30 protein-coding genes (2 of these 30 only partly in view) are annotated in these 57,671 nt (G+C 33.9%); 20 read left to right on the top strand and 10 right to left on the bottom strand.

Annotated features, from left to right (window positions below):
* Window positions 1–6,786: the 3' portion of a gliding motility-associated C-terminal domain-containing protein gene (locus JQC67_RS11600; RefSeq protein ID WP_238934608.1), read on the top strand. Its footprint begins 1,014 nt before the window's first position; the window shows 6,786 of its 7,800 coding nt (coding positions 1,015–7,800); its start codon lies off the left edge, out of view; it ends in the stop codon at window positions 6,784–6,786.
* A gap of 292 nt (window positions 6,787–7,078) precedes the next feature.
* Window positions 7,079–7,819, top strand: a complete 741-nt coding sequence (locus JQC67_RS11595) for a tyrosine-protein phosphatase (RefSeq protein ID WP_203252972.1) — start codon at window positions 7,079–7,081, stop codon at window positions 7,817–7,819.
* A 27-nt stretch (window positions 7,820–7,846) separates the two neighbouring features.
* Here JQC67_RS11595 and JQC67_RS11590 read toward each other — a convergent pair whose 3' ends face one another.
* The 6 genes from JQC67_RS11590 to JQC67_RS11565 all read right to left on the bottom strand — a co-directional run bounded on the left by JQC67_RS11590 (window position 7,847) and on the right by JQC67_RS11565 (window position 28,163).
* Window positions 7,847–15,847, bottom strand: coding sequence for a PKD domain-containing protein (locus JQC67_RS11590; RefSeq protein WP_203252971.1), 8,001 nt, complete (start codon window positions 15,845–15,847; stop codon window positions 7,847–7,849).
* A 267-nt stretch (window positions 15,848–16,114) separates the two neighbouring features.
* Window positions 16,115–21,562 (bottom strand): PKD domain-containing protein, encoded by a 5,448-nt coding sequence (locus JQC67_RS11585; protein ID WP_203252970.1) that lies wholly within the window; start codon window positions 21,560–21,562, stop codon window positions 16,115–16,117.
* Window positions 21,563–21,841: 279 nt separating this feature from the next.
* A complete protein-coding gene (locus JQC67_RS11580) occupies window positions 21,842–24,211 on the bottom strand; it encodes a GumC family protein (protein ID WP_203252969.1) in 2,370 nt (789 codons plus the stop codon).
* 53 nt (window positions 24,212–24,264) lie between these two features.
* On the bottom strand, window positions 24,265–25,047 hold the full coding sequence (locus tag JQC67_RS11575) for a polysaccharide biosynthesis/export family protein (protein ID WP_203252968.1): 783 nt from the start codon (window positions 25,045–25,047) through the stop codon (window positions 24,265–24,267).
* 45 nt (window positions 25,048–25,092) lie between these two features.
* Window positions 25,093–27,030, bottom strand: a complete 1,938-nt coding sequence (locus tag JQC67_RS11570; protein WP_203252967.1) for a polysaccharide biosynthesis protein — start codon at window positions 27,028–27,030, stop codon at window positions 25,093–25,095.
* Complete coding sequence (locus JQC67_RS11565; RefSeq protein WP_203252966.1) at window positions 27,027–28,163, bottom strand: DegT/DnrJ/EryC1/StrS family aminotransferase; 1,137 nt, start codon at window positions 28,161–28,163, stop codon at window positions 27,027–27,029. The genes JQC67_RS11570 and JQC67_RS11565 overlap by 4 nt, the downstream gene beginning before the upstream one ends.
* Before the next feature lie 426 nt (window positions 28,164–28,589).
* Here JQC67_RS11565 and JQC67_RS11560 point away from each other — a divergent pair, with 426 nt between their 5' ends.
* From JQC67_RS11560 to JQC67_RS11535, 6 genes are all read left to right on the top strand, one after another.
* Window positions 28,590–29,987 carry a nucleotide sugar dehydrogenase gene (locus tag JQC67_RS11560; protein WP_203252965.1) on the top strand — a complete coding sequence of 466 codons (1,398 nt, stop codon included), beginning with the start codon at window positions 28,590–28,592 and terminating at the stop codon, window positions 29,985–29,987.
* On the top strand, window positions 29,984–31,000 hold the full coding sequence (locus tag JQC67_RS11555) for an NAD-dependent epimerase (RefSeq protein WP_203252964.1): 1,017 nt from the start codon (window positions 29,984–29,986) through the stop codon (window positions 30,998–31,000). The genes JQC67_RS11560 and JQC67_RS11555 overlap by 4 nt, the downstream gene beginning before the upstream one ends.
* An 85-nt stretch (window positions 31,001–31,085) precedes the next feature.
* Complete coding sequence (locus tag JQC67_RS11550) at window positions 31,086–32,084, top strand: SDR family oxidoreductase (RefSeq protein ID WP_203252963.1); 999 nt, start codon at window positions 31,086–31,088, stop codon at window positions 32,082–32,084.
* Window positions 32,085–32,091: 7 nt separating this feature from the next.
* Window positions 32,092–33,372, top strand: a complete 1,281-nt coding sequence (locus JQC67_RS11545; protein WP_203252962.1) for a nucleotide sugar dehydrogenase — start codon at window positions 32,092–32,094, stop codon at window positions 33,370–33,372.
* 916 nt (window positions 33,373–34,288) lie between these two features.
* The gene (locus tag JQC67_RS11540; protein ID WP_203252961.1) at window positions 34,289–35,719 is read left to right on the top strand and encodes an Ig-like domain-containing protein; all 1,431 of its coding nucleotides are present in this window, start codon (window positions 34,289–34,291) and stop codon (window positions 35,717–35,719) included.
* A gap of 456 nt (window positions 35,720–36,175) precedes the next feature.
* Complete coding sequence (locus JQC67_RS11535) at window positions 36,176–39,031, top strand: PKD domain-containing protein (protein ID WP_203252960.1); 2,856 nt, start codon at window positions 36,176–36,178, stop codon at window positions 39,029–39,031.
* A 183-nt stretch (window positions 39,032–39,214) separates the two neighbouring features.
* Here the strand turns inward: JQC67_RS11535 and JQC67_RS11530 are convergent, their stop codons facing one another.
* From JQC67_RS11530 to JQC67_RS11515, 4 genes are all read right to left on the bottom strand, one after another.
* Window positions 39,215–40,087 (bottom strand): glycosyltransferase family 2 protein, encoded by an 873-nt coding sequence (locus JQC67_RS11530; RefSeq protein ID WP_203252959.1) that lies wholly within the window; start codon window positions 40,085–40,087, stop codon window positions 39,215–39,217.
* Window positions 40,088–40,186: 99 nt separating this feature from the next.
* The gene (locus JQC67_RS11525; protein WP_203252958.1) at window positions 40,187–41,404 is read right to left on the bottom strand and encodes a glycosyltransferase family 4 protein; all 1,218 of its coding nucleotides are present in this window, start codon (window positions 41,402–41,404) and stop codon (window positions 40,187–40,189) included.
* Between the two features lie 435 nt (window positions 41,405–41,839).
* The gene (locus JQC67_RS11520; protein ID WP_203252957.1) at window positions 41,840–43,048 is read right to left on the bottom strand and encodes a glycosyltransferase family 4 protein; all 1,209 of its coding nucleotides are present in this window, start codon (window positions 43,046–43,048) and stop codon (window positions 41,840–41,842) included.
* Window positions 43,049–43,323: 275 nt separating this feature from the next.
* Window positions 43,324–44,430, bottom strand: coding sequence for a glycosyltransferase family 4 protein (locus JQC67_RS11515; RefSeq protein WP_238934601.1), 1,107 nt, complete (start codon window positions 44,428–44,430; stop codon window positions 43,324–43,326).
* A gap of 283 nt (window positions 44,431–44,713) precedes the next feature.
* On the opposite strand from JQC67_RS11515, the gene JQC67_RS11510 reads away from it, so the two are divergent.
* The 12 genes from JQC67_RS11510 to JQC67_RS11455 form a co-directional block, all read left to right on the top strand.
* Entirely contained in the window at window positions 44,714–45,865 is a 1,152-nt protein-coding gene (locus JQC67_RS11510; protein ID WP_203252955.1) for a CapA family protein, read from the top strand.
* Entirely contained in the window at window positions 45,862–46,908 is a 1,047-nt protein-coding gene (locus JQC67_RS11505) for an ATP-grasp domain-containing protein (protein WP_203252954.1), read from the top strand. Before JQC67_RS11510 ends, JQC67_RS11505 begins: the two co-directional genes overlap by 4 nt.
* A complete protein-coding gene (locus JQC67_RS11500; protein ID WP_203252953.1) occupies window positions 46,883–48,055 on the top strand; it encodes an O-antigen ligase family protein in 1,173 nt (390 codons plus the stop codon). Before JQC67_RS11505 ends, JQC67_RS11500 begins: the two co-directional genes overlap by 26 nt.
* Window positions 48,056–48,060: 5 nt before the next feature.
* Window positions 48,061–49,185, top strand: coding sequence for a glycosyltransferase family 4 protein (locus JQC67_RS11495; RefSeq protein ID WP_203252952.1), 1,125 nt, complete (start codon window positions 48,061–48,063; stop codon window positions 49,183–49,185).
* Window positions 49,186–49,379: 194 nt separating this feature from the next.
* Window positions 49,380–50,624, top strand: a complete 1,245-nt coding sequence (locus tag JQC67_RS11490; RefSeq protein ID WP_203252951.1) for a UDP-N-acetylglucosamine 1-carboxyvinyltransferase — start codon at window positions 49,380–49,382, stop codon at window positions 50,622–50,624.
* Between the two features lie 38 nt (window positions 50,625–50,662).
* Entirely contained in the window at window positions 50,663–51,955 is a 1,293-nt protein-coding gene (locus JQC67_RS11485; protein ID WP_203252950.1) for an oligosaccharide flippase family protein, read from the top strand.
* Between the two features lies 1 nt (window position 51,956).
* On the top strand, window positions 51,957–52,814 hold the full coding sequence (gene murB, locus JQC67_RS11480) for a UDP-N-acetylmuramate dehydrogenase (RefSeq protein WP_203252949.1): 858 nt from the start codon (window positions 51,957–51,959) through the stop codon (window positions 52,812–52,814).
* A complete protein-coding gene (locus JQC67_RS11475) occupies window positions 52,811–53,965 on the top strand; it encodes a glycosyltransferase family protein (protein WP_203252948.1) in 1,155 nt (384 codons plus the stop codon). Before murB ends, JQC67_RS11475 begins: the two co-directional genes overlap by 4 nt.
* Window positions 53,966–54,178: 213 nt before the next feature.
* Window positions 54,179–55,294, top strand: a complete 1,116-nt coding sequence (gmd, locus tag JQC67_RS11470; RefSeq protein ID WP_203252947.1) for a GDP-mannose 4,6-dehydratase — start codon at window positions 54,179–54,181, stop codon at window positions 55,292–55,294.
* Window positions 55,295–55,296: 2 nt separating this feature from the next.
* Window positions 55,297–56,388, top strand: coding sequence for a GDP-L-fucose synthase family protein (locus JQC67_RS11465; protein WP_203252946.1), 1,092 nt, complete (start codon window positions 55,297–55,299; stop codon window positions 56,386–56,388).
* 20 nt (window positions 56,389–56,408) lie between these two features.
* Window positions 56,409–57,011, top strand: coding sequence for a sugar transferase (locus tag JQC67_RS11460; RefSeq protein WP_203252945.1), 603 nt, complete (start codon window positions 56,409–56,411; stop codon window positions 57,009–57,011).
* 83 nt (window positions 57,012–57,094) lie between these two features.
* Window positions 57,095–57,671 carry the 5' portion of a glycosyltransferase gene (locus JQC67_RS11455; RefSeq protein WP_262896953.1) on the top strand. 446 nt of this gene lie beyond the right edge of the window, so 577 of the gene's 1,023 nt are visible here — the first part of the coding sequence; its start codon is at window positions 57,095–57,097; its stop codon lies beyond the right edge, outside the window.

Genomic DNA, 57,671 nt, shown 5'->3' with positions numbered 1-57,671 from the left:
ACAGGGGTAACAATTGCTGCAGACGGTATACTTTCTGTTCCTGCAGAAACTCCTGCCGGGTCCTATGATATTGTATATCAAATTTGTGAAAAATTAAATCCTACAAATTGCGATACAGCTATTGCAACAGTTGTGGTTGAGGCTGCTTCCATTGTGGTAAATGATGATGCAACTCCTACTGAACTTACTGCCGTAAACGGGTTTACTGGTGGTGATGCAGGTGATGTAACGATTAATGACACCTTAAATGGAGTCGCTGTTGATGACAATGACATCAATATTACCATAACCGATATTGACGGATTAACAGGAGTAACTATTGCAACCGATGGTACGATTTCTGTACCTGCAGGAACAACTGCTGGATCCTATGATCTGGTCTACAGTATTTGTGAAAAACTAAATACTACAAACTGTGATACGGGTACTGCTACCATAGTTGTGGAAGCTGCTCCTATTGTTGCAAATAATGATGACACACCTACAGATCTTACGTCTGTAAATGGAAAAGATGGGGGAACTGCAGGTGATGTAACTACAAATGATACCTTGAATGGTGCTCCGGTTGATGATAATGATATCAATATTACTATTACAGATAATGATGGATTAACAGGCGTAAGTATAAATACAGATGGTTCTTTAATTGTACCATCAAATACTCCTGCTGGAATCTATACTTTGACTTACAATATTTGTGAAAATCTAAATGCTACCAATTGTGATTCTGCGACCATCGTAGTGATTGTAGATGCAGCCCCAATAGACGCTGTTGATGACGATTTCTCAGGGAATCCAATCAATGGTAAAAATGGTGGAGTCGCAGGTGATGCAACACTGAATGATACACTAAATGGCGTAGCCGTGTTAGACAATGAAATTACTATGTCTGTAACAGACAATGATGGTCTAACAGGAATTACTCTGAATGCGGATGGTTCATTCAATGTTCCCACTAATTCAGCTGCAGGAACATATACCGTAGTATATCGTATTTGTGAAAACTTAAATCCAACAAATTGTGATTCAGCTAGCGCTATAATTGTAGTTGAAGCTGCAGCTATAGTAGCGAATGATGATGATTTATCTGGAAGTCCTATTAATGGTAAAATTGGAGGTGTTGCAGGTGATGTAACAACTAACGATACATTAAACGGTGTGGCCGTAAATGATAATGATATCGCGATAACAGTAACGGATACGGATGGATTAAACGGCGTTAATATTGGTCCTAATGGTAATATAACAATACCGGCAAACTCTCCAGCTGGCACCTATAATATTGTATACAATATCTGTGAAAATCTGAATCCTACAAATTGTGATTCAGGAACAACTACGATTATCGTTGAGGCTGCAGTAATTGATGCTGTCGATGATGACTTCTCAGCAAATCCTATTAATGGAAAAACGGGTGGAAACGCAGGTGATATTACAACCAATGACACCTTAAACGGTGTAGCTGTAAATGACGGTGATATTACAATCACGCTAACAGATAATGATGGACTTTCGGGTGCGAATATTGGAACAAACGGTGCTATAAATGTACCTTCAAATTCCCCCGCTGGTACGTATACATTAACCTACAATATCTGTGAAAATTTGAATCCAGCTAATTGTGATTCAGCAACCGTAATCGTTGTGGTTACTGCTTCACCAATAGATGCTGTTGATGATGATTTCTCAGGAAATCCTATTAATGGAAAAACGGGTGGTACTGCAGGTGATATAACCATCAACGATACCTTAAATGGTGTTGCAGTTGTTGACGGAGAAATTACAATTTCACTTACTGATGCTGACGGCTTAAATGGAGCAACTATCAATACAGATGGTTCTGTAACCGTTCCTTCAGGTACTCCTGCTGGAACTTATACCATCGGATATAGTATTTGTGAAAACTTAAATCCAGGTAATTGTGACGCTGCTACGGCTATAGTTGTGGTTACAGCCGCTGCAATCGATGCTGTGAATGATGACTTTAGTGGTAACCCAGTGAATAGTCAAGATGGTGGCGCTGTTGGTGATGTGACTACGAATGATACTTTAGATGGAATTTCAGTTGTAGATGGTGATATCGTAATTACCATAACAGATAATGGTGGGTTGAGTGGAATTAGCGTAGATGCAGATGGTACATTAACTGTGCCCCAAAATACAGCTGCCAATACGTATACTGTGACCTATAATATTTGCGAAAAAATAAATCCTTCTAACTGTGATACTGCAACAGTAACTGTATTAGTACAACCTGCAGTTTTAGGAGCAACAGACGATGACTTTACCGGTAACCCTGTAAATGGTCTTGAAGGTGGAATAGCTGGTGACGTTACAGCAAATGATACCTTAAATGGTCAACCGGTTGATGATGGTGATATCTTTATTTCTGATAATGGAGGATTAACAAATGCCAGTATTGATAATGATGGTAACTTTATTGTGCCGCCGAATACACCGGCAGGTACGTACACCGTAGTTTACACTATTTGTGAAAACTTGAATCCTACTAATTGCGATTCGGCTACCATAACTATTTTGGTGACAGCAGCTGTAATAGATGCCGTAAATGATGATTTCTCAGGTACTCCTGTGAATGGTTTTGATGGTGGAACAACAGCAACGGTTTATACCAATGACGAACTTAATGGTGTAGCTTTTGCTTCAACAAGTGTGATTCCTTCGATTGTAAATGATGGTGGAATTACGGGTATCACTATTAATACAGATGGAACACTTGAGATTCCACAGAATTTTACCGCTGGTTCATATACGGTAACATATCAAATATGTGAAGCTTTAAACACAGCAAATTGCGATACCGCAACGGTAGTTGTAGTAATAAGTGCTCCTGTAATTGATGCAGTTGATGACGATTTTTCAGCCACTACGGTCAATGGTAACTTTGGAGGCTCAGCAGGTAGTGTACTAGGAAATGACACCTTAAATGGAGTGCCAGTAGATCCAGCAGATGTAACAACAACGCTAGATACAGATGGTGGTTCAGGAGCTACTATCGGAACCAATGGTTCAATAAACATACCATCAGGAACCGCAGCTGGAACTTATACTATTACCTATACTATATGCGAACTTACAAACCCAGGAAACTGTGATTCAGCTTCTGCAATTATTGAAATCGGCGCTGGTAATATTAATGCAATTGATGATGATTTTTCTGCAACAACCTTAAACGGTTTTGACGGAGGTACTGCTGGAAATGTTATTACCAATGATGAACTAGATACAAATCCTGTTCTTGCATCCGAAGTAAATATTGTAGTTACTGATGATGGAAGAATTACGGGTGTAAGTATTGATGTAAATGGCGATATCACTGTACCAGCAGGTACAGAGGCAGGTACATATAGTGTTGTTTATCAAATTTGTGAAAAACTGAATCCAGGAAACTGTGATAATGCGGTGGTAACTATAGTGGTTACGCCACCAGTAATTGACGCAGTTGATAATGACCTTTCTGCTAGTCCTGTAAACGGATATACTGGCGGTACAACAACAAGTGTTTTTGATAATGACACCTTGAATAATGCAGCTTTTGCAAATTCTGACGTAACGGCTACAATTACAGCTAATGGAGGTCTAAATGGTGTAACTATAAACCCAGATGGCACCATTGATATTCCTCAAAATACTATAGCGGGTGCCTATACCATTACGTATAACATTTGTGAGGTATTAAATCCAACGAATTGTGATGCTGCAGCTATTGATATTGTGGTCTCAGCAGCAATTATTACGGCTGTTGTAGATGATTTCAGCACCAATGAAGTAAGTGGACAAAACGGTGGTATTGCTGGTGATGTTACGGTTAACGACCTTTTAAATGGAAATCCAGTTGATGATAATGAAATTGATATCAACATGGATGACAACGGTGGTTTATTCGGTGTTGCTATTAATAACAACGGAGCTATTATTGTGCCATCAGATTCACCTGAAGGTACATATACCTTAACTTATACTATTTGTGAAAACTTGAATGCTGGTAACTGTAGTACCACTACGGCGACTATAGTTGTTGGTGCTGCTACTTTAGATGCAGTCACAGATGATCTTTCAGGTACACCTGTTGATGGTAAAACTGGTGGTGTTGCTGGTGACCTAACGGCAAATGATATGTTGAATGGCAACCCAGTTGATGATAATGATATCAATATCAGTTTAACCGATAATGGTGGTATTTCTGGTGCACTTATTAACAATGATGGCACACTCGTAATTCCACCAAATACGCCTGCCGGAAATTACAATTTAACCTATTCTATTTGTGAAGATTTAAATCCGACAAATTGTGATAGCGCAACAGTAAATGTAGTAGTTGCACAGGCAACATTGGTAGCAAATGTAGATGATTTCAGTGGTACACCAATCAACGGACAAGATGGTGGTATTGCAGGAGACGCTACGGCTAATGATTTACTAAATGGCAACCCGGTTAACGATGCTGATTTAAGTATTACGCTTACTGATAATGGAGGAATTTCAGGTGCTTCAATAAATGCTAATGGAACAGTTGCTGTACCACCGAGTACTCCTGCTGGCACATATACCTTAGCGTATTCGATTTGCGAAAACTTGAACCCTACAAATTGTGAAGCTGCAAATATCACTATTACCGTAGCTGAAGGAAGTCTGGTTGCTAATGATGATGATTTCAACGCGACTCCAGTAAATGGAAAAGATGGTGGAATTGCTGGTGATGCAACTACAAATGACTTATTAAACGGAGTTGCTGTTGATGATGCAGATGTTATACTTTCCATTGCAGATAATGGAGGTATGTCGGGTGTAGCAATTAACAATGATGGTTCTGTGGTAGTACCGCCAAATACACCAGCAGGTACTTATACATTGGTGTATTCGATCTGTGAAAACTTAAATCCAACGAATTGTGAAACGGCAAGTATTGATGTAACAGTAAATCAAGCTGTCATAGAGGCAAATGCTGATGATTTAAGTGCAAATCCAGTAAATGGAAAAGATGGTGGTATTGCAGGTGATGTAACAATCAATGACGAATTGAATGGTGTGGCCGTAATCGATTCTGAAATAAATATTACGGTAGCTGATAATGACGGTCTTAATGGAGTAGGTATTAATCCTGATGGCACAATAGTTATTCCTGCAAACACTCCAGTTGGTAATTACGATGTAACATATTCTATCTGTGAAAATCTGAATCCGACAAATTGTAGTTCGGCTATTTTCACAGTAGTAGTTGAAGCTGCTTTGATAGAAGCTACTGTTGATGACTTCAGTGCCATACCAGTTAATGGCATCGATGGTGGTATTGCAGGCGATGTAACTGCTAACGATAATTTAAATAATACACCAGTAAATGATGCAGACATCAATATTACTTTAACAGATAATGGCGGACTCAACGGAGTATCTATCGAGAATGACGGTAATATAGTTATTCCTTCTAATACACCTGCAGGCACCTATGTACTTACCTATTCAATTTGTGAAAACCTGAATCCGGGTAATTGTGATACTACTTCTGTAACCATTGAAGTTGGTATTGCACCAATAGATGCTGTAGCAGATGATTTCAGTAGTACTCCAGTTAATGGCGTCAGTGGTGGAATTGCAGGCGATGTAACCACGAATGACACCTTAAATGGTACTCCTGTAAATGATACAGACATCAATATAACCCTTGATGATAATGACGGTTTGGTTGGCTTGGCTATTAATAGTGATGGTACGATATCAGTACCAAGTAACGCTACTGAAGGCACCTATGTTATTTCATATACTGTTTGTGAAAACTTAAATCCAACAAATTGTGATTCGACTACAGCTACTGTTGTGGTAGATAATTGCATAAGCATTGCTACTAATGATTGTGATGGTGATGGGTTAACGAATGGCGAAGAAGATGCCTTAGGTACTGATCCTGAAAATGGAGATACGGATGGTGATGGAATTGACGACGGACAAGAGGTTAACGTTGATGGTACAGATCCTTTAGATTCATGTGATTCTATAGGTGGAACACCACCAAACGAAATTACTTGTGATACCGATGGCGATCGAATTCAAGATGATCAAGAATTAATTGATGGTACAGATCCATTAGATGATTGTGATTCTATTGGAGGTACGCCACTAGATACCACAGATTGTGATCAAGACGGTCTTACTAATGCTGAAGAAGCTAGTTTAGGTACAGATCCTTTTAATTCAGATTCTGATGGAGATGGTATTTCTGATGGAGAAGAGTTTAATGATAATACAAATCCTTTAGATGATTGTGATTCAGATGGTGGTACACCTTTACCAGAAAGTGATTGTGATAATGATGGATTGTCAACTGCTGATGAAGAGGCATTAGGCACTGATCCTGATAATGACGATACCGATGGCGATGGTATTATCGACGGTCAAGAAGTTACAGATCAAACAAGTCCATTGGATGGTTGTGATTCTATAGGTGGAACACCACCAAACGGAGTAGCTTGTGATATTGAGATAGTTTCAGACCTAGTAAGTCCGGATTTAAATGAAGGAGCCTTTAGCATACGATTTATTGATCAATTCCCTGATAATACAGTAGAAATATATAACCGATGGGGTGTCAAAGTTTTTGAAACTCAAGGTTATGATAATGAAGCCAATGCGTTCAAAGGAGTATCAAATGGTAGGGCGACAGTAAATATCAATGAAGAACTTCCAGTAGGCGTTTATTTCTATATAATTAAGTATCTAAATAATAGCAAAGTAAAATCTAAATCGGGATATTTATATATTAATCGGTAGATAAAATTCATTCCTTAAATAACTAGAGTAACAAACTTTGGTTATTTAAGGAATTTTTTTATTGAAGTATAAATATCAACTAAGTACATATCTCCTATAAAAATAAACTCTAAGTGACTAAATCATAAAATTGTATTTAACCATATAAAGTTTTGCATCCAAATAAAATATCCTAAGACAATAAACCTAAAGCACTTTATGGTAACTACATAGGTTGAAATATGTTTATATAATTCATGGTATATTTTATTTAAAATAGGATAGCGTATTTTTGTGTTTTGATTTACATTCTATGCTACAAATATTCAATAAGAAAAAGTTTTTAGTAGATAACCTTGAAGGGTTTATTGACATTCATAACCATATTCTACCTGGAATTGATGATGGAGCCAAAACTGTAGAAAATTCGCTTGAATTAATAAAAACATTTACAGAAATTGGTTGTAGCAAGTTTATTGCAACTCCTCATATAATGCATAATTATTATCCAAATGATATTGTTTCTATAACCAAGGCATATGACATTTTAAAAAATGCAATAACAATGTCCGAATTGCAAAATGTTGATCTTTCGGCAGCAGCAGAACATATGATTGATTCAAATTTTGAAGATATTTTAGAACAGAATCAAGTAATGCCATTGGCTAAAACCTATATTTTGATTGAAATGTCTTACTTACAACCTTCAATTAATTTTGAGATTGCAGTGCAAAAAATAGCTTCAAATAGATTATTCCCGATTTTGGCGCATCCTGAACGTTATGTATTTCTACATAATCGTATTAAAAAATATCGAAAATATAAAGACAAGGGAATTTTATTTCAATTAAACCTTCTCTCATTGACTGATTTTTATGGCAAGGAAGTTCAAAAAACAGCACATAAATTATTAGAGGAAGGTTTGATAGATTTCATTGCTTCTGATGTGCATAATATGAATCAGTTAAACACGATAAAATCTATGCGTCTGTCAAATAAAACGCTAAATCTTATCATGCCAATAATTAACAAAACGATTATCAACTTTTCTTAAGAAAAACTATCTTCTTTCTTGAATTTGTTATTCAGGCCTCACAATCATTTGTTTTTGAAAGTTTATTCCTTTTCTATCAATCATTTTTATTATGTATGTTCCCTGTTGATATAGATTGACATCTATGGTGTAGTTTTGGCCGACTTTAATATCTTTAGGATTGTAAGTTTTAACCAATTTACCTGTAATATCAAAAACATACATTTGTACAACTTCTGTCGGTTCTTCAAAACTAGCAGTAACAAAGGTCTTCGCTTGGTTTGGATAAATATGCATACTATTATTATCAACTTGCGAGCTAATTGATGATTTTCCAGCACTACCAGTATTGATACTAAGTACTTCTATTGCATTGATAATAGGATGTCTTGTTCCGCCATCAGCAGCCAATGAAGAAAAATCAATATTTAATACACCGCCCGTTACGGTGACAATATGTGATTTTACTAACATTTCTTCGGCACCAACTTCGGCAAATACATCTAAATTATCTTCAACCAGTTGATTTTCAATTCGAACATCAAACACTCGTTTACCTACACCACCTGACCCTCCGCCAGTAGCACCAAAATGGACTTCCGCAAAATGTAGATTTATTCTATATTCACCATCTACTAGGGGAATATCATAAGCCATTACTTGTGAACGGCTATATCGTATAGAACTATATGGTTGTGGCAAACCTGTTTGAGGTCTATTTAAAGTTCTACCCGTATCGAAATATTGATCTGCTTCAAAAGAAATATTATTGAAAGTTGTCGCGCCACCACCTGTATTAATTCGTAATGCAAAATTATTACTTGGTTCTGGCAAGACTGAAACTGTCACCTCATCAAAAACTGTATCATTTTCATCATCAGTTACCGTCAATCGAAAAACATAATCACCTTCTTCAAGATTTGAAACTGTTAAACTCGTGGTATTTGCGCTGGTCAAATTGGCAGAACTAGGTCCATTTTCTTGTGTCCATAAAAAACTAACCGAACCACCGTCTGGATCACTACCTGAACCATCTAAAGTAATACTTGATGTTGGCAGAGTAATGATCTGATCTTCTATTAGATCGACAATAGGAATCTCTGAATTAATTACTTCAGGTGAAACCAAAACTGAAACCTCATCAAAGGCTGTATCATTCTCATCATCAGTTACTGTTAATCGGAAAATATAATTACCTTCATCAAGGTTAGACACTGTTAAATTCATAGTATTCTCGTTACTTAAACTCGAAGTACTAGGACCGTTCTGTTGCGTCCATAGATAGCTAACCAAACCACCGTCAGGATCATTTGCTGATCCGTTAAAAGTAACGCTGTTTACTGGTAGTGTTATTGATTTATTAACACCTGCTGAGACTACAGGTGAAACAGAATTGCTCCCACTGTCGCCAAGTATTTCAATTGCATTAATAATAGGATGTCTTGTTCCGCCATCAGCAGCTAATGAAGAAAAATCGATATCTAATACACCTCCTGTTACATTCACAGTATGTGATTTTACCAACATTTCTTCTGCACCAACTTCAGCAAATACATCTAAATTATCTTCAACCAGTTGATTTTCAATTTTGACATCAAACACTCTTTTGCCTGCTCCACCTGACCCTCCACCTGTAGCGCCAAAATAGATTTCCGCAAAATGAAGATTTACAGTATACTCACCATCCGCAAGAGGAATATCATATGCCATTACCTGTGAAGGACTATAACGTATAGAACTATAGGGTTGTGGCAATCCCGTTTGAAATCTATTTAAAGTTCTTCCCGTATTGAAATTTTGATCTGCTTCGAAAGTTTCATTGTTGAATGTTGTTGTTCCTCCACCTGCATTTATTCGTAAAACAAAGTTGTTTATTACTTCTGGAAATACGGTCACCTGTACATCGTCTAATGCCTCGGCATTATCGTCATCTGTAACTGTCAATCGGAAAACATAAATACCTTCTTGTAAATTTTCGGCTGTTAAGGTAGAAGAATTAACACCATTTAAAGTCTGACCGCTTGGTCCACTAATTTTTGTCCATTGGTATGATTCTATGTTCCCATCTTCATCAGTACCTGAACCGCTTAAAGTAATACTGTTTGTTGGTAATATGATTGATTGGTCATTACCAGCATTTGCGATTGGATTTTGATTTTCTAAAACTTCCCCTTCGACTTGTACCGATACTTCATCAAAAGCAGTATCATTCTCATCATCGGTTACGGTCAATCGAAAAACGTAGTTACCTTCATCTAGATTTGAAGCTGTTAACTTCGATGTGTTTGCGTTGGTCAAATTTGCAGTATTGGGTCCACTTTGTTGCGTCCACACAAAAGTTACTGAACCTCCATCGGGGTCACTACCTGAACCACTTAAAGTAATACTTGATATTGGTAAGGTAATGATCTGATCTTCCTCTAGATCCACAGTAGGTTGCTGTGTTCCTGTAATTGTTTCAGGCAACACTGTAATATTTACTTCATCATATACTAGGTCTTCTTCGTCATCAGTAACCGTTAAACGGAAAACATAATTACCTTCTTCAAGGTTTGAAGCAATAAGGTTTGTTGAAGTGTTTCCATCTAATGTTGCTACAGTTGGTCCGCTTGTTTGCGTCCATAAAAATGAAACTATTCCACCATCAGGATCACTACCTGAACCGCTTAAAGTAATACTTGATATGGGTAAAGTAATGATCTGATCTTCCATAAGATCTACTATTGGCACTACGTTAGTAGAACTCTGACCTAAAATCTCAATTGTATTTATAATGGGATCACGTGTACCACCATCGTCGGCTAACGCCGAAAACTCAATATCTAGAACACCATCTGTAACAGTTACAATATGTGTTTTTACCATCATCGCATTCGCACCTGCCTCTTCATAAACATCGAGATTATCTTCTACTAACGCTCCCTCCAATTTGACGTCAAATACTCTGCTTCCTACTCCACCAACACCGCCACTCGTTGCTCCAAACCATAATTCTGCAAAATAAAGCTTGATAATATATTCACCATCAGTCAATGGGATATTATATGCCATTTGCTTTGTACGATTAAAACGCATACTATTAAAAGGTTGTGGCAGTCCCGTTTGCGGTCTATACAAAACCTTACCTGAATCAAAATAAGTATCTTCAATAAAATCAGAGCCGTTGTAATTTACTTCAGGGCCGCCAGCATTAATTCGTAAAACAAAATTATTGCCTGAATCTTTTAAAACGGAAACAGTAACCTCATCATAAATTGAATCATTCTCATCATCAGTTACAGTCAATCGGAAAATATAGTCACCTTCAACAAGATTAGTAGCTGTTAGCGTTGATGTGTTTGAGTTGGCCAAATTCGCATTATTGGGACCACTCTGTTGTGTCCACATAAAAGAAACTGCACCTCCATCAGGATCGCTAGCGGTGCTTGTTAAAATAATACTTGATGTGGGTAATGTAATAATCTGATCTTCCATAAGATCAACAATAGGGTCGCTGCTTAAGATGATACTAGTGTTCTCGAAAATTCGAGGCACTATATTACTCCATCCAATGGATACAATATCTAGGTCACCATCATTATCAATATCAATTACTTGTGCGCCATTATGGTGGTCAAAACCATTTCCACTTGATTCAATTGTTTTTCTAATCCAAGTACCAGAATTGCATAAATCATTTTGAAAAGCGATTAGTCTATGACCATCTCGCCATTCACCTACAACGATATCATTGTCACCATCAAAATCTATATCTGTGGCAAAAACGCTTAAGCTACCACTAATATCTGTGGCTAAAATATGTTTTGTCCAATTCTGGGTAGGATCTGCTGGTGCTTCAAACCATGCAAATTCCGTTTTTGCGGAGTCATCTGTTTGTATTCCTAATTGACCTACAACAGCATCTAAATCACCATCACCATCAAAATCTGCTAATTGAGCTCGATCTGGCGTTGACACATAAGAAATACCCGTATTAAAAGTTGTAAAAACACCGTTCCCATCATTTCTAAGCCAATTGCTAGATTGAAATAAATCTAAATCACCATCACCATCGATATCACCTTTTATTATATCTTCTCCTAGTGAATCAGGATTTAAATTGTCTAGAGTCCATGGTATATTCACTGGATCACTTGGAACACTTAATATTTGTACAGGTGAATTATCATTTTCAGCACCATTCCATGTAATCACCAATTGAAATGGTCCATTAGGCTCGAAAACACCTCCGGCTATACCGGATATAAGAGGCTCCCAATATGTCGTTTGTACATTTTCTGAAGGAATATTTGTGTGAATTGTAAAATTGCCAGAGCCATCATTTTCAGCCCAAGCCATATCAACACCCTTATATTCACCTTGAGTACCAAACAAATCTATATCGCCATCATTATCAAAATCATGTGCAAATGCAATATTGTTTAAAGGTGCACCTATTACATTTCGTTGCCAATTACCAGACGCATTACCTGGGTTTTTGTACCACCAAGCTCCAGTTACTATATCTTTTAATCCATCTCCATCTAAGTCTTCGTTTGGTATTATATAAACATGTCGGTATGGAAGTTCCTCACCAATCTCATGTACGATCCAATTTTTAGGAAATACTCCCGTATTACAAACGTTTTGCGTTGTAACATTTATTGTTACTTCATCATAATTCCCTGTTGGTATGTGGCCTGCTTCATACAATTCTAATCGTATTGTATGTTTACCCAAACTTAAGTCATCAAAAATTATTGGGTCATAATTATAATGCGGTCCGACCATAACTCCATCTATATAATAATGCATATGGGTACTACCTTCTTGAATCTCCCAATTTTGAACAGCAAATGGTACATCAAATGGAAGATTTACATCTGCACCATTAGAAGGTGAATTTATCTTTATAGTTGGTGCGACACTAAAAGTATCTTTTGATAATATTTCTATTGCAGATACCTTTGGGTTTTCTATAATGGATGAAAATTTTATAGTTGCAAATCCATCTGTAATAGAAATATTATCTAACTCTTTTAAAAGAGCTGTGGCAGGAGGTACTTCGGATAAAATATCAAAATCTGTTAAAACAGATATATCTTCAACACTAACATTAAATATTCTAGAACCTGCACCACCTGATGTACTACCTACCCCAAAATAAAGTTCTGCAAAATGCAAACGTAAGTCATATTCGCCCGCTACGGGTATTGGAATTTCATAGGTGAAATTACCAAAGCGTTCAGATTGATATATAAGGTCATCAGGTGTATCTGCAATAACAACGCTTCTGTTATAAAGCTTACCACCTGTAGCATAGACATCTGCTATAAAAACATCATCATTTATTGTGGTATGGTTTTCACCCCCAACATTAATTCTGACTGGACTGAAAACTGAAAAAGTAAAATTGTTTTGAATTACGGAGAGGCCTGCTAAGTTAATTACGTTATTAACATTTAATTGATATGTCGTATCTGCGTTAATTGCAGTATGCGTTAAAACCACAGTTCGATTATCTGATTGTAAAATTGCTGAAGTAACAGAAATACCATTATTTACACTATAATTTGCTATTTCTTCTGCAGTAGACTTTGTAAGATATTCAGAGAATATAACTTTAGTTGATGTGCTATTGATAGATAAAACCTCATTCACTTTTGGAGGAGAATTATCAATTGATACACCCGTACCAATGAACTCTACATAATTTAAATCAAAAATATTTTGTTCACCTGCGTTGTTTTTAAACACGAGAAATAAATCATGTTTTCCACTAGGATCTATAAAAGTAGATTCCACATCAATCCAATTGTTAGCACTACCTGTTACCGGAATTACAGTTGTAGATAAAAGTTGTCCATTGGGGCTGTCAATTCTGAATTCAATTCTACCTCCAATTGTGGCTGCAGCAGTACGATATTTAATTGAATTTATATTTAAAAGATTCCTTCCTTCAAAAACAATATAATCATTATGATTCACACGAATTGCCTCACTCCCTCCTCCATTGCTATCGGTATTAGCAATTTTATTTACACCTGAACTAGAAGAAAAGAACTCAGCTTCTTTTCTTTTAGGATGTAGAATTAATTGATCATATGCTGTTAACCCTCCTTGATCTGTATAATTTGCATTTAGCACATAAAATATGTCCATTTCACCATTGATATCATGAGACCCGGGATCCAATGATAAATTTTGAATACAGGCATTCATGGTAGCGCCATCATGAAAATGATTCAAATGACCAAGTGAAGGAATTACATTGACATCGTTACAATCTATTCCATTTGATATACTGCCATCTTCGATATCGTTAACTTCTAAATCGAAATTTATATCATCATCCCAATTCATAAACCCACCATCTACGGGTGAGTTAAATTCAAAAGTAGCTGCAGTATTACCCGCGTATATAGTTATATTATTAACCCCAACACCACCTTTACCATCATCAACTTTCAATTGAACATTGAAAACACCAGCAGTGTTATAAATATAAGTTGGGTTTTCAGCTATAGAATCTACGAAACCATCTCCATCAAAATCCCATTCATAAGTTAATGGTGAGTCACCTTCTTGATCAAATGTGCCATCACTTGAAAAATTGACTGTGAAAGGTAATGTCCCGCTGCTTACATCACTATTTAAAGAAACTACCGGTGGAGTATTTGTTACAACCCCTGTATAATCAACTCGAATCAATTTACCAGTTCCAACATTTGAAGGGCAGCATCCTTTTCCATAAGCCAAAATATACATGTGCCCATCAGTGCCCATTTCTATGTCAATAAATCCATTTTTTGTATCCGGAAAAACCAATGGTGCTAATTGTTCGTTATTTATTATATTACCTTGAGCATCCATTTTTACAGCCCAAATTTGGCTTGTATTAAAATCATAATAAAAAAAGTGCTCATCAAATTCAACAGGAAATCGTTGTTGATCTGTTAACGCACCATTGTGATAATAGCGAGGTCCTGCAAAGTAACTTTCATGAAAAAATTCTAACCAGGCAGGTTCAGCCGCTGGCAGTATGGTTAGACCAGTATTAAATGGCGATGTATTTACTGGAGCTGCTGGATTATTATAAAATGGCGATGGAGTTATATTAAGCATTTCATATGCATCATTATCTTCTCCTGAAAAATAGGGCCATCCATAATTGCCTGCCGACTTTACCAAGTTCATTTCATCTAATCCTTCAGGTCCTAAAGCACTGGGACTATTAGCATCAGGACCAACTTCTCCCCAAAATAACCAATCTGTATTTTCCTTATCAATTGAAATTCTGTATGCATTGCGAGCTCCCATCACATAAATTTCAGCTCTTGTGTTTGCTGTGCCAACAGGAAATAAGTTACCTGGAGGTATTGTATAGGTGCCATTTTCTTGTGGGGTAATTCGTAAAATTTTACCTCTTAAATCATTGGTATTGGAAGAACTTTTTTCAGCACTTTCTTCAACTTTCGTTTTATGTTGTTTAGAATAACTACCGTGGTTAGTATTATCGCCTGTAGCAATATATAGATTCCCTTGAGAATCAAAATCCATATCGCCGCCAGAATGATAGCTTAAAATTCTTTGTGTCTCCCAGTCTAGCAATATAACCTCAGAGTTTAATTCGAGAATATCTCCGTTCATGGTAAAACGGGATACCCTATTTTTATTTTCTGCTAATACAGAATAATGTAAATAAATATAACTGTTAGAACTAAAATTAGGATCAAATGCAATACCCAATAAACCATCTTCAAATTCATGATAAACTGGAATTGTACCAGCAGAAACTGATAATTGTGAATTTGGCTTGTAGATTATTACTTCACCATAACGATCTAAAATAAAGATACGTCCATCAGGTGCGAACCGCATGGTAGTCGTATTTGAAAGCCCGCTGAGTAGTTCAACTTTTTGAAAGGAAGATGGTAATTGTGCTGTTAGAGTAATGTTAACAAATAATAAAAATGCTACTAATATGTATGAATGCCAGGTGAAATCTATATTAAAATTATAATCAAAGTATGGTGATTTTTTAGAAATTAAAGTAGCTTCACTTTTCATTAAAGATGCTTTTATATTATGCGTAATTAACTTTTTAAATACTCTTTGCAATCAAATGTAAAAGATAAAATAAATGATCACTTGAAATAAGGGGGAGTTATTAAAAATAGCGAGTTTTCTATTACTAAAAGAAAATATCACTTTCTATTCGTTAAACTACAAAGATGGTTGACGAACTACCTTTTCTATAAATATACAATGTATAATGCAAAAAAAGCTCTGAAAAAATTTCAGAGCTTTTTTTAAAATATAGAGAAAGTAATTAATTTAATTATCTATTACTAATTTAATTAGACTAGGTTTACCTTGATTCATACCCACACCGATAAAGTAGATTCCATCTCTCAATGTTGCTACTGGAATATGATATGTTTCACCATCAGCTTGAGCTACATCTTCATCTTGCGCATTGAAGCTAGCAATATATCTACCACCAACATCATGTAAATATATAGTGATTACCTCCATATCAGCAGGTGCATCAATCACCTTTATTTTAGCAATACCATCCTTAGCTGGGTTTTCCGTTAAAATAACACGCATTTCACCAGTTATTGGATTAGGTATCTCACCTTCTGGGTAAACATTGATGGTAACCTCATCAAATGCTATTTCACCTTCGTCATCAGTAACTGTCAATCTGAAATTGTATTCACCTTCTATTAAATCAGACACTTCTATTTCAAGTGTTGTCTCACCACTTACAATTGCATTACCAGGACCACTTTCTTGTGTCCACTGATAGGTTACCGTGCCACCATCTGGATCACTTGCAGTACCTGTTAAAACAGCAGTGCTATTTGGCAACTCAACAACAACATCTTCACCTGCATTTACCACTGGTAAACTATAAGTTCCATCAGTAACTGTAACTTTTACTTCGTCGAAACCAAAATTACTTTCAGCATCAGTAACGGTTAATCTAAAAATATACTCCCCTAAAACTAAATCACTAGCAGATAATGTAGCGGTATTTACGCCAGATAATTCTGCCGAATTTGGTCCACTAATTTGCGTCCATACAAATGCAAGCGGTCCACCTTCAATGTCAGTTGCAGAACCAGTTATAGAAATTGAATTCGTAGGTAAAACTACTATTTGGTCAATACCCGCATTTACATCAGGTTCATTGCTTACGAATAGTGCAGTTGTATTTTCATAGATTCTAAGAACTTTTTGATTTTTAAAACCATTGGATACAACATCATAATCACCATCATTATCAATATCCACAACTCGTGCTCCATCGTGGTGTTCCCAATTCTGAGGACTATCGTCAATAATATGAGTTTCCCAATCTCCTGTACTACATAAATTATTTTCAAAGGCAATTAACCTTCTACTTCCCAACCATTCACCAACTACAATATCTTTATCCCCATCAAAATCGATATCGATAGCAAATACACTTAAACTACCCTTGACATCTGTTGATAAGACATTTCTAACCCATTGTTGTTTAGGATCTGAAGGAGCCGCGAACCATGAAAACTCGAACCTATTTGCCCCACTTCCAAAACCTAACTGACCAACCACAGCATCCAAATCCCCATCTTGATCAAAATCGGCCAATTGAGCTCTATCTACTGTTGAATCATAAGTAATTCCTGTTAGATGAGTTGTAAAATTACCATTACCATCATTCTCCAACCAATTAGTTCCTTGAAAAATATCAAGGTCTCCATCACGATCAATATCGGCGGCTTGAACATCTTCTCCCGTAGAATCATCACTAATATCCACTATAGACCAAGTACCTGTTGTTGGTGTATCTGTTGGAGTAAGTAATTGCATTGGTGCACCATTACTTTCTGCGCCATTCCAATTAATTGCCATTTGATAAGAGCCACCACTTCCGAAATCTCCACCAGCAATGCCTGCAAGAAAAGGTTCACTCCAACTTGAAGTGATAACAGGAATATTGTTATGAATGGTGAAGTTCCCTTCACCGTCATTTTCAGCCCATAAAAGCTGAACACTTTCATATTCCGCATCTGGCGGAACCCCAAGTGTTGTACCTAACAAATCCATATCACCATCTCCATCAAAATCATAAACATGGGCAACATTTCCAAAATTAGTTCCTATTGTATTTTTTTGCCAATTATCGGATACTACTCCTGAATTTTTATACCACCATCCACCTGTAACTATATCTTTTAAGCCATCACCGTCTAAATCATTATCTGCATATGTGTAGATAACTGTATATGGATTAGCTTCATATTCATGAACGACCCAAGAATCCGGAAAATCTGTTTCATGGCAAACCTGTTGGTCAGTTACCGAAACCATAACTTCATCAAATATTCCAGTTGGAGTATGGTTCGCATAAAACAATTCAATTCGAATTGTGTGACTACCAATACTTAAATCATTAAAATTAATTGGATCATGGCTATAATACGGACTACTTAATACACCATCAACATAATAATGTATGTGTGTATCACCTTCCATTATAGTCCAATTTTCAACTCTAAAAGCTACATCAAACGATGATTGATTAACATTCCACCCATTTTGAGGTGATGTAATAATAATATCGGGTACCGACATAAATGTATCTGCTGGAAGTATCTCAATTCCAGATATTTTTGCGTTCTGTGTAACCGATACCAATTGTATAGTTGCAAATCCATCTGTTACACTAATATTATCTAACTCCTTTTGCAAAGCGGTTGCTGGGTCCACTTCTGATAGGATATCGAAGTTACTCAAAACTGTTTCTCCCTCAATAATAATGTTAAATACTCGTGACCCTTCACCACCTGGTACACTGCCAACACCAAAATACAACTCGGCAAAATGCAGGCGAATATCATACTCCCCAGATACTGGTACTGGAATCTCATAAGCAAAATCTCCATAACGTTCCGTATGATATAACTCATCATTATCCGTACCTGCAATCTCTATTATTTTATCAAATAAACTTCCTCCATTTGAAAAGTCGTCAGCGATATATGATTCTGTACCATAAATCAAATCAGGGCCACCTGCATTAAGGCGCAATGAGCTTACATTAGAAAAAGAGTACGTATCAGAAATTATAGTTAAACCAGCAATATTTTTAACATTACTTACCGTTATGTTATATGTATCATTGGAACTTATCGGTGAAACTGTAAGAACAACATTTAAACCATCTGGTTCTAATTGAGCAGAAGAAATAGAAATTCCATTATCAATTGAATAGTTTGACAATTGATTTGCAGTTGCAGAAGAAACATATTCCGAAAACTTAACTTTTACTTGTGTTGAACCTATTGCCTCGACACTATGGACTTCAGGTGGTGAATTATCAATGGAAACACCAGATCCTATAAATTCAACATAATTCAAGTTAAAAATATTTTGTGTAGCATTTGTGCTTTTAAAAACAAAGAACAAATCTTGTTTCCCTACTGGTGCCGAAAATGAGGTTTCCACTATTTGCCAACTAGTTAAACTTCCTGTATTTGGCACATTGGTAGTGGCAATAATTGTGCCCGTTGGGCTACCTAACCTAAACTCAATTGAACCGTCAGCGTTTGAAGAAGCAACTTTATATTTTACTGATGTCATATTGTATAAATTCCTACCCGTATAGGAAATATATCCATTATTATCTACTTCTATTGCCGATGCACCGCCTTCATAAGAATCTGTATTAGCTATTATCGATGTGCCACTTTGGGTGTCGTAATATTCTGCTTCTTTTCGCTTCGGATGTAGTAAAATTTGATCAAAAGCGGTTAAACCATCTTGATCGGTATAATTAGCATTCACAACGTAAAATAAATCCATTTCACCAGAAACGTCATGACCATCATAGCCAAGTGTGAAATTCTGAGGACAGCCTGTCAATGTTGCTAAATCATGAAAATGATTTAAATGACCTAAAGCTGGAACTATATTAACATCATTACAATCAATACCAGAGCCTGTTGATCCATCTTCTTGATCAGTAACCGTTAAATTGAGATCAATATCATCACCCCAATCAATAAAACCACCATCTACGGGAGAGGTATAGCTAAATTCGGCTGCAGTATTACCTGCATAAATTGTTAAATTATTTACTCCAACACCACCATTACCATCATCAACTTTCAATTGAACATTAAATGTGCCAGCAGAATTATACACATGTGTTGGGTTTTCCGCAATTGAGTCTACAAAACCATCTCCATCAAAATCCCATTCATAGGTTAATGGTGAATCACCATTAGGGTCAGTTGTTCCTGCGCTAGAAAAGTTAACAGTTAAAGGCAATGCACCACTAGTTACATTGGAGCCAATATTAACTGTAGGAGGAGCATTTGTAGTAACTCCTGTATAATCCACTCTTAATAATCTACCGGTTCCTACATTTTCTGGACAACAACCTGCACCATAGGCCAGAATATACATTTTTCCATCAGGACCCATTTCCATATCTATAAATCCGTTTTTAGAATCTGGAAATACTAATGGAGCAAACTGTTCATTACTAACAATATTCCCTTGAATATCCATTTCTACCGCCCATATTTGACTTGTATTAAAATCATAATAAAAGAAATGCTCATCAAAATCAACTGGAAAACGTTGTAAATCAGTAAGACCGGCATTGTGATGATATACTGGACCTGCTAAATAGCATTCATGAAAAAATTCTAACCATGCGGGTTCTGAAGCTGGTAATATAGTCAACCCTGTATTGAGTGGTGATGTATTTTCAGGTGCTGCAGGATTATTATAAAATGGTGATGGATTTCTATGAAGCATTTCATACGCATCATTATCTTCTCCAGAAAAATAAGGCCAACCATAATTTCCTGCCGTCTTAACCAAGTTAAGCTCATCTAATCCTTCTGGGCCGGTAGTACTTGCTGCATTCGCATCTGGGCCAACTTCTCCCCAAAACAACCAATCAGTATTTGTTTTATCTATTGAAATACGATATGGGTTCCGAGCTCCCATTACATAGATTTCTGGTCTTGTATTCGCAGTGCCAACAGGAAACAAGTTACCTGTAGGTATTGTATAAGTGCCATTTGATTGAGGTTTTATACGTAAAATTTTTCCTCGTAAATCATTGGTGTTTGAAGAACTTTTTTCAGCGCTTTCTTCAACTTTTGTTTCATGCTGCTTAGAATAATTACCATGGTTCGTATTATCTCCAGTAGCAATATATAGATTCCCCTGTGAGTCAAACTCCATATCACCACCAGAATGGAAACTTACGATTCGTTGAACCGCCCAATCAAGAATAATGACTTCAGAATTTAGGTCAAGAATATCTCCGTTCATTGTAAAGCGAGAAACTCTATTTTTATCCACACCAATAACGGAGTAATGTAAATAAATGTAATTATTAGTCAAAAAATTAGGGTCAAAGGCTATTCCTAACAAACCGTCCTCAAACTCATGATAAACTGGTAGTGTACCTGCACTTACGGAGGTCTGGGTATCAGTCTTATAAATTATCACTTCGCCATAACGATCTAGTATAAAAATCCTTCCATCCTGTGCAAACTGCATTGTAGTTGCGTTTGATAAACCAGTTAATAAATCTACCTGCTGAAAAGATGTTGGTAATTGCGCATGGGTTATTGATGTATTTATAAGAAATAATACAAAAAACATCATAATAGCCTGATAAAATCTAGCAGTACTACTTGTTATTTTAGATAAATCAAAGTTCAGCAAACTTAAGACCATTTTACGGTTAGAATAATTATTTCCCATATTCATATTAATATTAGCAGCAATTTAAATCAATATAGTTGGAGGAACCTACAACTTACAAAGATAACTTAATAACAACTTACTGCCGAATTACCCTACTTGATTTTCGTTTAAATTCAAGTGTTATCGGCTAACTACAATTTATAAATTGGAGAACGTAACTAATCACTTATTCTTGTAATCATCTTAAGTGGACTTAATATTTTATTTTTATCAGTTAGACAAAAAAAATCCTGATGCTAAATCAGGATTTTATAAATTATCAAATAATTGTTAAGGTCAAAATTTCCACCACTTTTTGGTAGTCTTACCGTAACCATATCCATATTTACCGCCATAACCTAAATTAGAATCTTTAACGTCATTAACAACAAAAGCTAATCCATCTAGTTTACCTTCATCCCGTAATTTCAGCGGAAATTCAATAACTTTATTTTCGGTTACACCAGCACGAGTCACATAAATAATATGATTCGCAAATTTACTAATCAATAATGTATCCGTAACAACCATTAAGGGTGCAGTATCTACAACCACATAGTCATATTTTTCTGATACATCTTCAAACAAATCTTTTAATCGATCACTCATTAATAATTCGGATGGATTAGGTGGTATTTTACCGGAATATATTACGTCTATTGTCGTAGTATGCACTAACAATGGATTTATTATATCTTTTACTGATATTGAATCATCATAAAGAAATTCAGTTAGCCCAGCATCTTTATTACGAGTTGGTTTCATTCCTAATTTATCGACATCCTTACTAGTAAAAAATGTATAAAGCTTAGGATTTCTAATATCAGCACCGATCAGCAAAACTTTTTTATTTGTATTGGCGAAAATCATTGACAAATTAGATGATAAAAATGTTTTTCCTTCCCCTGGAACACTAGAAGTAACAAATATTAAATTATTTTTACTCCCTTTTTTCGAATTAATTATGTAATCCAAATTGGTACGTAAAATTCTTAGCGATTCACCCAATACACTTCGATCTTCTTTCCTTACCAATATTTCATCTTTCTTTGACAAACTTGGTAATTCCGACAAAACAGGTATTCCCTGAACAAGTTTTTCTAAACCAGTTTTGTTATGTATTTTATTATCGAGTAAATCATTTAAGTAAATTATGCTAAAAGGAATAAAAAGTCCAAATATAATTGCCGCAATATATATTATTTGTTTTTTAGGAGAAACTGGAAATTTACTTTGAAGGTAAGCATTATCAATTATTTTTGATTTCTCGGGACTTGAAGCAGCCGCAATTTGAGACTCTTCTCTCTTTTGCAATAAATATAAGTATAAGCTCTCTCTAGTTTGTTGTTGCCTAGTAATATCAGTTAACATTCTTTGATTTTTGGGAGCCGAATATATTGTACCTTGAATTCTACCCATTTGATTCTGCAAAGTACCAACCGTAGCACCAACATTACGTTCCATTGAAGTTAAACTAGATTGCATAGTGGATTTCAATTGATCTAATTGTTCATTTAGATTAACAATAATCGGATTCTTTTCATCTGCACTTTTCAACAGTCTTTTTCGTTCTGCTACAAGCTCATTATATTTAACCTGCGTACCAGATATTGCACCACTACCCACATCAAATGCAGGCATAGCTTCATAACCATCTTCACTGGCAACATAATTTTTAAGACTAGATACCATTTGCAATTGATTTCTTGCATCATCTAGCTGTTGCCTACTTTGCGAACTTGCTTGAACAGCTGCCCCTACTTCTAACCCACCGCCTGTCATGCCTTTACCTGTCAAAAGTTTTTCTGCATCTTCATCTACTTCAGTTAGACTAGAAGAAATAGTGGTAATACGATTATCTATAAAACTTGCAGTTTTATTAGCAACTGCCTTTTTATCTTCGACAGCATTGTTATTATAATTAAATATTAGTGTATTTAGTATATCCACAGCTTTCTGCTTGACTGGATCATTAATACTAATGTTAATAATATTAGAATACTCATCAGCCACCGCAACAATTGTTTTCAATTGATAGGATTGTGCAATACGGATTATTGGTTTAACCGATACCATGATTTTTTGACCTTTATATTTATTAAAAAAAGGCATGTTTGGTGTTATCACGACACCACCAATGTTTGTTGGGATGTTGTTACCATAAGCAAACATTTGTAGTGGACTATCACGCTCAACGCTGTAGCCAAAATTAGTATCAGATGTCAATTCTATAAAGAAAGTAAATTCAGAATTATGAATCACAGAATCATTTTCAATGAAATTTAAATTAATAGGCCGGTTTGTATATATTTCTGTGTCTTTTACGTTACCAAGTGCAATAACTTGAACATTTAAATTCAGACTTTTGACTACATCTATAAAATTTGATCTAGAATTAAGAATTTCAATCTCATCTTCAACCTTGTTCTTACCTCCGCCTAAAACATCTAAATCTTGAAAAGCAGAAAGTTCAGAACCGGAGTTTTGATTTTCAATAATTTGAATTTTTGCAATCGCCGCGTATTCTGGTGTTGCATATCTTATATATAAAAATGCCAATATAAGTATGCCTATAACTGATAAAACAAACCACTTCCAATGCCTAGTATAAGCAGTTAACAAAGCTTTAATGTCAGTTTCGCTGTCTGAGATGTTTTGTGAATTCATTGTTTTATCACTCTTTAAAAGGAGTTAATTATAATAATTATTTTACTAATTAATTATTTTGATCGAGTAATTATCAAAACTGTAGAAGAAATTAATAAAGATGCTATTGAAACCCACACTGAAACTCTGCTATCAAAAGCTGATGAATTAACAGCAGATTTATTCGGTTCTACATAAACTACATCATTCTGGGTTAAATAGTAAACCGGCGAGTTCAATGCTTCTTTTTTCGTTAAATCTATTCGTGTATACACTTTCGTTCCATTAAAATCACGTATAACCATCACATTTTTACGTATTCCTTTTATTGTTAAATCATTGGCAAGCCCAATAGCTTCTAAAACGGTTATTTGCTCCCCGCCTACAGGGTAGGTTCCGGGTCTATTGACCTCACCAAGAACGGTAACTGTAAAATTCTTTAATCTTATATTGACAATCGCGTCTTTTAAATACGGTGAAAGCTTTTCCTTTAAAAATTGCTTTGCCTCTTCTGGCGAAAGTCCCACTATCTTAATTGCGCCTAATACAGGAAAATCAATCTCACCATTTTTGTCAATTATATAATCTACCTGTTGTGCTCTTATTCCACCTTCTTCGGCACCTTTAAAAAGATTGAATGGTACACTTGCTTGGGGATCAAAAGTTGATACGTGTATACTCAATACATCATCAATTTTAAACTTATTAGTATGTGAATTATCACTAACAATAGTCTCGAAATCACCTGCATTTTGAAAATAGACGATATCTTGCTTTGATGCGCATGAACTCAATAACAAAATTGAAATTGTCCATAAATAAATACTTTTATAAAAAGTAGTGTTCTTTTGTACCATAGTGCCGCTATTATTTTAAATTCAAATGCAAGATTAATAAAAAATTTAAGATTGAACTACCTTTAAGGTTGGTTTATCCCCATGATTTGTTTTTTTGTCCTCATCTAAATCACATAATTCTGAATTATTAGAAACATATTCAGGAACTATATTTTTCATCAATTTTACTGTATTTCCACTGAAGAACATATTGGTTATGCACAATTCATCAATTTTTGAACGAACGTCAGCATAATCTAAGTCTCTTACTTTACTAATTTTTATTTTTTTGTGATATGTAGGTAAGGTGTTTTCCCCATTTGCCAATAACTCTTCGTATAATTTCTCTCCTGGTCTAAGCCCTGTTATTTTAATATCAATGTCCTCTGGGTAATTCAAGCCTGAGAGTTTTATCATATTCTTGGCTAAATCAAATATTTTGACTGATTCACCCATATCGAATATGAATATTTCTCCCCCCTCACCCATAGCTCCAGCTTCTAAAACTAGCTGTGATGCTTCTGGTATAGTCATAAAATATCTCGTAACATCTTTATGTGTAAGAGTTAAGGGTCCGCCTTTTTCTATTTGTTTTCTGAATAATGGAATAACAGAACCATTTGACCCTAAAACGTTTCCAAAACGCGTGGTAATAAATTTCGTTTTCTTTTGCTGCTCCATACAGCTAATATACATTTCAGCTATACGTTTACATGCTCCCATTACATTTGTGGGATTCACAGCTTTATCTGTAGAAACAAAAACGAACTTATCAACCTTATGATTCATTGAAAGATCCGCAATGGTTTTAGTGCCTGCTACATTAATTTTAATGGCCTCATATGAATTATATTCCATTAAAGGCACGTGTTTATACGCAGCCGCATGAAAAACCATGTTGGGCTTATATTCCTGAAAAATAGCATTCATTCGATTTTTATCTCGAATATCTCCCACAATAGGTATGAAATTGTGAAATCCATTTTGCTTTAAATCTTGTTGCAAATCATATAATGCTGATTCTGCTTGATCAATAATTATTAAAGATTTGTAGCTGTAATCACAAATTTGTCGGACTATTTCACTTCCAATTGATCCAGCTCCACCAGTCACAAGAATAACCTTACCATTAAGTTCTTGATCAACTTTTTCATTTTTAAAGCTAATGGGAGCCCGATCTAATAAATCCTCTATCTGAACCTGTTTTATCTGAGAAGCTCTTAATTCCCCATTTATCCAATCCTCTACTGGTGGAACAATTTTAACCTGAACAGGATATTCTACTAAACTCTCTACAAGTTTCCTTAAGTTCTTAGGGTCAATATTTTGAATGGAAAAAATAACTTCTGAAATATCCTTTTTGGTAAGAAAATCTTCAGTTAACACGCTCTTATGAAAGACGCTAACACCATTAATTTGTTTACCTACTTTTTGATTATCATTATCAATATATCCTACAACTCTTGCTCGGCTTTTTGAATGATTTGTTAATGCATTATGGGTTAATATACCAGACTCTCCTGCTCCATAAATCAGTACATTCTTATTAACTTTCATATCCTTCACCAGATACGTATTATAGAGTGCTTTAAATACATATCTGGAAGCTGTAAGCCCCATAAAACTTAATAAACTATGTATTATAATTATACCTCTAGGGATGGTGAAATTTTCAAAGTAGTTTAGTTTTGTATTAATCAGAACCATTACAATCATAATGATGCTGCAAGTACATATTGCATTAAACAGGTTATACACATCTCTAACACCAGTGTGACGCACAACTCCTTTATAAGAACCAACAATTAAAAATGAAATAATTGAAACTAGCGCTACAAAAGGCAATTGTGTGTAGAGCATTGCGACATCAAAATCAAGAGATAGATTAAAACGTATGCAATAGGCTAAAAAGAATGATAAACTTACAGTAATAACATCAATGATTAAAACCAACCATTTAGATGCATAACGATTCACGTTATTTGATAAATAATTTTGAATCATAGCTTAAAAACATTTATGATTAGGTCAACAATTCTATTTAAATCTTCTTGAGACAGATTAGATCCACTTGGCAAACATAAACCTCTCTCAAATAAATCAGCAGAGGTACCATCAGAGTAATTTGCATATTTTTCAAAAATTGGTTGCAGGTGCATTGGCTTCCATAAAGGTCGTGATTCAACATCATTTTCCAGTAACTCAAGCCTGATTTTTTCTCGAACCTCAAAAGTAGGGGTCAAAATACATGTTAACCATCTATTTGAAAAATAGCCATCTGGTTCATGCAAAAATTCAATTTCCTCTATATGGCTAAGTTTTGATTTATAAAATTCAAAATTGGCTCTTCGAGCTTCAACCCTGTCATTTAAAACTTCCATTTGACCGCGACCAATTCCAGCCAAAACATTACTCATTCTATAATTATAACCGACATTTGAATGTTGATAGTGTGGCGCATCATCTCTAGCCTGAGTTGCAAGAAATATCGCTCTTTCCTTATATTTCAACTTTTTGGTAACTAAAGCGCCACCCCCTGAAGTTGTTATAATCTTATTTCCATTAAAAGATAGTATTCCGATTTTACCAAAGCTTCCGCATCTGCGATTATCATAAGAGCTTCCTAGAGCTTCAGCACTATCTTCTACAATTGGAATATCGTGTTCCATTGAGATTCTTTCCAATTCTGAAACATTATATGGCATTCCATACAAATGCACAGCAACTATAGCCTTAGGTTTTTTACCTTTTGATATTCGGTCTTCTATTGCCTTTTTAAGTAGCTCTGGAGAAATATTCCAGGTATCTTTTTCACTGTCAACAAATACCGGAGTTGCTCCCAAATATAATATTGGGTTCGCCGATGCTGAGAAGGTAAAACTTTGACAAATAACTTCATCCCCTTTTGACACGCCAAGAATTTCAAGCGCTAAATGAATGGCAGCTGTGCCAGAACTTAATGCCGCAACATGTACGTCATTATCAATATAACTTTCAATACTCTTTTCAAACAAATTAACATTGGGCCCTAGTGGAGCTACCCAGTTGGTATCAAAGGCTTCTTTAACATAGATTTGTTCTTTTTCTCCCATATGAGGTGAAGAAAGCCATATTTTAGTTGTTGTAATCAAACTCATGTAATTTTAGGGATATACATTAACTTTATAAATCTAAATTTAATCAATCTATACTTTTTAAATACGATTTAAAACTACAAACGGTTCATTATTAAAAAACGTACAATAGTATTTTTAAAGGTTTAGCAAATTTAACTATAACCTAATTCATCCATCCTTTTTATATTATTAATTCGTTTAAAAGGGTTCATTTTAAGGTATATTGAAGAATATTCTGACATATACCCTTAAAAAGGATAATTTAATCTATAAAAAATATACTATAAATTATTTTATTATTTCTCGTCTAAATGCAGAATTACTCTACATAAGAAAAACAAATTTTGTTTTTTTCACAATACCGTTAAAATATGCTCGTTTGACAACTTAAATAGATTAATTATAAAATTATTTACAACCTTTGCATCCCGTTAAAAATAAGTCTAAATGAAAAAAGTTACAAAAATATGCTGTATTGGTGCTGGTTATGTCGGTGGCCCTACGATGTCGGTTATTGCTAGTCAATGTCCTAATATTAAGGTTACAGTCGTTGACATTAATCAAGTGCGAATAGATGATTGGAATTCTAATGATTTGGATCAATTACCTGTATATGAACCTGGCCTAAAAGAAATTGTAGCCGCTAGTCGTGGTAAAAACTTGTTCTTTTCTACCGACGTGGATAAAGCTATTGATGAAGCAGATTTAATATTCATTTCAGTAAACACTCCTACTAAAACGTACGGTAAAGGTAAAGGACAAGCCGCTGATTTAAAGTATGTAGAATTATGCGCTAGAAATATTGCCAAAGTAGCGAAAAACGACAAAATTATTGTTGAAAAATCTACGCTTCCTGTACGAACAGCAAGCGCTATAAAAAGTATTTTAGACAATACTGGTAACAATGTTAAATTTGAAATATTATCAAATCCTGAATTTTTAGCCGAGGGTACTGCAATTGATGATTTATTGAATGCAGACAGAATTCTTATTGGTGGTGATGATACGCCTTCTGGCAAAGCAGCTAAAAACACATTAAGTGCTATTTATGAACAATGGCTGCCTAAAGAAAGAATTTTACAAACCAATGTTTGGTCTTCAGAGTTGTCTAAATTGGTAGCAAACGCATTTTTAGCGCAACGAGTTTCTTCAATTAATGCCATATCTGCACTCTGCGAAAAAACAGATGCAAATATTGCAGAGGTATCACGCGCAATTGGTACCGATAGTAGAATTGGTCCGAAATTTTTAAATGCATCTGTAGGTTTTGGAGGTTCATGTTTTCAAAAAGACATTTTAAATTTAGTATATATTGCCAGAAGTTATGGCTTACAAGAAGTAGCTGATTATTGGGAGCAAGTTATTATTATGAATGATTACCAAAAAAGACGATTTGCGGAACATATCATTTCAACCTTATATAATACGGTTTCCGGAAAGAAAATTGCTTTCTACGGATGGGCATTTAAAAAGGACACTAACGATACTCGTGAATCGGCAGCTATTTATGTTGCAGACGCCTTATTAGATGAGCAAGCTGAAATTGTAGTCTACGATCCAAAAGTTTCTGCAGAGCAGATATATAGAGATCTAGACTATCTTGGTTCACGATCTCCAGAAGAAAACAGAAGGTTACTAACTGTAATTTCAGACCCAATGGAAGCTGCTGAAAATGCACATGCAATTGGTATTCTAACAGAATGGGACGAGTTTAAAAGTTATGACTGGGATGTAATTTATTCAAAAATGCTTAAACCAGCATTTCTTTTTGATGGACGTCGCATCTTAGATAAAGACACAATGAAATCAAAAGGATTTCATTATTACAAAATAGGTCAATCATGAAAATTTTAGTAACCGGAGCAGCTGGTTTTATTGGACATCACCTATGCAATGCCCTTTTAAAAAGGAACATTGAAGTAGTAGGGTTGGATAATATCAATGATTATTATGATGTTAATTTAAAATATGACCGGTTAAAAGAACTAGGTATTTCTAAAAATGACGCCTCTCAATGGAACATTAAAACTTCTAGTTCAATTCATGGTGCTAAATTTTCTTTTGTTCGAATGCGATTGGAAGATAGAGCTGAATTACCAAAACTATTTAAAGACGAGAACATTATTGCTGTTTGCAATCTTGCTGCTCAAGCTGGTGTACGTTATAGTCTTGAAAACCCAGAAAGTTATATCGATAGTAATATAGTTGGCTTTTTGAATTTATTAGAATGTTGTCGACATAATAAAGTTGAACATTTGGTTTACGCAAGTAGTTCTAGTGTATACGGCTTGAATGAGAAAGTGCCTTTTTCAACCGAAGATAGTGTTGACAACCCTATTAGTATTTATGCCGCCAGCAAAAAGAGTAATGAATTAATGGCACATACCTATAGCCATTTATTTGGTATGCCAACCACTGGCCTTCGCTTTTTTACGGTATATGGGCCATGGGGCCGGCCAGATATGGCTCTTTTTCTTTTTACTGATGCTATATTAAATGAAAGACCTATAAAAGTATTTAATCATGGCGAAATGGAGCGTGACTTCACATACGTAGATGACATAGTTGAAGGAGTTGTGCGAGTGCTGACAAAATCAACAAAGAATCGAGATTTATATAAAGTATATAATATTGGTAATAATAATTCTGTTAAGCTTGCTGACTTCATTGAAGCAATTGAAGTAGAAACGGGCAAAACGGCCGAAAAAGAAATGTTGCCTATGCAACCCGGTGATGTGAAACGCACCTGGGCTGATGTTGACAGTCTAATTCGTGATTATGACTATCAACCTAATACGGCCATTAAAGATGGTGTTGGAGAATTTGTTAGATGGTATAAAAATTACTATAAAGTATAGTTTTCAAAAAATCACGCATTATAGCTTCAAAAGATAAAAATCTTTAAATAACTAACGATTTCTCTTATAAATTTTCAAAATTAACATGGATTTAAAAAACTTGAATTTCGATTCTAATTATAAAGTACTTGTAACCGGTGGTGCGGGCTTTATTGGATCAAACATTACTGAGGCGCTACTTCAAAATGGTAACAAAGTGGTTTGTTTAGATAATTTTGCAACTGGAAAAAGAGAGAATGTTGAACCCTATTTATCCAATTCAAATTACACTTTAATTGAAAATGATATACGAGAACTTCAAGCATGTCATGAGGCATGTGAGGGTGTAGATTATGTACTTCACCAAGCAGCATTAGGGTCAGTGCCGCGATCAATAAATGACCCAATTACCAGTAATGATGTTAATGTATCAGGATTTTTAAATATGCTAGTAGCGGCAAGAGATGCTAAGGTAAAACGTTTTGTTTATGCAGCTAGTTCATCTACGTATGGTGATTCAAAATCAATGCCGAAAGTAGAGGAAGTAATTGGCAAACCGCTGTCGCCCTATGCAATAACAAAATATGTAAATGAATTATATGCTGATATATTCTCTAAAACTTATGGCCTTGAAACTATAGGATTACGTTACTTTAATGTATTTGGCAGAAGACAAGATCCAAATGGAGCGTATGCTGCTGTAATTCCAAAATTTGTAATTCAACTAATGCAACATGAATCCCCAACCATTAATGGCGATGGGTCTTTCTCAAGAGATTTCACCTATATTGATAATGTTATTCAGATGAATATTCGGGCATTACTAACAGAAAACAAAAATGCGATTAGTGCTATTTACAATGTGGCCTACGGTGAACGAACAGATTTAAGAGAATTAGTTGATTTATTAAAAGTGTATTTATCAGAGTTTGACCCTAAAATTGGGGCGATTGAAACCATTTATGGCCCCGAAAGGCAAGGTGATGTACCACATTCGTTAGCATCAATAGAAAAAGCAAAAAACTTGTTGGGCTATCAGCCCAAGTTTGACATCAAAAAAGGCCTAAAAGAAGCCGTGAAATGGTATTGGAATAATTTAAAATAAAATTGACATGAGCACCCCAAAAATAGCAGTTATTGGCCTTGGATACGTTGGACTACCGCTAGCACGTTTATTCGCGACCAAATTTTCAGTCGTTGGTTTTGATATCAATAAAAGTAGAATTCAAGAACTACAATCGGGTACAGATAGTACTCTTGAGGTTTCAGATGAAGTATTACAAAACGTACTTCAAAGTGCACCAAGTATGAATACAGGGCTTTTTTGCACCGATAATATCGAAAACATCGCTGATTGCAATTATTATATAGTTACGGTACCTACGCCTGTTGACAATACCAATAGACCTATTTTAACACCCTTGTATAAGTCTAGTGAAACGGTAGGCCAAGTTCTAAAGAAAGGCGATATTGTTATTTATGAATCAACTGTATATCCTGGTGTTACCGAAGATGAATGTGTACCCGTACTTGAAAAAGTAAGTGGTCTAAAGTTTAATAAAGATTTCTTTGTGGGCTACTCACCTGAACGAATTAACCCAGGCGATAAAGAGCATACAGTTGAGAAAATTTTAAAAGTCACCTCTGGTTCTACACCAGAAATTGGCAAGAAAGTGGATGCTTTGTATGCATCTGTGATAACCGCTGGGACGCACCTCGCTCCTTCAATTAAAGTTGCCGAAGCTGCTAAAGTAATAGAAAACTCGCAAAGGGATATCAATATCGCTTTTGTTAATGAGTTAGCTAAAATATTTAATTTGATGGGTGTTGACACCCATGAAGTTTTGGAAGCAGCAGGTACCAAATGGAATTTTCTACCTTTTAAACCAGGACTAGTTGGTGGGCACTGTATTGGCGTTGATCCATACTACTTAGCGCAAAAAGCACAAGAGTATGGGTATCATCCTGAAATTATTCTGGCTGGTAGAAGAATGAATGATGGAATGGGGAAATATGTTTCAGCTGAAATTGTGAAGTTAATGGTGCAAAAAGAAATTAAAATTAAAGGTTCTAAAATTTTAGTACTTGGTATTACTTTTAAAGAAAATTGCCCCGATGTTAGAAATACTAAGGCAGTTGATGTAATTCGAAATCTAAATAGTTATGGAGCAGATGTAACCATATTTGACCCATGGGCTTCACCAAACGAAGTGAAACATGAGTATAACTTAGATACCACAAAAAATTTACCTAACGATTTATATGATGCGGTTGTACTAACGGTTGCTCATAAAGAATACTTAGAACTAGACTTGAGATCACTGTTAAACGAAAATGGTGTCTTGTATGATGTAAAAGGTATTCTAAAGTGTAAAGTTGAAGGAAGGTTATAAAATTCAACCTTCTTAGGTGAGAAAAAATGTCATCGAAATTTTGATTCATGTGGTAAATCCACAAAAATCGATTAAAGTACTAATTAAAAGGGTTCTTATGTTAGCTAACATAAGAACCCTTTTAATTTATTCGACTACACAAATAGTTCGCAATATATATAATCTACCATAATATTGATTATTATGCACAAGTGTCAATCGTCTAAAAATAAGCATTACCCTTAATCATTTTATATAAATTTTAATCTCAATATACAATTAGTTATACTGTTAATAAAAAGTGCATTTAGTAATGTTCAGCATAAATCGCTAATTGGTTAAAGTTTAACTCTGCGATTCTAAAAAATGTTTAGTGCTTGACGGTTTAATATAAATCTAAAAAATTAAATAAGTCTAGGTAATTCTACACATAAATGTCAAATACTAACTATTATTTCTGATAATAAAATAATTTTACTTTTACACCTAATTTATAGCACATAAAATATAATGTGAGGTCTGATTTTACCATACTATTTATTATAATGTCAATCTCTAGATTAGCTATCTACTCTCCGCACAAATAACAAATAATCGTTTATCTACATTTATTTTTGCATTTAATCTATTAATCGATCCAATTTGTAGTACATCGAAGCTAGACATCGAAAAAAAGGTATTTCGTCTAGTATATATGCACTTTCACAACATTATTCAATCCTCTAAGTTATTATTAATGAACAGTTAACAATAAAATCGAAAACATCTCTAATTCAAAACAAATGTTAAAAAAAGATGTAGTTTATCGAATATTAATGCATTTGAACGTCTAATATTTATATAAGGTCGTATCATATTACGTGCATTTCATTTTAAACGCTATAAAACTGAGAAATAAGACTTGAAACCCAAATCAAGTTTTAAAAATAACCTACTTATGACATATCTTTGTGTAAAAAACTATCAATACATGCTTTTCTTTGCCTTAATTATCTCCTTCATTTCGTGTAGTAAGGATAGTGATTTACTTTCAGAGTATGTTATTGCTGATCATACAGAATCTCGATTAGTCAGTAATATTTTTATTGCAGATAATTTTATTATCAATGGCAACGACGCCATTGTCTTAGATGTTCTTTTGAATGATAGTATTTCAAATTACAATGACATAAAAATTATTAACACTACGCAACCAGAAAATGGGACGGTATTAATAAATGAAGACAAAACATTAACCTACATACCTGATGCATCAGTTAACGAAGAGGAAACAACAGATAACTTTACATATACTACACAAGAAAATGAATCTGGTTCAACGGTGAATACTAAAGTTGATGTAACTAAGATTAATGATGAAGTAAAATACTGGAAAAGATTATTTGACATTAAATGGGCTGATTCGGATTATGATAATGCATCTTCCAGATCAAAAAGTGCAAACAAAGAACAAGAATATTATTTTCTTGCGTATTTTATTGATGGCTTATCCACAATGTGGCAAGCTACAGGTGATAATGTTTATTTAGATCAAGCTTTAGGTTTAATCAATAATACCATAAAGGATGCTAAAAGCGTTGGTAATGGATATAAGGGATGGCCCGCTAAAAATGGAACTGAGTATACTTTATGGGATTCATATTATTGGCGTACCGTGGCAACTTTGGTACGTATAATGCATCAATCCCCAAATCTTAGATCAACAGGATACCAAGAAGAGTTTGAAAATCTTTTAGCCTTTTCGGAAAATAATATTTGGGACAGGTATTTCTCTTATGGATTAGGTTCCATTTACCGATCACGCACGCATATGGCATCACATTGGGCGCGAATAGGTATGGAACTTTATATAGTAACAGGTGAAAAAAAATACAAAGAAGTTTTTGATAATATTTCTTTTGGTGAAATGCCAGGTAGAGAATCAAATTTACAAAATCAATTCTACCCAAATCCTAAAAATCCAAAAGCCTATGCTTGGGATTCGCACTGGGGATCTATAGATGGATCTGAAATACAGGATACTTCCCATGCAGGTACTTTAATAAGTTTATGGGTACTTGCTTATGATCAAAATATGTATTGGACCAAAAGTGATATTAATGGACTAATTCCAATTTTAGACATTGTTTGGTCGAAAACAAATTCAAAAAATATCAAGCTAAATATTGATGGTAGTGGGGGCTACGGAGCAAAAGGAAGACTTCATGAATGGTTCTATTTAGGACGATTCGATCAAAAATTACAAGATCGTATTAAAAAAGAATATATTGGAAGTCATCTTAATTATTTCGGCACACAGGTACTTGGTATTGCTGCATTAAATGCTAAGATTCTATCTGACGGATCTCCTGTTTACCCTGAAAAATAATTATCTATTCACTATAAGGATATAATTTGAGATAATTTTTCACATTACACAATATTACTTCATGTACATAATTATAAAACAAGTCTCTATACTTAATACTTAAAAGCTTGTTTTTAAATTTATACTTCTATTGCAAACTACTTTCTTGCAAAAGAAATTCAAAATTGCAATAATTTCATTTTATAATAATCGCCAAGATTTTATATTAATATGAAAAACAAATTATGTATTTCATCGATTATTTTCTTAAAAAGTGTTAATTAACTAACCTACAAACATCCAATTACTATTGTATTCAAGTATATTACTATATTTTGAAATACAATATAAATTAGGTAAAATCGTTAAAGACATCAATTATGTGCATTTCATCGAAAATAATAGGTTATTCATCGAAAAGTAATATTGCTTGCGTATAATTGCAAAATCTTTAATTCGAATATTTTTAGTTACTAAATGAGTTTTTATCCCACACGACCACAAGTACAATTTTTATGTTTTACTATTATTTCAATACTATTAGTTCTATCCTGTAGTAAGGATAGTGATTTACTAAAAAATAGTATCTTAAATGATGATATTCAATCTATTGAAGACCGTGATTCACAAAATGAAACTGAAATAATAGATGAAGAAATAGAGGTTTCACCTGAAATTGAGTTAGAAGCTGAAGTACTATTAGAAAGTCGCACCACAAAATTCTTCCCAATTCAAGACGCGTATTTAAATGATGGCGATGGTGTTAACCATGATGTTATACGCCTACAAACAGATAAACGTACGAGTTACCTTTTATATGATTTGAGCGCTATAGATAGTATTGGTGGTGAAATCATCAATACTGAATTTCAATTTACGATATTTAAAGATGGTGGTGATGGTGAAATAAAAATTCATAAAGGGGCTGTTTTAAAATGGCATGAAGATGAAATTAATGCAACAACTGCCCCAGAAACTCAGTTGGAATTAGGATCCATTGATAAAACTTATGAAATTGGACAAACAGAGACGGTGGAATTAGACGCCTCTTTAATGTCTGCTGAAAATACAACCATAATATTAGAACAATTAGAAGGTAACGATTTAGCAATAGCATCGAAGGAAAATCCTACGGCACAAGCACCTATCTTAGTTATTACGTATGAAACTGCGGTAGATGCTGGGGCAATTGAAGATTATATGTCTGCTGAAAGTATTGTTTCTGAAGAAGATGACAAAGATGAAGTGGTTGTAAATGAATTAAATATAGAAGTTACAGCTGATAAAATCAAAGGTGATGCTCCATTAAAAGTAGTATTTACTAGTAATGAGTCAAGTGCTGATGATGTATTGATTAAAACATATAATTGGGATTTCAAAGATGGTACAACTACAGATTCTCAAAATCCTACGCATACTTTTAATGAGGTGGGTATTTATAAAGTGGAGCTATCGGTCACTGATGAAGAAAATAGAACAAATAGTACCACGCTTACCATTGTTGTTGGTGAGCATAAAAATGTAGCGCCTGTTGCAAAAGCCACAGCTGATAAGACTAGTGGAGAAGCTCCCTTAAAGGTTAAATTTAATGGGAAAAGTTCTACCGATGATTTAGAAATCAAAAGCTATTTATGGGATTTCAAAGATGGAAAATCTACCTCAATAAGTCCAACACATACTTTTGAGAAAGCTGGCACCTATATTGTTGAATTTACGGTTACCGATGAAGAAGGATTGAGTGATCAAGAATCCATTACAATTGAGGTCAAAGAATCAAAAAATGATGCTCCTATTGCTAAAGCGACTGCTGACAAGACAAGTGGTGAAGCTCCCTTAAAGGTTAGGTTTAGCGGCAAGGATTCTAGTGATGATACGGAGATTAAAAGTTATTCATGGGACTTTAAAGACGGAAAATCTTCTTCAATAAATCCGACACACACTTTTGACAAGGCTGGCAAATACATTGTCGAATTTACTGTTACTGATGAAGATGGTTTAAGTGATCAAGTACTAATTACGATTGAGGTTGACGAACCAGCAAACGAAAAACCTAGTGCAGATGCTGCAGCTAATAAAACAAAAGGTGAAGTGCCTTTAGTCGTTGAATTTTCTTCTAAAAAATCAACTGATGATAAAAAGATTACAAATTACACTTGGGATTTCGATGGTAATGGGACCGCAACTGATGAAAACCCGACTTTAACTTTTAATCAACCTGGTACATTTAAGGTTAAGTTGACCGTAGAAGATGCTGAAGGTTTGGTAGATTCAGATTATATAACAATTACCGTAGAAGAGGAAGAAGTGGCAATACCTTCTACCAGTGCTGATGTCAGATATTGGAAGGAAAGATTTGATTCGCAATGGTCTCAAGATCGTTCTGAGGCATATTCTATGTCCAATAGTCGCGGTAGAAATCAGGAGTATTATTACTTGGGGCTATACATAGATGGTTTATCGTCTATGTGGCAGGCTACAGGTGATAATGAGTACTTGGACACCGCGTTGGAATTGATTTACAATACAGTTGATGATGCCAAATCTGTTGGGGGTGGATATTTGGGTTGGCCTGCAAGTGATGGAAATGAATATGACTTATGGGATGCTTATTATTGGAGGCATGTGAGTACATTACTACGAATAATTCATCAATCATCTAGTATCAAGAATTCTTCGAAATATAAAAATCAATATAAAGAACTATTAGCTTTTTCTGAAAAAAATATTTGGGACAGATATTACAATGCCAATCTGAAAAAAATATATCGTTCTCGAACGCACATGGCATCGCATTGGGCACGAATTGGAATGGAATTATATATTATCACTGGAAAAAGTAAATACAAAGAAGTATTTGAGAATATATCTTATGGTAATATGGTAGATGAACCTTCAAATCTACGGAATCAATTATATGATAACCCGAAAGATGCGTCTGCCTATGCATGGGATCAAACCTGGGGGGTGCGAAAAGGTTCAAATATTCAAGACACCTCACATGCAGGACCAATTGTTAGCTTTATAACTTTAGCTTATGAAAACGGCATGTACTGGAAGAAAAGTGACGCAAACGCATTATTGCGTACAATTGATGTAGTTTGGACTGGACCAGACAATATAAAATTGAATGTTGATGGAAGCGGAGGGGATGGTGCAAAGGGTCGATTGCATGAATGGTTCTATTTAGCAAGATATAGCCAAAGCCTTCAAAATAGAATTAAAAAGGACTACCAATCTAATCCACATTTGAACTTCTTTGGCTCTCAGGTTTTGGGAATCGCAGCATTGAACTCAAAAATACTATCTGATGGGTCAGCAGTATACCCACGATAAAATGATATTGAAGCACTTACAAATAAGTATGGATACATTTTTTATGTTGAACCATTTAAATTTACTTTTTAAATAAAGTTTAAATATTTAAAAAAAAATCAGACAATTTAGGATTTAATCAATTCTACTTTTAAATAGATGGGGTTTGTAGAGATACTTAAAAGTATAATAGTCATTTTAAATTTAATTTTTTGCTAGAACATTCTTAAATATTCGCAACATATGTTTCAAATTATAAAAAACAGGATATTTATTTCGTTTGCAATATAAATAACGATTTAAAACCTTATTAATTCCAAACCGTTTTACATTCCATAAATGCATAAACATTGCGCCCTGATATTGGTACAATCCTTTTGATTTTAGAAATTCATTGTAACGAACCATTGAATCAAACCTACAATCTAAAATAAACTCACTAGTCTGTTTTGTTAGTGAATTTTCAGTATCCGTAATCACATAAATTACATCAGTACAAATAGATATTGCTTCTGAATAATAGGCAACTTGCAAAGAAAAAAGCACATCGTTTGATGCAGTAACTTCCTCAAATTTGATATTTTTTTCATGAATAAGACTTAAACTAATGAGTTTACTAACGGGTTCATAAAATTTTAAGAATATTTCTTTCTTCTTGTATTTTATAAAATCATCAATTAATAAACACGTTGGTATGTGACGATTTGCAATAGCACCTGTATTCGGATATATACTTGTAGGCTTAAAGTAAATAACTTCGTAGTCACTTAAAAGTTGTTTTTTAACACTTTCAAAAGCATCCTTTGTGAAATAATCATCTGCATCAGCAAATAGCACATAATCGCCAGTTGCATTGCTTAAGCCTAGATTTCTAGCTGCACCCGCGCCTTTTTTACTTTTGCTAACTTTTAAAAATTTAACGAACTTATAATCCTTTTCAAGGATTGATATTTCAAAATCACTATTATCATCTATAACTATTGTTTCTATCCAATTCTCATTGGGTATAGAATTTAGCATTACGACTAGGCTGTCTTTAGAATTGTAATGGGGAATTATAACACTGACTTTTTTCATAAGAAAAATAGTATTACTATTTATTTCATGCATGTATAGAAAATGATTCCATACTTTATTTTGCTTGCACGTTCAAATTTATTTTATGTCAAAGATTGTTTAAACTTTTTCTTCAACAAGCTGCTCTACCAATCCAACTATTTTCATATTTGTTGATTTACGATTAAAATGACGTTCCGCAATTCTTCTTGAGTTTTCCCCATAAAGTTTCATTTTTTTTCTATGACTAATAAGTTTTAAAATTTTATTAGAAAGATCCTTCTCTTTACCAGCAAGATAATTAAAACCTAATTTTTGGGAATCAATTATATTTTTAAATTCATCATTTTCACTACTATTTAATATGGGTAAACCAGCAGAAACATAATCGCCAATTTTATAAGTTATACTTTGTTGTGCTCCTTTTACTATGGCACTAAGTGCAATATCTGAATTTTTCAGATAGTTAACCATAACTGGATATTCTACAAACCCAACAAACTCAACAGGTAATTTATTACGTATTGCAATTCTCTCAAGTTCTTCCCTTTGAGGTCCGGATCCTAAAATCTTAACTTTTAACTGAGAAATTTTATGTTCGTTATTTAGTATAACTAAAGCACGTAAAACTGTCGCAATGTCATAGCTGTAGCTCAAACACCCAATATAAATCAGCCAAATTTCTCCGTCCTTCTTGATACTTGTAAACTTATAACTGTCAAAAATTTCTAAATCGGCCCCTAAAAATACAGGTAGTATAGGAACCTTATTATTTACTACATGTGCTCTATCAACATATGTTTTAGAGACACCTACTATTGCTCCCGCAGCTTTATAAATACTATTAGCCCGCAAGGTAAATGGTAAAACCAAAAAATTGAAGAGAAAAGAAGGGAGCTTAATTACTGAACGCAAAGCCTCAGGCCAAATATCAATGATATCTATAACAGAAGGAATATGATTTTTTTTAGCAAACTTTGAGGCAATACTAGCAGAACTAAATGTGGGGAAAGAAAAATATATTGCATCAGGAAACTGTACATAATTCTTCAACGCTTTCTTTAAGTTAATACCAAACTGATTATGACTTAGTATTCTTCTTAACCCTAAATGACTTTCATAACCAGGCTCATAAATTAATTTTATATTAAATTTCCCTTTAATTAACTTATTTACATCTATTTCATTTCTTTGAGTTTTTGTTCGATGTGCAAATGAAGAAGTAAGTAATATAACTGAATGTCCCTGTTCAGCAAATAGATTAGCTAAATAGTGGAACCGACAATTTCCTTTTTCACCTGGCAAAATAGCATAATTTGCAATTATTAAAATATTCATATTCTAGTGTTTATCTTGAATTCGAATCATATATTAAAATTTTCAATGGTACTTTTTGTACTTGCTATAAAGTATAATGAGGGAAAGGGTTAAATAGTTAACATTTATATATAATTAAATATAATGTATAATTTCAAATTTTCTTTAAACAAAGAAAATTCTTACTATATTTCTCTGTACATCGATGATATGCAGCATTATAGCTGAGTATTACAAATTAAAACATGAAGGCCTAATGTCAGTTTTCTCTTATTTATAATTTATTAAGGAAAACTATAAAAAAAGAAATTTAGGTTGCAATTATTATATGTTGATAAATATCAACAAAGAGACTTAATAAATTATATCTAAAATCTACATTTTAAATATTCACTCAATTTTTCATTTCATCATTTATTAACGAACGAGGTAAGAATCAAAATTAAAGTATAAATTTTAATTTCTATGCCCAGTTTGGTGCTCTATAGAATTAATTAACTCAGCAAATTGAGCGCATAGAATGGACTTATCATAAGTAGTTTCTGCTAAAGTTCTAGCTTTCTTTCCCATTTCTAAGCATTTGTTGGGATGTTCTCTTAGGTAAAGAATTTTGTCAGCTAGCTCTTTTGGCTTTTCTGGGTCAACATAGAAACCACAATCATTATCTTCTACCAAATCTTTGGTCCAACCTGCTGAGTTTACAATAATTGCCTTCTCAGCTGAAAGCGAGTCAAATAACTTATTCGGCGAATTGGTAGCAAGAATGGGGATGTTTTGAAACGTAATCAATGAAACATCACAAATGTTAACAATTTCGGAAAGTTCCTCCATAGGCTTGTTTCCAAGGAAAACCACATTTTTTAAATTCTCTTTAATACATCTTTCTTTAAGGTCGGCTTCCGATGCACCACCTCCTAAAAATATAAATTCAATATCTTTTTCATTATTTAACATTTCAGCTGCATCTATGATATACCGCATGCCATTTGCTATGTTCATAGCTCCGAAATACACCACTTTAAATGAATCTTTTTTTAAATTCAAAGTATTAATTAGTCCTAAATTCTTTTCTCTACCCCAGAACTCTTCAATTTTAGACATGTTTGGTATCATAGAAACTTTTTCTTTTGATATCTTTCTTTTTAGAACGCCTTCATACATACCTGGTGAAAGTGCGACTATATGCTTTGCATTTTTATAAATCGTTTTCTCTAAAAATAATGCCAGATTTACTAAGAATTTATTTTTTAGACCTCCCATTTGAATAGGTACTTCTGGCCACAAATCTCTCACCTCAAAAACATAGGGTTTTTTCTTAAACCATTTTAACGCAAGTGCTGGCAATCCTATAGTTAAAGGTGTAGATGTAGCAATAACAAGGTCAATGTCTTTTTCTTTTAGCGCAACCGGTATTGAATTAAATACAAATTTCATAAAAGTCGTCAATCTTGTATAAAAAGAATTGTTATCATATAAAATATTTAGATAAATTACATTTATACCATCAATATCAACTCGTTCTAGTTTTGAGTTAATTTTTTTATTCATGGTGAGCATGGTAACCTTATGTCCATTTTTTATTAATTCTTGGGCAATCCAATAAGAACGTGTACTACCTGCCTGATATGGCGTATGAAAGTATTGGTGTATATAAAGAATGTTCATATTATTTTATTTCTTCAATTAAGATTTAATATTAATTTAATTTTTAGGTTTCTTAAATCGCTAATTAAGACGCCTAAAGAAACTATTTTTAGTTCTTTACTACATTAAAAGCTCTACTACACTCACTTAAAAGGCTATTTCTCGTGCTAATACTTATCGAATAGTATTGATTATGTACTTTATTGAATTACAAGATGCGCAAAAGTATATTAATTATATGAGTTTACTTTAAATAGAGTTTTGTGTAAGTGTTGCTGTATGATATAAATCATAATTTAATTATTTGATTTAGCACTTACAATTTGATGATAAATTTGATGATACTTTTTGGCGATTGCTACCCATGAAAACTCAGAAAAATCTAACTTCTCAAGAGTATATGTTGAATAGTTTTTTATGATCATTTCTAAACCATTAGTAATATCTTCTTCCGACTTAGGGTTAACGGCCTCACCTACTTTCACTAAAAACGTTCCATCAATACCATCATTTTTAGAATATAATATAGGCAAACCTTGTGTCAATGCTTCAATATAAACAAGTCCGAAAGTTTCAGCATATGACGGCATAGCAAAAATATGATTCGATTGATATAATTCTTGTAAGTCATCTTTATTATTTACGTTCCCTATAAAAATAATTGTTTCCGGGTTATTTTCAGCTAATTTTAAAATTTGCTCCCGCTCCTCTCCATTATTCCCAACGATTGTTAATTCTAAATCTGAAATTTTTGATTTTAATTTCAGAACAGCAGAAATTAACGTCAACACATTTTTTCTTTTTAGAAAAGTACCCACATATATTATTTTTGTTGGCCTAACCTCTCTTTTTAGAGTCTTGTTGTCTATCCAGTATTGGTCAGCACCATTCGAAATGACCTTAGATTTTAGCACTAATTCCTTTCTAAAAAATTGAAAAAAATAGTGTTTAAAAAATTTGGTTTTTAATGCCTGTGTTATAAAAACAATGTTCGAAGCATTCTGTAATATTCTTAGTCCAAGAAACAACAAATCAGGACGATACTTGGCGAAGGCCTCCAAGTCAGTAGATCTTATTGTAACTACATATGGGATTTTAAATTTTTTATATAATTTAAATGCAATAGCACCATCACTAAACAATGTTGTTGCATGAACAACTTGAATAGTTTTAAGGTTAATACAATCATTTAGACATCGATAAAGAAAAGATATTTTATTTCTGAAAAATATTCGATGATATTTTTTTAAAACATTTGAATAATAAACCGTTGAACTATTGACTTTAAAATTGAATTCTACAGGATTTTCTTTATTATGTTCCCGCAAAGGATGAAATATATGCTGTTCTACACACATATCGTCCAACTCTTGATATAATTGAGAATGGACTTTACTTCCCAAAAAATCATTACAAATATGTAGACATTTCATTCGTGCTTCTTGCGTTTAATAGTTTACAAAATACTATACTAATTATACAACGTTGCTAGGCTCAATAAATTTCACACAAATAAAAGTGAATCGTAAATACTTTATTTCATTGGTAATAAGTTTTTTTTTCCAACGTTGATACTATTTATAGATTAGTTTTGAGCCATAAAAAGACGAACTCAATCAGTATTAATGCTTTTATGGTAAATAAAAATTATTTTTCAAACTATATCTTACACAAAATAAAGGAATCATGAATGAAATTTTAGTCACAGGTGATATTTACCTTGGGGCGCAAAAAGTAGAGGAATTAGCTGAGCAAGGAGAAGTTCAACAATTATTTGGTGATTTTCTACCAATCATTCAAGATTGTGCATTTTCAATAACAAATTTGGAATGCCCGACTACTGATGTTGGTTCTACCATACTGAAAACTGGTCCGATTTTAAAAGCCTCACCTAAATCTTTAAGCGCACTTAAGAAGGCCGGATTTAATTTACTCACAATGGCCAATAATCATATTTTAGATTATGGGCAAGAAGGTTTAAAAAAGACTACTAACGAATGTGATAAATTAAATATCAATTATGTTGGTGTTGGCAAGTCATTAAACGATGCTAGAAAAGCTTTTAATTTTGACCTAAATAATCAAAAAATAGCAATACTAAATATTTCTGAAAACGAATTTTCTACCACACAGGGTGAATATTGGGGTGCCAACCCAATGGATCCTATTAATAATAGCTATGATATTAAGAATGCAAAGATTAATAACGATAAAGTAATTGTCATTGTACACGGCGGCCGTGAACATTATAACTTACCAAGTCCAAATTTCCAAAAAACTTTACGTTTCTATGTTGATTGTGGGGCTGATGCCGTAATTGCCCATCACACACATTGCGTAAGTGGTTATGAAAATTATAATCAAGCACCGATATTTTATGGCCTTGGTAATTTTCTATTTAAAAAGCCAAATAACCCTCGAAAGCCACTATGGAACAAAGGACTAGCTGTTAAACTAATCATCAAAGAAAATGTTATAGATTTCAGATTAATACCATATATTCAAGGACATCAAGAAAGCCCTATGATTGAAGTAATGCAGGGGAAAAAGAAAGATGATTTTTTAAATGACCTTGATAAATTGAATGACATTATTACAGATGAAGTTATATTGTCTGAACATTGGAAAAACTATATCAAAACCCAACATAAGTACTATAAAAACAAGCTTTTTATAAATAATAAATGGCTGCAAAAATTTAGTGGAAGAAATATAATCCCATTTCGTTTTCTTACGAATAAGGAACATTATACATTTGTTACAAATTTAATCAAATGTGAAACACATCGTGAAATTTTAATAGATTCATTAGAAAAAGACAAAAAATCGACTTTATGATTGCCATACATTATGAAACTGGAAATAATTATTGTATTCGCTGGAAAGAATACTGCATAGAAAAAAGTATACCATATAAACTAGTATCCTGCTATGATAATGATATTTTAGAGCAATTAGAAGATTGTAAAGGCTTGTTATGGCACGTTAATCATTTCAACTATAAGGATCAAATTTTTGCGAAATATCTTATTAAGGCTCTAGAGAACCGAAATATTAGCGTGTTTCCTAATGACCGTACTTCATGGCACTATGATGACAAAGTAGCTCAAAAATATCTTTTGGAATCGATTAACGCACCTATAGTAGACACCTTTGTTTTCTATGATAAAAAAAGTGCCTATGCCTGGATTGAAGAAACTACTTTCCCTAAAGTTTTTAAATTAAGAAAGGGGTCAGGATCTAAGAATGTTCAATTAGCTAAGAGTAAAGAACATGCTAAAAAATTGACCAGAAAGGCATTCGGAAAAGGATTTCCATCTCTTGATATGTCAACAATATTAAAGGAAAGGTATAGAAAATATAAGCTTGGTAAAGAGTCCTTCTTAGGAGTTCTTAAAGGTGTGGTCAGATTAATTATCGGAACACCTTTTAAAAATATGTCAACCAATGAAAAAGGATATATTTATTTTCAAGAATTTATGCCTGGCAATACCTTTGACCTCAGAGTAATTGTAGTGGGCCAGAGAGCATTTGCCCATAAAAGAATGGTTAGAAAAGATGATTTTAGGGCATCTGGAAGTGGTAATGCAAATTTTGATAAGAATGAAGTAGATGTTAATTGTATTAAAATTGCGTTAGATGTTAGTGACAAATTAGGTTTACAATCTTCTGCATACGATTTCATCTACGATTCTAAAGGTAAACCGAGAATTGTTGAATTATCTTTTGCATTTAACCCCGGGCCCAATAGAAATCATCATCCTGGATATTGGGATGCAGATTTGAACTGGCACGAAGAAAATGTTCTTTTTGAAGAATGGATGATAGATGATATTTTAGGAAAAATTGAAAAGAATGAAATTCTTAAAGAATCTAAATAAGTACTGCCTTTTTTTACTGATATTTTCGGTTACCTATGAGCAATGGGACCCCTTAGGTACCGCTGGTATTATTTCCGTTACTTATATGGCCAGTATTTTATATATTTTTTCATGGATTCCGTTGTTAAAGAAAAATTTCACGACTAATGCTTTTAAAGCATACTTAATTCCATTAGTATTATTTTTGTTAACATGCTTTTTATCAACCGCAATGCATAGTGAGTATGCTAAAAGCTTTAGTGATTTATACAATCAGAGACTTGTAACTTTAATAATTTTAATGTTATTAATTGTAAATCATTTGTACAATGAAAACAAACTGGTACTACAAGTCTTAGATGCTTATTTAGTTAGTGTTACCCTAATGTACATTTTAGTTCTTCTTGGTATTGGCACCACATATGAAGGTGGTAGATTGCTTTTATTTGGTGAAAACCCAAATGCTATTGGAGTAAAAGCAGTAATTGCCTTTTTGATTTCAATAGCTCGAATGTTTAATGCTAAACTTAACAAAGCGAAACTGATACTTGGTTTTCTAGTGCTTTTTTCGTCATTAAACTTGATAATTTTATCTGCCTCTAGGGGGGCTTTACTTTCTGTATTTCTTGGTCTTGCGGTTTTGGTTTTTTACACGAAACTAAGTATTGTAAAAAAGGGGCTGTTTGCTATTATAGGCCTAGCTTTCTCTATACTACTTTTCAATTTTATTATTGGGTCAAATACTACATTTGCAAACCGAATAATGAATTCCATTGAAACTGGAGATACGGGAAGAAATGCATTATGGATAGGCGCAACCAAGGTTATAGAAAATAATTTAATCATGGGTGTTGGTCTGCCCGGTGCGCTACCCGAAATGTACAAGTACTCTGGTCGGCGTATGGATCCACACAATACCTTTTTATATATTTTAATGGTGGCCGGAATTGTAGGACTTACTTTCTTCGGTATTTTTCTTTTTCGTCTAGGTAAGAATTTACTATTAAATTTCAGAATAAATGGAAACGTCGTTTTTTTAGTGATTTTCGTAGTTATCCTTTTTAATATGGCGAAGGCTGGTGGTGGAATTACAAGTATTCATTTTTGGTTTTTCTTTGCCATTTTAATCGGATCCACTTTTCTAGTTAATCCTAAAAAAACACAATAACTGGTATGAATATATTAGTAATATCAAATAATTATCCGTCCGAATCAATGCCTTCAAGAGGTGTTTTTGTTTATAAATTGATTCAACAATTCGTAAAGTTAGGACATCAGGTATCCGTAATTTCACCTGAAGGGATTTCCTTTAACCCCAAAAAGAATACTAAAAAATCATATGGCAACGAATTAGCTACCGTGTATCGCCCAAAATATCTATCTGCTTCTGCCAAAAACATTTTCGGTTTCAACACCTACAGAATAGGTGAGCAAGGCCAAGTTTGGGCAGTGGAACGAACAATAAAGGAATATAAAATTGAGTTTGATATAGTATATGCTCATTTTTTGTCTAATACATTTATAGCCCTACAAGCAACTTCCACATACGGCAAACCAGTTTTTGCAGCTGTTGGTGAATATAATAATATTGATGTTAGAAGGGCTTATTACAGTACGAACTATTATGCTAAAATGCTTTCAAGAGTAACCGGATTCATAGCAGTTTCTCCACAGATAGTTGACAAATTAGTTTCACTTGGTGTTGACGAAAACAAAATAAGTATGAAGCCTAATGGCGTAGACTTTAATTTGTTTTTTAAACAAGATAAAATTGAAATGCGTAAAAAGCATGGTTTACCGCTAGATAAGCGACTTGCCATTTTTGTAGGACGTTTTGTAGAAACTAAAGGTCCATTAAAACTACTAGCAGCAGCAGAAAATATTAAAAATTTAGGTTTAATTTTAGTTGGCAGCGGTGAACAACAGCTCGAAAGTGAAAAAATTGTATTTAAAAATAAGGTAGCCTCAAATGTAGTTCCCGAACTACTTTCAGCTGCTGATGTGTTTGTGCTTCCTACGCATCATGAAGGGTCTTCTAATGCTATCGTAGAAGCAATGGCCTGTGGACTTCCAATTGTATCTTCGGATTTGCCTGAAATTAGAGTACAATGTAATGACTCTTTTTCAATACTTGTTGACCCACTAAATGAAGAAGCTATTAATATTGCAATATCAGCGATACTTAGTAACCCTGAAAAAACAGAAGAAATGTCTAGATATGCGCTAGAAAACTCTAAAAAATTTGATATTACTAAAAGAGCAAAAGATATATTAGATTTTATTACGACTATGGAATAATATCACACACAAATCATTAATCTAAAATTTGGAATTTTAGTATTTAGGAGCTTTTAAAGTAATAATTGAAATTTTGTCGATTTTTAAAGCGCAATGAACTCTAGATTAGAATAATTACCGAGCTTTGCCGTTTGACTTATACAACTACGACCAATAAAAAAGTCTATTAGAAAAGAACAACTTTAATTATAATAATGAATCAGAATAAAACAATTACCATTAAAAAAGGTACGCTGAAAGGTACCGTAAAGGTTAGCGGTGCTAAAAATAGTTCATTGCGATTATTAGCAGCTTCCTTATTGACCAACGAAACCGTAGAACTAAATAATTTCCCAAATGGTTTGTTAGATGTACAGGTACATCTAGAAATGTTAAATGTTCTTGGAAAAGCATATACTTCTGAAGGTGATAATGTATACATTACTGAAACAGAGTCAGGAGTTACTGCCCTAGAATGGGATGGTAGATCAATACGTAATACACTATTAATTTTAGGAGCACTTACTGCACGTTTTGGAAGAGGGAGAGTACCATTACCTGGAGGTTGTAAGCTTGGTGAACGTAAGTATGATTTACACGTGATGTTGCTTGAAAATTTAGGGGCACGAGTATGGGAAGAAGGAGATTATCTATGTGCTGAGGTAAAAGATAGACTTATTGGTAACGAAATACATTTGCCAATGCGTTCAACTGGTGCTACCGAAAATTCAATAATTTGTGCCTCTTTGGCTGAAGGAGAATCAACAATTTGGAACCCACATATTCGACCTGAAATAATGGACCTTATTGATATGCTCAATAAAATGGGGGCAAATATTAAAGTTTACGGACAGAAATGTATTGTTGTTGAAGGTGTTCAAACATTACAAGGCGTGAAACACAGCGTTATACCTGATAATATGGAAGCTCTAACATGGGCAATAGGTGCGGTAATTACCAAAGGTGAAGTAGAAATTGAAAATTTTCCATTTGAACACTTAGAAGTACCGCTTGTATATTTAAGAGAAAGCGGTATGAAATATTATAGGGGTGAGACTAGTTTAATTGTAAAAGGTGGCGAGGCTTACCCGATTGAGATAAGCACCGGCCCTTATCCCGGCATCAATTCTGACATGCAACCCTTGTTTGCAGTCTATGGCGCCATGTCAAATGGTATTTCAAAAATAGTGGACTTACGTTTCCCGGGGCGATATGGGTATGCACAGGAACTTTCAAAAATGGGAATGGACTATCGTGTTGATGGTGATATGCTCGTTATTAATGGTGGTAATTCGCTAAAAGGCGCAACAGTGAATGCATTAGATTTAAGGGCTGGTATTGCTTTATTGCTAGCAGGGCTTACGGCTGAAGGTGATACTGTGATAGAGAACTCATGGCAAATTCACCGCGGATATGAATATTTGTTCGAAAAGCTAAAGTGCTTAGGGGTGTCATTGTAAATTATAACACTGTTGTTATATAGTATATTTTTATTTCTATGGCTTCATTTTTAAATGATATTAAAAGCATGGGATTATCTAAAATTTTGATAATCGCATTTGGCTTTGCAACTTCTGTAATTACTGCAAGATATTTAGGTCCTGAAAAAAATGGAATCATAGCTTCATTACTTGTGTACCCTGGTCTTTTTATGAGTATTGGTTCATTAGGAATTAGACAGTCAACAGCATACTTTTTAGGAAAGAATCTATTTACAGAATCTCAAATTAAAACGGCTATTTCTCAAATTTGGTTTTTGACTTCTATAGTTAGTCTTATAGTATGCTTCTTATTAATGCGGTATTTAAGTCATTCTGGTGAAAATTTATTGTTGGTAATACTGGCGTTAGTACCAATACCATTTTCATTGTTTAACACCTATAATTCAGGGATTTTCTTGGGCAAAAATCAAATAAGTATTTTCAATAAAATAAACTGGATACCCACATTAATTTTGCTAAGCTTAACCTTAATTTTTGTTGTTTGGTTTTCCTTTGATATTCCCGGTTATATGACGGCAATGATTGGTGGCCCTATGTTTATATCTGTAATATTACTTTTTAAAAATAAATTTATTAAGTCATTTAGTTTAAGTTTTGATTGGAAAATAATTAAAAGCATGCTAAGCCTTGGTATGGTATATGCCATTTCATTATTGGTGATAAATTTAAACTACAAACTCGATGTTGTATTATTAGATTACCTAAGTGTGCCGTTTGAAACTGGTATTTACACAAAGGGTTCAAACATTACGCAATATTTATGGCAAATCCCGATGTTATTTAGCACGATAGTTTTTGCTAGAAGTGCTGTGGCAAAAAAGGATCGAGAATTTTCTTTTAAAATAACACAATTGCTTCGAATATCTATACCCGTAATTGCAATAGGCTCTATTCTCTTAGTACTCTTTTCCGAATTTATTATTATTAAATTTTATGGTGAAGCCTTTCGTGGAAGTATTAATGTGCTTAATATACTTATTCCAGGTGTATTATTACTCACGGTGTATAAAGTAATGAACATGGATTTGGCAGGTAAGGGCAAACCATGGATCTCGATGAAAGCCATGTTGCCTTCATTGCTAATCAATATTATACTGAATATAATTTTTATACCAGAGTACGGAGCTGCGGGAGCTTCATTCGCATCGACTGTAAGTTATAGTATCGCTGCTATATTGTTTTTACATTTTTACAGTAAAGAAGTGCAAATACCAATAAAAACTATTCTACGATATAAGAAAGGTGATTTTGAGCCTATTTTTCAAATATTAAGGAAATTTAAAAATTAATATGAAAGTCCATTCTAATTTTGATTTGACGAACTTTAATTCTTATCGTGTAAAAGCTCGGTGTAGCACTGCTTATTTTCCAGAAAATGAGGAAGATGTCATCGAATTCTATAGCTCTAAAAAGCCCTTTATTCTTTTAGGCAGCGGTCATAATATTATCCTTTCAAAAGATTATTATGACACTAACTTTCTTATTTTCAATGGTAATTTTGATGATTTAGAGATAAATGCTGAAACAGGGGATATTGTTGCAGAAGCTGGGATAACCATGCTTGAAATTAGCAAATCAGCTCTAGAAAATGGTTTAACAGGAGTAGAAATTTTTTATGACATTCCCAGTTCCTTAGGCGGAGCAGTTGTTATGAATGCAGGTGCGAGTGGTGAGGAAATTAAGGATGTACTTGTAAAGGTAAGATATCTTGACCTAGTAGATATGAAGGTTAAAGAGATTCGGAAAGAGGAAATGGGATTTGAATACCGTAATAGTTTTTTTCAAAGAAATACTGATAAGGTTGTTTTAAAAGTTTGGCTACAACTATTGATTGGGAGTAAAGATGCAATTAAAGATAAAATGGAAACCATAAAGTCACAACGCTGGGCCAAACAACCAAAAGAATTTCCAAATGCAGGCAGTGTTTTTAAAAGACCAAAAGGATATTATGTTGGTGCAATTATGGATGAACTTAAATTAAAGGGGTATACTATTGGTGGTGCAAAAATATCAGAAAAACATGGTGGTTTTATTGTGAATTTTGACAACGCAACGGGCAATGACATACTACAGATTATTAAAGAAGTTAAATCAAAAGTGCTGGAAAGTTTTGGTGTAGATTTAGAAATTGAACAACGAATTATATGAGAATTCTATTTGTAATTTCAGTGATGGGCCATGGAAAAGGCGGGCATTTTCATTCTTTAGATCACATCTCTAGAATAATTGGTACAAATCTGGAAATTTCCATTATTACAGTAGGCCCTGGACAAAGTGAAGTTATTGAAAACAATCCCAATTTTGAAGAGCACATTTTTTTTAATGGTATTAACTTACTTAAATTTAATAATGATATAAAAAGGGTCTTAACAAGTTTTAAGCCGGCAATACTTCACTTTTTTGATAGTACTTCATATAATATTGTGCGACCTTTCGTTTCAAATGATATTAAATTAATTGTAAACAAATGTGGAGGCCCTAACCCCATAGATTTCCCTCGCGTAGATAATTTGGTATTGTTCAGCAAAGAGAATAGAGAATGGTTTGTTAATAAGGAAAAATTTAAGGATACAAATATTTCTCTCATTCCAAATAGAACGACCGCCATAGTTACCACAAAGAACTCGGAATATAAAAAAGAACCTGATTCTTTTAACTTAATGCGCATTGCAAGAATTGGTACAGCTTATATTAAAAGTATAACAGATTCAATATTACTTTTGGAAACATTAAAAGAACTCTCTGGTGCTCAGCTAAAATTATATATAATTGGCACAGTACAGGATTATGAAGTCTATAATGAGCTTATGGATCAAATTTCTAATCGGTCAGACATTATTATTATTACAGACAACAAATACACCCAACAAGCATCAAAGATGTTATACCTTGCTGATGCGGTGATTGCCACGGGACGAGGTATAATGGAAGCCTCTTCATTAGGTCTACCCATATTAACACCTGCCACTAATTCAAAATTACCACTTTTGGTAAATGAAGTGAATTTTCAAACTTTTTTTGCTACCAATTTTTCTGAGCGAAATATTGCCAGCCAAGATGACCTAGAAAAGAATATAAATTTAGTTGCAAATCTAATTCTTGATGCAAACTATTATAATCAAGTATCTATTTTGTCTAAAGACTTTTTCGATAAATATTTCAATATTGACAAGGCACTTGAGAAATATAAGCAAGCCTACCTTTCTGCAATAAATTCAAATAAAAATAGAGTGGCATGGTATTCAGATTTTTTCTTAAAATTGAAAGATTTTAAAAGATGTTACAAGCATTCAAAATGAATTAAGCAATTCTTTTAAAGAGAAAACTACAACTATACTAGCTATTAATAGAAAAATAAATACGCTTAATGGAGTGCACTTCATCCTCCATTTCCTACAATTATTCCATTTTATTTTATCCTTGTTCCCTTTAATACGATATTTGCAATCTCAAATCTACCTATAGCCGTACGCTATATAAAAATTAAATTAACCCCCTTCAAGATAAATTAAATGAAAAAAGTTGCACTGATTACGGGCGTAACAGGTCAAGATGGAGCATATCTTAGCGAATTCTTATTAAAGAAAGGTTACCAAGTTCATGGTCTTAAAAGAAGATCTTCTTTGTTTAATACTGATCGTATTGACCATATATATCAAGATCCACATATAGAAAATCGTAATTTCATATTGCATTATGGTGATATGACCGATAGTACCAACCTAATTAGGTTAATAAAAGAAATTCAACCAGATGAGATTTACAATCTGGCGGCAATGAGTCACGTTCACGTATCTTTTGAAATTCCAGAATATACAGGAAACGCTGATGGTTTGGGTACTTTAAGAATATTAGATGCTGTTCGGTTATTAGGACTTACAGAGAAAACACGAATCTATCAAGCCTCAACATCTGAACTATATGGTAAGGTACAAGAGGTTCCACAGAGTGAAACTACACCGTTCTACCCTAGAAGTCCGTATGCTGTTGCAAAAATGTACGCCTATTGGATTACTGTAAATTATCGTGAAGCTTATGGAATGTATGCTTGCAATGGTATTCTTTTCAACCACGAGTCTCCTATTCGAGGTGAAACTTTTGTTACGCGTAAAATTACGAGAGCAACTTCGAGAATTGCTCTAGGACTTCAAGATAAATTTTTTCTTGGTAATCTTGATGCACAACGTGATTGGGGTCATGCTAAAGATTATGTTCGTATGATGTGGATGATTTTACAAGCTGACGAAGCTGAAGATTGGGTTATTGCTACCGGTAAAACAACACCTGTGCGTGATTTTGTGCGAATGAGTTTTGCTGAAGTTGGAATTGAATTAGAATTCAAAGGTGAAGGAGTTGATGAGAAAGCTTATGTTGCTACATGTTCACACCCTGATTATCAAATAGAAATTGGTAAAGAAGTGCTAGCAGTAGATCCAGCATATTTTAGACCTACTGAGGTTGAACTTCTTATTGGTGACGCATCTAAAGCTAATAACAAATTGGGCTGGACACCTGAATATGAATTAAAAGACCTTGTCAGTGACATGATGCAAAGTGATGTTAAACTGATGAAGAAAGACCGTTATTTACAACAAGGAGGCTATCGCACTTTAAATTACTTTGAATAAGTATGCATAAAGATTCTAAAATTTACATTGCAGGTCACCGCGGATTGGTTGGAAGTGCCATTCTTAAAAACCTAAAGTCTAAAGGATATTCTAACTTTATCACGAGAACACATGCTGAGTTAGATTTAACCAACTCTGAAGCGGTACGTCAGTTTTTTAATGAAGAAAAACCAGAATACGTTTTTTTGGCAGCAGCTAAAGTTGGTGGTATTGTGGCTAACAATACCTATAGAGCTGATTTTTTGCATGCCAATTTAATGATTCAAAACAACGTCATTCATCAAAGTTATGTGCATAAAGTCAAGAAATTATTATTTTTAGGTAGCACCTGTATTTATCCGAAGAACTGTCCGCAACCCATGAAAGAAGAATATCTATTAACTGATGTTCTTGAATATACCAATGAACCGTATGCTATTGCAAAAATTGCTGGTATTAAAATGTGTGAGAGTTATAACTTGCAATACGATACCAATTTTATTTCAGTAATGCCTACTAATTTGTACGGACCTAATGATAATTTTGATTTAGAAAAATCACATGTGCTTCCGGCCTTAATTAGAAAAGTGCATTTGGGTAAAGCCATTGAAGCAAATGATTGGAAAAGTGTTTCTGAAGACCTTGATAAAATGCCGATTGAAGGAATTACAGGAAATCATTCTAAACAAGAAATACTTGGCGTTTTAGCTAAATACGGGATTACTAAATCAGAAGATAATTCGGTTCAGGTAGAAATTTGGGGTACGGGTAAACCGATGCGAGAATTCCTTTGGTCTGAAGACATGGCTGATGCATGTGTGTTTTTAATGGAGAAAATTGATTTCAAAGACACAATTGCCAAAGAAAGTAAAGAAATTAGAAATACCCATTTAAATATTGGTACGGGCTCTGATATCTCAATTGCAGCATTAGCTGAGAGCATTAAAGCTGAGATTGGTTTTGGCGGAAAGTTTATTTTTAATTCAGATAAGCCAGATGGCACCTTAAAAAAGCTAACCGATGTTAGTAAATTGAATGCCTTAGGTTGGAAGCATAATATCAACCTAAAAGAAGGTATTGCAACAGTTTATAACTGGTACAAAACAAGAAGTTAAATATAAAAGTTGCTATAAGAATGTATAAAGCTTTTTTCAAAAGATTACTTGATTTCATCGCAGCACTTACTATACTCATTATAGCAAGCCCAATTTTTATATTAAGTTTCCTATTATTAACCTTTGCTAATAAAGGCAAAGCATTCTTTGTACAGCCAAGACCGGGTAAAAACGAAAAAATCTTTAAGATTATTAAATTCAAAACCATGACCGATGAAAAAGATGAGCATGGTGAACTTTTAACTGATGCGCAACGCTTAACCAAAGTTGGTAGTCTGGTCAGAAAAACATCCTTAGACGAAATACCACAGTTATTAAACGTTTTAAAAGGTGATATGAGTCTTATCGGCCCAAGACCATTGCTTGTTAAATATTTGCCGCTTTATAACGAGACACAAAAGCGCAGGCATAATGTGCGCCCAGGTATTACGGGTTGGGCACAAGTTAATGGGCGTAATGCCATTTCATGGGATAAAAAATTTGAATTAGATGTCTGGTATGTAGAGAATTGTACATTTATTCTAGATTTAAAGATTCTATGGTTAACTGTACTGAAAGTAATTAAAAGTGATGGAATTTCATCAGACACCAGTGCAACGATGGAATTTTTTGAAGGAAATTAAAAAAACCTTACGATAACTTTCAAATATTGTTGTTTGTTAATCGTTAGTGAGAATAGGTTTATTTATAACCAATTGAATTATATATGAAACTCAGTTTCGTCATACCATGTTATAACATGGAAAAGTACTTGCCGGAATGTCTTGATAGTCTTCTAGACCAAAACTTAAACTCAGATGAGTTTGAGGTAATCGTGGTCAATGATGAGTCAAAAGATAATACGCTTCAAATTGCCACAGACTACGCTAATAAACATTCAAGTATAAAAGTATTAGATAAAAAAAATGGTGGTGTTGGGGCTGCAAGAAACTCAGGTTTAGACCAAGCTGTAGGCAAATATATCTTTTTTCTTGATCCAGATGATTTTATAGCTCAGAACGTTATTCATAAGCTTCTAGAAGTTATTGAAACTTACAATCTTGATATATTAACATTCCATAGTCATAGTTTTAAAACCAATGGTCCAAAACTTTCCAGAAACTTAAATGAAGTAGACGATAAAAATCTACACGTGGTTGACGGTATAACGTATATTGGTGAACGTAAATTCAAAAACGAAATTTGGTGGTTTATAACCAACAGGCAATTTTTGATAGACAGTGGTATTCGCTTTATTGAAGGCCGATGGATGGAAGATGCTATTTTAGCTGCTGAGCTTTTCT

This window comes from Aurantibacter crassamenti (assembly GCF_016811105.1).
In the GTDB taxonomy this organism is placed as follows: Bacteria; Bacteroidota; Bacteroidia; order Flavobacteriales; family Flavobacteriaceae; genus Aurantibacter_A; species Aurantibacter_A crassamenti.
The sequence above is the reverse complement of the archived record's forward strand: the minus strand, read 5'-3'. Positions and strand labels throughout refer to the sequence as shown.

Bases quoted from the DNA above. Each gene is read 5' to 3' on its own strand.
- JQC67_RS11500 (WP_203252953.1), top strand. From the start codon at position 46,883: ATGAAATTCTTAAAGAATCTAAATAAGTACTGCCTTTTTTTACTGATA.
- JQC67_RS11510 (WP_203252955.1), top strand. From the start codon at position 44,714: ATGAATGAAATTTTAGTCACAGGTGATATTTACCTTGGGGCGCAAAAA.
- JQC67_RS11595 (WP_203252972.1), top strand. From the start codon at position 7,079: ATGCTACAAATATTCAATAAGAAAAAGTTTTTAGTAGATAACCTTGAA.
- JQC67_RS11565 (WP_203252966.1), bottom strand. From the start codon at position 28,163: ATGAGTTTGATTACAACAACTAAAATATGGCTTTCTTCACCTCATATG.
- JQC67_RS11495 (WP_203252952.1), top strand. From the start codon at position 48,061: ATGAATATATTAGTAATATCAAATAATTATCCGTCCGAATCAATGCCT.
- JQC67_RS11580 (WP_203252969.1), bottom strand. From the start codon at position 24,211: ATGAATTCACAAAACATCTCAGACAGCGAAACTGACATTAAAGCTTTG.
- JQC67_RS11525 (WP_203252958.1), bottom strand. From the start codon at position 41,404: ATGAATATTTTAATAATTGCAAATTATGCTATTTTGCCAGGTGAAAAA.
- JQC67_RS11475 (WP_203252948.1), top strand. From the start codon at position 52,811: ATGAGAATTCTATTTGTAATTTCAGTGATGGGCCATGGAAAAGGCGGG.
- JQC67_RS11545 (WP_203252962.1), top strand. From the start codon at position 32,092: ATGAGCACCCCAAAAATAGCAGTTATTGGCCTTGGATACGTTGGACTA.
- JQC67_RS11520 (WP_203252957.1), bottom strand. From the start codon at position 43,048: ATGAACATTCTTTATATACACCAATACTTTCATACGCCATATCAGGCA.
- JQC67_RS11490 (WP_203252951.1), top strand. From the start codon at position 49,380: ATGAATCAGAATAAAACAATTACCATTAAAAAAGGTACGCTGAAAGGT.
- JQC67_RS11540 (WP_203252961.1), top strand. From the start codon at position 34,289: ATGACATATCTTTGTGTAAAAAACTATCAATACATGCTTTTCTTTGCC.
- JQC67_RS11460 (WP_203252945.1), top strand. From the start codon at position 56,409: ATGTATAAAGCTTTTTTCAAAAGATTACTTGATTTCATCGCAGCACTT.
- JQC67_RS11555 (WP_203252964.1), top strand. From the start codon at position 29,984: ATGAAAATTTTAGTAACCGGAGCAGCTGGTTTTATTGGACATCACCTA.
- JQC67_RS11485 (WP_203252950.1), top strand. From the start codon at position 50,663: ATGGCTTCATTTTTAAATGATATTAAAAGCATGGGATTATCTAAAATT.
- JQC67_RS11585 (WP_203252970.1), bottom strand. From the start codon at position 21,562: ATGGGAAATAATTATTCTAACCGTAAAATGGTCTTAAGTTTGCTGAAC.
- JQC67_RS11590 (WP_203252971.1), bottom strand. From the start codon at position 15,847: ATGAAAAGTGAAGCTACTTTAATTTCTAAAAAATCACCATACTTTGAT.
- JQC67_RS11575 (WP_203252968.1), bottom strand. From the start codon at position 25,047: ATGGTACAAAAGAACACTACTTTTTATAAAAGTATTTATTTATGGACA.
- murB (WP_203252949.1), top strand. From the start codon at position 51,957: ATGAAAGTCCATTCTAATTTTGATTTGACGAACTTTAATTCTTATCGT.
- JQC67_RS11570 (WP_203252967.1), bottom strand. From the start codon at position 27,030: ATGATTCAAAATTATTTATCAAATAACGTGAATCGTTATGCATCTAAA.
- JQC67_RS11505 (WP_203252954.1), top strand. From the start codon at position 45,862: ATGATTGCCATACATTATGAAACTGGAAATAATTATTGTATTCGCTGG.
- JQC67_RS11560 (WP_203252965.1), top strand. From the start codon at position 28,590: ATGAAAAAAGTTACAAAAATATGCTGTATTGGTGCTGGTTATGTCGGT.
- JQC67_RS11535 (WP_203252960.1), top strand. From the start codon at position 36,176: ATGAGTTTTTATCCCACACGACCACAAGTACAATTTTTATGTTTTACT.
- JQC67_RS11465 (WP_203252946.1), top strand. From the start codon at position 55,297: ATGCATAAAGATTCTAAAATTTACATTGCAGGTCACCGCGGATTGGTT.
- JQC67_RS11550 (WP_203252963.1), top strand. From the start codon at position 31,086: ATGGATTTAAAAAACTTGAATTTCGATTCTAATTATAAAGTACTTGTA.
- JQC67_RS11530 (WP_203252959.1), bottom strand. From the start codon at position 40,087: ATGAAAAAAGTCAGTGTTATAATTCCCCATTACAATTCTAAAGACAGC.
- gmd (WP_203252947.1), top strand. From the start codon at position 54,179: ATGAAAAAAGTTGCACTGATTACGGGCGTAACAGGTCAAGATGGAGCA.